The following is a 57,027-nucleotide window of genomic DNA, read 5'->3' as shown; positions in this document are numbered from 1 at the left end:
ATAGCGACGTGATTGATGAAATCCCGATGGCTTATAAAGATATCGACGCGGTAATGGCGGCGCAGGCGTCGCTGGTGGAGATTGTCCACACTTTGCGTCAGGTGGTCTGTGTAAAAGGATAAATGAGATGTCTTATAGCGGAGTGGATGCCGCAATGCGTGAACGCGTGCGGCAGCAATTAAAAGAGGTGGAGCAGCGTTACGGTGTCAGAGTGCTGTACGCCTGCGAATCCGGCAGCCGTGGCTGGGGCTTTGCCTCGCCGGACAGCGACTACGATGTGCGTTTTTTATATGTGCATCCGCCGGAGTGGTATCTGCGCGTAGAGGCGCCGCGTGACGTGATCGAACTGCCCATCGATGATGAGCTGGACGTGAGCGGTTGGGAGTGGCGTAAAGCCTTAGGCTTACTGAAAAGCGCAAACCCAACCCTGATCGAGTGGCTGGATTCGCCGGTGGTCTATCAGCAAGACGATGCCACCGTCTGTGCGCTTAAGGCGGAGATGCCGAAATGGTTTTCCGCCGTGCGGGCGCGCTGGCATTACTACTCGATGGCCCGCCGAAACTTTCACAGCTATTTTCAGGGCGATGAGGTGCGGTTAAAGAAATACTTTTATGTGCTGCGCCCATTGCTGGCGGTGCGTTGGGTAGAGGCGGGAAAAGGTGTGCCGCCAATGCGCTTTGCCGAACTGCTGGCCGGAAGCGAGCTGGATGCGCCATTGCGTCAGGAGATCGCTGAATTGCTGGCACGTAAGCAGCGTGCAGGAGAAGCGGAATACGGCCAGCGTCTGCCACGTTTACATGCGTTTATCGCAGCCGAGATCGAAAGGGGAACCATTCCCCCCGCGTTACCGGAGAGCCGGGAAGGCGACGTCAGGACGTTGGACGCAATGTTGTACCGGACGGTCATGGGGCAGATGTAGGCCCGGTAAATTACGGTTGCCCCGGATGCGGCGTAGACGCAATCTGTAGCCCCGGTAAGCGCAGCGCCACCGGGGAAATAACGTCTGCGATTACTCGAACAAATTATGATGCAGCTTCTGCACCACCTGCTCAGCTTCGGCGCCCGGCACCAGGAAACAGAGGTTGTGGCTGGACGCGCCGTAGCAAATCATGCGGATATTGAACGGGTCCAGCACGCCGAAGACCTCTTTGCCAACACCGCAGGCTTTCGACAGGTCATTACCAATTATCGCTATCAGCGCGAGGTTCTCTTCCACTTCCACACGACAGAGTGACGAAAGCTCGGTCAGCAGACCCTGCGTGAGCAACGTATCGCCGGTTGACGTGGACCCGGTGGTATCCAGCGTCAGCGCCACGCTCACCTCCGAGGTGGTGATCAGGTCAACCGAAATGCTGTGGCGCGCCAGAATGCCGAACACCTCCGCCAGGAAGCCACGGGAGTGCAGCATATTCAGGCTGTGTAGCGTCAACAATGTCTGCCTGCGACGTAACGCCAGCGCGCGGAACAGCGGCGGGTTACTGGTTTTGTTGCACACCAGTGTACCGCCGGCTTTGGGATCTTTGCTGGAGCCGACAAACACCGGGATATCGCTACGAACGGCAGGCAGCAAGGTTGCCGGGTGCAGAACTTTCGCGCCGAATGTCGCCATCTCAGCCGCTTCTTCAAAGGCAATTTCGTCAATGCGTTTGGCGGCAGGCACTACGCGCGGGTCGGTGGTGTAAATGCCGGGGACATCGGTCCAGATATCAACGCGGGTCGCATGCAGCGCTTCGCCGAGCAGCGCGGCGGTGTAGTCACTGCCGCCACGTCCCAGCGTGGTGGTACGGCCTTTCGCTTCACTGCCAATAAAGCCCTGCGTAATAACGATGGTGTCGGCCAGGCGCGGCGCAAGCTGCTGGGTCGCCAGTTCTGACAGGGCTGCCACATCGGGCTCGGCGCGGCCAAAGCGATCGTTCGTACGCATCACTTTACGCACGTCAAACCACTGCGCCTGCACATTGCGTTCACGCAGAATTTCAACAAACAACAGGGTGGACATCAGTTCGCCGTGGCTGACCAGTTCATCGGTCAATGCATTAGAGGTCGCCAGCGAAGCGGCTTCTGCCAGAGTAGTGATATTTTCCAGCAGACGTTCGATCTCTTCGCGAATAACGTTTGGATTCGCCAGACGCTCCAGAATATCGAACTGAATTTTGCGAATCGCATCGAGCTTAACGAAACGCTCACTAGCCTCAAGCCCTTCGGCAAGCGCGACCAGCAAATTGGTAATACCGGCAGAGGCGGAAAGCACGACCAGACGTACGCTCGCATCGGAAAGGACCACGTCCGCACTGTGGTTCATTGCATCAAAATTTGCCACGCTGGTACCGCCGAATTTGGCGACGACGAGCGGGGAAACGGAGTGACTCATTGTTATAACCTCGTGTCAGGGAAGCCTGGCGTGTGACGTCAGACAAAATTATTCAGCCATGGCACAAGGGAAGAGCGAAAAGGGGTAGGCGCAGAGCAAAAGACAACTACGATTACACCCAGAAGTGCTCCACCACTTGTGAAACGCCCGACTGCGAACGTTTCTGGTGACAACTCAAGGGATTCAGCCCCTGTAGCCGATGATGAATGCCGCCATGCACTTCACCACCTCGGCGTTACTCCCCCTCAGGTGTTTTCTTTAGATTGGCTCTTCCAACACCGTACCTGGGTAACGCGCCTCTTCTGGCCCGCGCACGCGCGGGTAGCGCCCTAATAAATAAAGGCTAGCGGCACCGCTGTCAATGCTACGATTATGCGGATTTTTCATGCAGACGAATCGATTAGAAAAACGTCTTATGTTAGACATATTTATCGCGTAAAAAAGGCTGTTTTAGCAGCGCTGCTGGACAGCGACACAAAAACCATCACAATTTTCATTCGCAGGCGCTACAATCGACCGCAGTCACAATTCTCAAATCAGAAGAGTATTGCTAATGAAAAACATCAACCCAAAGCAGACCGCTGCCTGGCAGGCATTACAGAAACACTTCGATGAAATGAAAGACGTTACTATCGCGGATCTGTTCGCGAAAGATGCCGATCGTTTCTCTAAATTCTCCGCGACCTTCGATGACTTAATGCTGGTGGATTTCTCCAAAAACCGCATCACCGAAGAGACCCTGAGCAAACTGCAGGATCTGGCCAAAGAGACCGCTCTGGCAGATGCTATCAAGTCCATGTTCTCCGGTGAGAAAATTAACTGTACCGAAGATCGCGCCGTGCTGCATGTGGCGTTGCGTAACCGTAGCAATACCCCAATTATTGTTGACGGCAAAGATGTGATGCCGGAAGTCAACGCGGTGCTGGAAAAAATGAAAGCGTTCTCTGAGGCGATCATTTCAGGTAGCTGGAAAGGCTACACCGGCAAAGCGATTACTGACGTGGTGAACATCGGTATCGGCGGTTCCGACCTCGGCCCGTTCATGGTGACCGAAGCACTGCGCCCGTACAAAAACCATCTGAATATGCACTTCGTTTCTAACGTCGATGGTACCCACATCGCCGAAGTGCTCAAGAAAGTAAACCCGGAAACCACACTGTTCCTGGTAGCGTCTAAAACCTTCACCACTCAGGAAACCATGACCAACGCCCACAGCGCGCGCGACTGGTTCCTGAAAACCGCGGGTGATAACAAACACGTGGCAAAACATTTTGCCGCGCTCTCCACCAACGGCAAAGCGGTTGGCGAGTTTGGTATCGACACGGCGAACATGTTCGAGTTCTGGGACTGGGTTGGCGGCCGTTACTCTCTGTGGTCGGCGATTGGCCTGTCCATCATTCTGTCCGTTGGCTTCGACAACTTTGTTGAGCTGCTCTCCGGCGCGCACGCAATGGACAAACACTTCTCCACCACGCCGGCTGAGAAAAACCTGCCGGTGCTGCTGGCGCTGATCGGTATCTGGTACAACAACTTCTTTGGTGCGGAAACCGAAGCGATTCTGCCGTACGACCAGTACATGCACCGCTTTGCCGCCTACTTCCAGCAGGGTAATATGGAATCCAACGGTAAATACGTTGACCGTAACGGCAACGCGGTGGATTACCAGACGGGCCCGATCATCTGGGGCGAGCCGGGTACTAACGGCCAGCACGCGTTCTATCAACTGATTCACCAGGGCACCAAAATGGTTCCTTGCGACTTTATCGCTCCGGCGATTACCCACAACCCGCTGTCGGATCACCATCCGAAACTGCTGTCTAACTTCTTCGCCCAGACCGAAGCACTGGCGTTCGGGAAATCCCGTGACGTGGTTGAGCAGGAATATGCGGACCAGGGTAAAGATCCGAAGTCGCTGGAACACGTGGTGCCGTTCAAAGTGTTCGAAGGCAACCGTCCGACCAACTCCATCCTGCTGCGCGAAATTACCCCGTTCAGCCTGGGCGCGTTGATCGCACTGTACGAGCACAAAATCTTTACTCAGGGCGCGATCCTCAACATCTTCACCTTTGACCAATGGGGCGTTGAGCTTGGCAAACAGCTTGCTAACCGTATCCTGCCTGAACTCGGTGATGATAAAGAAGTCAGCAGCCATGACAGTTCCACAAATGGCCTGATTAATCTTTATAAAGCCTGGCGTTAATATCGTTCATCGGTAAGGATGAGCGAAATACGCAAATTAAAATGCCGACATAACGTCGGCATTTTATTATCGGATAATTCTTGTTGTTCCGGCGTCGACATAATTCTTCATTATGAGGTTATTCTGAAAAAACAGAATATCCGGTTAATTCCTCAGTGTTATTTTCAGATGTTACGTATACTTCCAGGTTGTTTATGTAATTGTAAATAAATGAAATATAATGGTTTTATATTAAATTAATATTGGCAGTTTATCGTTTTTATCCAATTTTCTTAAAACTTCCCGCTGCGTTTCCCATTCGACAAATAGCCTGCTTTAGTTGTGTATACTCGTTCTCGCCTGTTTATTTTCAGGCAAATCTCCATTCATTCAATGAAGGGAAATTGATATGAAAAAAGCACTGTATGGCATTTTTGCCATTACCGCGCTTGCGGCGAGTTCTGCTTTTGCGGCACCGATTGAAGTCGGTGATGCGGCAGGGTCGGCAGCGACGACAGTTTCTGCGGGTAGCTCCTCAGCAACCAGCGTCAGCACCGTAAGTTCTGCGGTAGGTGTTGCCCTTGCGGCAACCGGTGGCGGTGATGGTTCCAATACCGGAACCACGACCACCACGACCACCAGTACTCAATAACGGCGAGTACTTTAATCATAACCACACTTCGGTGTGGTTATTTCGTCCCCCTCTGGAGAAGAGTCGTGAAGCGACCCGCGATCATCCTGATTTGCCTGCTGATTCAGGCCTGTTCATCCACCACGAAAGGGCTGGGCTATTCGCTCTGGAATAGCGTGTTCGGCACGCCGGGCGTCCAGTTAACCGATGACGAAATCCAAAATATGCCCTACGCCAGCCAGTATGTGCGGCTCAATGGCGGGCCGCAGCTCTTCGTTGTGCTCGCCTTCTCAGAAGACGGGCTGCAGAAATGGGCAACGCAGGATCAGGCCATTTTCGTTACACAGCATTATCGCATTGTGAAAACTCTGACCAACGGCGACAACCTGCTGGAGGTGAATAACCTGGCGGCAGACCCGTTAGCCAACCCGAATCAAATTATCGACGGCGCGAGCTGGACCCGCACGATGGGCTGGACGGAGCACAAACAGGTGCGTTACGCGACGGCGCGCTCGGTCTTCCACTGGAATGGCTCTGACTCGGTCACGCTGGGCAGCGAATCCACGCATGTGCGCATTCTTGATGAAGAGATTACGACGGACCAGACCCACTGGCGCAACCGTTACTGGGTGGATGAAGACGGATTAATTCGTCAGTCGGAACAGTACCTGGGGGCGAACTGGTTCCCGGTCAGAACCATGCTTATCAAGGCGGCGAAATCATGAGGCTCTTATCCGCGACCGCGCTGTTACTCTGTTTCGCCTCTTCACTGGCGCAGGCCGCTGGCAACGTCAATGTCTACATGGCAGGCGACAGTAAACCCAAGGTACTCACCAACGCGGCACGTCTGATTGATGTCGTGGGGCAGCCTCGTCTGGCACAAAGCTGGTGGCCGGGGGCGGTCATCAGCGAGCGGCAGGCCACGGCTCTTGAAGAGCAGCGCCAGCAGGCATTACTTGGCCGCCTTAGCGCGTTGGCCGCCGAGGAAGAGGGCGACGATGCGGCAGCGATAAACAGCATGCGTCGCCAGGTTCAGGCGCTGCGTGTGACGGGGCGGCAATTGATCAATCTCGACCCGGATTATGTGCGAATTAAAACACGTGCTAACCCTCCGCTGGAGGGCGAATACAGCTTATGGGTCGGACCTCAGCCTGCGACTGTCACCGTGCTGGGGCTGGTAAGCCAGCCGGGTAAAAAGCCCTTTACGCCAGGACGTGACGTGGTGAGTTACCTCGATGAGATGAGTTTGCTGAGCGGGGCGGAAAAAAGCGACGCCTGGTTGATTTATCCCAATGGCCGCACAGAGAAAGTGCCGGTGGCGTACTGGAACCGACGCCATGTTGAACCTATGCCGGGCAGCGTGATTTTTGTCGGCTTCGCTCCGGCGTTATGGGGCGATCGCTACGAAGTGCTGAACGCTGACATTCTTCGCTTACTGACGCATCGGATACCGGAAGAATAATGAAAAAATCGTTTGTCATCAGTGTCCTGGCGCTAAGTGTGAGTGCCGCCTGCCAGGCTGAAACGTATCCGGCACCTGTTGGGCCCTCGCAATCGGATTTTGGTGGCGTAGGTCTGTTGCAAACTCCCACGGCCCGTATGGCGCCTGCGGGGGAGATCAGCCTTAACTATCGCGACAACGACCAGTACCGCTACTATTCAGGCTCGATGCAGCTTTTCCCGTGGCTGGAAACCACACTGCGTTATACCGATGTGCGTACCCGAAAATACAGCAGCGTGGAGGCCTTCTCCGGTGAGCAGACGTATAAAGATAAAGCCTTCGACCTGAAAGTGCGTTTATGGGAAGAGGGATACTGGCTGCCGCAGGTGGCGGTTGGCGCGCGCGATATCGGTGGTACTGGCCTGTTTGACGGCGAGTATGTTGTGGCGAACAAAGCCTGGGGACCCTTTGATTTCTCGCTTGGGCTTGGCTGGGGATATCTGGGTACCTCTGGCAATATCAAAAACCCGCTGTGTACCTATAAGCAAAAATTCTGCTATCGCGATAACAGCTATAACCAGGCGGGCTCTGTGGATGCCAGCCAGATGTTTCACGGCCCGACCGCGCTTTTCGGCGGGGTGGAATACCAGACGCCGTGGCAGCCGCTGCGTCTGAAACTGGAATATGAAGGCAACAACTATCAGCAGGACTTTGCCGGTAAGCTACCGCAAAAGAGCAAGTTTAACGTTGGCGCGATTTATCGGGTGACGGACTGGGCCGACGTGAACCTGAGCTATGAGCGTGGGAATACCGTGATGTTCGGTTTTACCCTGCGTAATAACTTCAATGAGTTGCGTCCGAATTATAACGATAACTCACGTCCGAAGTATCAGCCACAGCCCCAGGATGCCATTCTGCAACACTCTGTCGTGGCCAATCAATTGACCTTGTTGAAGTACAACGCCGGGTTTGCTAATCCACAAATTCAGGTGAAGGGCGACACGCTCTACGTGACCGGGGAACAGGTGAAATACCGTGACTCCCAGGAAGGCGTGGTGCGCGCAAATCGTATCATCATGAACGATTTACCAGAGGGTATCCGCACGATCCGCGTGACGGAAAACCGTCTGAATATGCCGCAGGTGACCACCGAAACCGATGTTGCCAGTCTGCAACGTCATCTTGAAGGTGAGCCACTGGGCCAGGAAACGCAGCTCGTGCAACAGCGTGTTGAACCGATTGTGCCGGATAAGCCGGAGCAGGGCTGGTATATCGAGAAATCGAGCTTTGATTTCCACATCGACCCGGTATTAAACCAGTCTGTTGGGGGGCCGGAAAGTTTCTACATGTACCAGCTTGGGGCGATGGCGACCGCCGACTGGTGGCTGAGCGATCACCTGCTGACAACCGGCAGCCTGTTCGCCAACATTGCCAACAACTACGACAAATTTAACTACACCGATCCGCCGCGAGACTCGAAACTGCCGCGTGTACGCACCCGCGTGCGTGAGTATGTGCAAAACGATATCTACGTGAATAACCTGCAGGCCAACTACTTCCAGTATATGGGTAACAATTTCTATGGCCAGGTGTACGCCGGTTATCTGGAGACGATGTACGGTGGTGCGGGGGCAGAGGTGCTGTGGCGTCCGGTTGACAGCAACTGGGCCTTCGGTATTGACGCCAACTACGTGAAACAGCGTGACTGGCGTAGCGCGCAGGACATGATGAAGTTTACGGATTACAGCGTTAAAACCGGGCACTTAACGGCCTACTGGACACCCCCGTTCGCCCAGGATGTGCTGATCAAAGCGAGCGTCGGGCAATATCTGGCGGGTGATAAAGGCGGCACTCTGGAAGTGGCTAAACATTTCGACAGCGGGGTGGTTGTTGGGACCTATGCCACCATCACCAACGTGTCGCCGAAAGAGTACGGGGAGGGGGATTTCACCAAAGGGGTGTATGTGTCTATTCCAATGGATCTCTTCACCTCCGGTGCTACCCGCAGCCGTGCGGCCGTGGGCTGGACGCCACTGACGCGTGATGGCGGACAGATGCTGGGACGTAAGTTTGATCTTTACAGTATGACCAGTGATAAGAGTTTGAATTTCCGCTAATTCCCGGATGCGGCGCAAACGCCTTATGCGGACTACGACCGGTTTTCTCCCTCTCCCCCTGGGAGAGGGTTGGGGTGAGGGGAATATGCGGCTCGGAAGGTGGGTTCCGTTCACCTTATGTTCATGGCGAAATGTCACCTCCGGACACGTGAACGGGTAAAGGGGAACACCGCGTTCCCCTTTACAATCCCCGCGGCCCCGCAAAGAAATCGGTGCTTCGCACTGCGTTCGCCTCCCGCCCCGCTGCCTGCGGTCGGTTTGACTCGAGTTACTCGCCCCATCCCTGGGGCTCGCCCTTCGGGCCAACGCGTTGCGTTGTTCAAAATCGTTCCGGACGATTTTGTCCTGTCTCGACAAACCTCAGTCCGCCATCCCTGGCGGCCTGACCTTGCCATCGGGTCTTCGTCTCACCGATTTCAGCGGGGACTCAACCCCCTCGCTGCACGCTCTGCGCCAGGGGGGCACAAAGATGTCGCTGTGGTTGTCATGCGGGAAAACGAGTCAGCCATGGCTAACAAGATTGAAGACGTTCACAGTATCTACTCTTTTACCGTAGCCCGGGTAAGGCATCAGCCGCACCCGGGAAGTTTTTACTGCATTCCCAACACTCCTGGCAGCCAGAGAGATATCGCCGGAATATAGGTCACCATACCCAGCACAATCAGCAACATCGCGTAAAACGGCAACATCGCCTTCACCACCGTTTCAATCTTCTGCTTACTCACCGCACTGGCGACGAACAACACCGATCCCACCGGTGGGGTAATCAATCCGATCCCGAGGTTGACCATCATGATCATGCCAAAATGTACCGGATCGATCCCCAGCGCATTCGTTACCGGCAGCAGCACTGGCGTCAGGATCAAGATGATCGGCGCCATATCCATCAAGGTGCCAATCAGTAGCAGCATGATATTGAGATACATCAGAATGACGTATTTATTATCCGATAACGACGTGAAAAATTCGGTGATACGCATCGGAAGCTGCATATAGGTCATCACGGCGCCAAAAGCGGCCGCAAAGCCGATAAGAATCATCACAATGGTGACCGTCTTCACGGTACGGCACATCAGCTTCGGCAGCTCATTCCATTTGTAATCACGGTAGATAAACATGGTGACGAAGAAGGCCCACAGGCAGGCGACAGCGGCAGATTCTGTAGCGGTAAAAATCCCGGAAAGAATGCCGCCGAGAATAATCACTACCGTCATCAGTCCCCATAGTGCATCAACGAACATCCTGATTGCCTGCTTAAAGGGAATCCGCTCCCCTTTCGGGTAACCGCGTTTGTGGGCAAAACCCAGACATAACGTCATCAGGCTCACGCCCAACAGCAAACCCGGCAGTACGCCCGCAATAAACAGTGTCGCAATGGATACCGTGCCCCCCGCCGCCAGCGAGTAAATGACCGAGTTATGACTGGGCGGGATCAGGATAGCCTGCACCGATCCGCTGGCCGTTACCGCCGCCGCATATTCACGCGGGTAGCCCTTCTTTTCCATTTCCGGGATCATCACGCTACCGATGGATGCCGTATCGGCGACCGACGAGCCGGAAATCGCGCCAAAAAAGGTCGATGCGACAATGTTCACCAGAGACAACCCGCCGCGAATGAACCCGACAAACAGATAGGCAAAATTGACCAGCCGCCGCGCGATGCCACCCTCCGCCATGATCGCGCCCGCCAGAATAAAAAACGGAATCGCCAGCAGCGTGAATTTGTTCACCCCGCTGGTTATCTGGATCATCAGCGCTTCCAGCGGAAGATCTATCCACAGCGCGCCGGCAACGGCACTCAACCCGACGGCAAACGCCACCGGCATACCCAGCGCCAGCAGAATGGCGAGGGTGAATAACAATACAAATGCGTCCATTGTTCACCCCTTACCCATGGTTGCCAATCAGTACGACCGGGCGGTTTTCCTGCGAGCCGAACAATAACCGTTCGAGCACAAACAGGATCAGAATGGCCGAACCTATCGGCAACGGCAGATAACTTTCGCCTGAGGTCAGCAGGGGAAACTCCGCCACAGGTTGTTCCCACAGCTCAACGCACAGCCAGTAGCTGTACCAGCACATGATGAGAGAGATGAGCAGCATCAACAGATCGACAAGCCGCGCGCATACCATCTTTAGCGTGTCAGGCAGACGATCCGTGAGCATGTTAACCGCAATGTGGGAACCGGCGCGGTACCCCACCGCCGCGCCAATGAACGTAAAAGTGACCATGCAGATGATAGCAATAGGTTCCGGCCATGACTCTCCGCGATTCAATACGTAACGCGAGAAAATGCCAATCGGAATAACAATCGTCATCACCAGCAGTGATATGCCGGCCACCGTCATAGCAAGCAGGTACAGGCGATCCATCCACTTTAAGTAGAGTTCTGACATACGTTCTCCGCAGAAAAGTGGGGTTATTTGACGTCAGCGATAGCTTTCATCAGATCCTGATGCTTATCGCCATATTGGGCGCGCACCGGCTCTGTCGCTTTGATAAACACCGATTTATCAATGTCATGAAATTGCACGCCGCCCGCTTTCATTTTATCCAGCGCCTGCTGGGTATAGGCTTCCCAGAGTTTGCGCTGTTCGAACTGTGCTTCACGCGCCAGGGTGAGGATTTTTTTCTGATCATCGGCGCTGAGTTTGTCCCATTTCACTTTGGAGTAGAGCAGCATTTCAGGGGTGATAAAGTGACCGCTGAGGGTATAGTTTTTGGCAACCGGCATATAGTTATGGGCGATAAACGTCGGCGGGTTATTTTCCGCGCCATCAATCACCCCCGTTTGCATGCCGCTATAGACCTCGCTCACCCCCATCGCCACCGAGTTAGCGCCCATCTGTTTTAACGTTGCCAGAGCGACGGGGCTGCCCTGCACGCGAATTTTCATTCCGTTCAGATCTTCGGGCTTAACCACCGGTTTTTTAGTGATGAGATTGCGCGTGCCGGAGTCCATCCAGCCCAGAAATACCAGCCGGGATTTCGGATTGGCCGTCAGCTTATCGCCAATCTGTTTACCGATATCGCCATCAATGACCTTGTGCATATGGTCTTCATCCCGGAAGACATACGGCAGGGTGAAAACTTCAATATCCGGGAGAATAGCGGCAACAGGGGCCATCGAGACGCGAATCATGTCGATAGCGCCCATTTGCGCCTGCTCGATCATCTGTTTTTCATCGCCCAGAACGCCGCCGGGAAAGACTTTAATCTCCAGCTTGCCGTCCGTTTGTTGTTTGAGTTTTTCACCCATGTTCTGCACAGCAACAATATTGGGATAGCCTTCCGGATGCACATCGGCAGCTTTAATCGTCTGCGCATTAACGGCGGATACAGATAACAGTGACACGGTGGACAGGCACAACGCGGCCAGCAACGGCTTGAAAGTCGTTTTCATCGGGTCTTCTCCAGGGTAGTGAAAGGTAAATGTTAAAACAATGTTTTATTTTTACGCTTAAAAACTAGACTACCGCTGGAAAAGGGAGGGTGAAGCGCCTCACAAAAAGCGCTAAAAAATGAAACGGCGGTTTAAATTGGTGGCAAGGATCGCAAACTGCGTAAAAACGCGGCCTGTAATGGGGAGTTATTGCCCTTTACGCACCAGATAGCGATACGGCAGCGATTGCGTCTCATGGGCCACCAGTTCGTGTTCCATAAAGCGGCAGAACCCCGGAATGTCACGGGTGGTCGCCGGATCGTCAGCAATCACCAGCAGGGTTTCACCCGGCAGCATATTGCGTACGGTTTTGCGCACCATCATCACCGGCTCAGGGCAACGCAGGCCCAGCGCGTCAAGAGTATGGTCGGCGGTAGTAAAGAGGTCGGTCATTTTCGTCTCACACGGGAAAAAACGGCATTAGTTTACGCTGCCCATTTTGTGACGCAAGCCAGGTTAACGATTGCGTTAAAAATAACCATTGCATCGGCGTAATGTTGCAGTATCATTCTGCGGCTTTGCACAGTATCAACACGCGCTATTGGCGCAGCCGTTTGATTAAGGCCAGCGCACAGGCACCCCGGCGTACACCGAGTACGTGAGGATGACGAGCACTGCCGATGTGAAAATGGCAAGAAAAATAGCGTGTTACATGTTTATTGGGTTCCCTCACCCCAAACACTAAAAAGGTCACAATATGACGCAGTTTTCACAAACTCAGCGCATGAAAGCGCTGTTCTGGCTATCCCTTTTTCACCTGCTGGTGATCACCTCCAGTAACTATCTGGTACAGCTACCGGTTAACATTTTCGGCTTCCATACCACCTGGGGCGCATTCAGTTTCCCGTTTATTTTCCTGGCGACAGATTTAACCGTGCGTATTTTTGGCGCGCCGCTCGCCCGACGGATTATTTTCGCCGTGATGGTACCTGCGCTGGTTATCTCCTACGGCATCTCTTCCCTGTTTTACATGGGAAGCTGGCAAGGCTTTGAAGCACTGACCCATTTCAACCTGTTCGTCGCCCGTATCGCCACCGCCAGCTTTATGGCTTACGCGCTGGGGCAGATCCTCGACGTGCATGTCTTTAACCGCCTGCGTCAGAACAAACGCTGGTGGCTGGCGCCTGCGGCCTCAACGGTGTTCGGTAACGCCAGCGACACCCTCGCCTTTTTCTTCATCGCCTTCTGGCACAGCCCGGACCCGTTTATGGCCGAACACTGGATGGAAATCGCCCTGGTGGATTACGCCTTTAAGGTCATTATCAGCATCGCCTTCTTCCTGCCGATGTACGGTGTGTTGTTGAATATGCTGTTGAAAAGACTGGCAGACAAATCTGAAATATCAGCGTTACAGGCCAGTTAAGAGTACGCGATGCCAGTTGTGGTAAGATGGCCCGCATGAGCCGTTATGGCTGTTTATCGAAAGGAAGAAGTCAATGCGCAATCTGGTTAAATATGTCGGTATTGGCCTGCTGGTAATGGGTCTGGCGGCCTGCGACAACAGCGACAGCAAAAAAACACCCGCTCAGGGGGCATCTGCAGAAAGCAACGCGACCGGGCAACCGGTAACGCTGCTTGATGGCAAACTCAGCTTCTCGCTGCCCGCAGACATGACCGATCAAAGCGGTAAACTGGGTACGCAGTCTAATAACATGCACGTTTACTCTGACTCAACCGGTCAGAAAGCGGTGATTGTGATTGTAGGCGACGACACTCAGGAAGGGCTGGATACGCTGGCAAAACGTCTGGAAGACCAACAGCGCAACCGCGACCCGCAGTTGCAGGTCGTGACCAACAAATCTATCGAGCTGAAAGGCCAGAAAATGCAGCAGCTCGACAGTATCATCTCTGCCAAAGGTCAAACGGCCTGGTCTACCGTAGTGTTGGGTAAAGTGGATAACAAACTGCTGACTTTGCAGGTGACGCTGCCGGCAGATAACCAGCAGCAGGCGCAGACCGCAGCGGAAAACATTGTTAACACCCTGGTCATCAAGTAATCAGGAAGCGGCCTCCAGCGGAGGCCGTTTTTTTAGCCGCCACGTCAGCACGAACGCTCCCGCTACCAGCACCGCCGTCAGCAGATACACCATCGATACTCCCGACCAGGCCATCAACAGCCCGGCAAGCGGCCCGGTTATTCCCAGCGACATATCCATAAACACCGTGTAGGTGCCCAGCGCCGCGCCCTGATTGTGCTGCGGCACCGCTTTGACCGCCACCACCCCCAGCGCCGGGAAGACCAGCGAGAAACCGGCCCCGGTCAGGAATACCCCGATTTTCGCCACCAGCGGAGCATCGGCGATGCCCACCAGAATCAGGCCGACCACCTCCACCGCCAGGCTTATCATCGCCACATTCAGGCCGCCCAGGCGGTTGATGCTGTTCGGAAACACCAGCCGCGAACCCACGAACGCCAGGCTAAACAGCGTCAGGGCGAAGGCCGCGCCATCCCACCCTTTCGCGTCATAAAAGAAGGTGATAAAGGTGGCAATAACCCCAAAACCAGCCGTACCCAACGCCAGCCCCATCCCATAAACCCAGACATAGCCGAGCACCGCACGAAATGGCAGTGGTTTACCTTTGCTGGCTTTTACTGCCGCACGCGGCAACGCGCAGGCAATCGCAATAAACGCCACCACCATAATGAACCCGCCCAGCCCGCTCAGTCCGGCGTAGTTGTAGCAAATGACGCCAAGCGGCGCCCCCAGCGCCATTGCGCCATAGGTCGCGATACCATTCCAGGAAATAACACGGGCAATATGCAGTGAACCGACCACTCCCACGCCCCAGAGCATCGACCCGGTCCCGGCGAAGCTTTGCCCGACACCGAGAATAATGCGCCCGACGCAGAGCAGCACCAGGCTGACCAGCGGCGAGCCGCTTTGCAGATCCGCCAGCAGATACCCCAGCCCACAAATAAACGCGCCGCAGAGACCAAACACCACCACTTTTTTCGGGCCGAGCATATCGGCGTAGCGTCCGGCGTGCGGACGACTGATAAGGGTCGCAAAGTATTGCAGGCTAATGACCAGCCCTGCCCAGAAGGCGCTATAGCCCAGCGTTTCATGGACATAGCCGGGCAAAACTGCCAGCGGTAAACCTATCGTGAGGTAACTTGCGAAGTTGAAGATAACGACGGAGAGAATCCGCAGATTAAGACGTAATCCGCTTAGCGCCGGTTCAGCGGCTTGTTCGGGCATGGGGGTTCACCAGATTTTCACAACGATGTTTCACTATTACCACGTCATGGCCTGGAAATCAGCATGGAGATTAAGAATATGTGCCTCGGGCGAAGCGTCCGCCAGTGGCTACACTTATCGGGCGGTATAGAAAAAGGAATTGCCCATGACACAGCCCCAACCCGATCGTGCGGGTTTACACATTCTGCTTAAACTGGCCTCACTGGTCATTATTCTGGCCGGTATTCATGCCGCTGCCGATATCATTGTTCAACTGTTACTGGCGCTCTTTTTCGCCATTGTGCTTAATCCGCTGGTCACCTGGTTTATTCGCCGGGGCGTGAAACGGCCTGTCGCCATCGCCATTGTGGTACTGGTGATGCTTGTCTTCCTGACCGCGCTGATTGGCGTGCTGGCCGCCTCGGTGAATGAGTTCATGACGATGCTGCCGAAATACAATCGGGAGTTCACGCGCAAATTCCTCCAGCTTCAGGATGCGCTCCCTTTCCTGCACCTGCATGTTTCGCCAGAACGGATGCTGCAACGAATGGATTCCGAGCGCGTAATGAGTTTTGCCACGACAATGATGACGCAACTGTCTAACGCAATGGCGAGCATCGTTTTACTGGTAATGACCATGGTATTCATGCTTTTCGAAGTGCGTCATGTGCCCTATAAAATGCGTTTCGCGCTGAATAACCCTCAGATTCATATCGCCGGTTTGCACCGTGCGCTTAAAGGTGTATCTCACTATCTGGCGTTAAAAACGCTGCTCAGCCTGTGGACGGGGGTGATCGTCTGGGCGGGGCTGGCCATTATGGACATACAGTTTGCGCTCATGTGGGGGGTACTGGCGTTTCTGCTTAATTACGTGCCGAATATCGGATCGGTGCTTTCGGCTATCCCACCGATGGTGCAGGCGCTGCTCTTTAACGGCCCGTATGAGTGGCTGCTGGTCGGCGGCTTGTTTCTCGTCGTGCACATGGTTATCGGCAATATTCTGGAACCACGCATGATGGGTCACCGACTCGGTATGTCGACGCTGGTGGTCTTTCTTTCGTTACTGATTTGGGGTTGGTTGCTCGGTCCGGTGGGGATGCTGCTCTCTGTGCCGCTCACCAGCGTCTGTAAAATATGGATGGAAACCACCACCGGCGGGAGCAAGCTGGCCATTATGCTTGGCCCAGGCAGGCCGAAAAACCGCCTGCCCGGCTAACCCTGCGTTAGCGTAGGTTGTTAGGGAAATCCGCCGGAAGCTCACTGGCCGCGCAGGCGATGACGCTGTCATTGTCTGCGCCGCAGTCGCGCACAAAGGTAATCGTCGCAAACTCATCAATCACCTCGGTCGGATAGGCCGGGCCCGCCGCACGATAGGATTCCATCAGCGGAATATGATCGTTCTGGAAGCACACGGTTTTTTCCGGATTGTTGATCACCCAGCGAGGGAAGAAGATCGTGCCATGGAACAGGCGATCGCCGAGGTTGACGATCAAACTCACGTCAGTACCGGTCGGCTCGGTCCAGGAGATTTTATAAATGCTCTCACCAACGCGTACAATGTAAGCCTGCTGGTTTTTCACCCAACGGTTTGCCACGATACCGCTATGAATACGGTAGTCCAGCGTGGTCTCGTTTTTGACATAAATCTCGTAGTTCCAGCCGTTATCGTAGGTATAAACCAGATGTTTGCCGACGAAACCGCTCAGATCATGTTTATCAAAGCTGCTCATAATTGTTCTCCTCTTAATTGATGAGAAGATCGTACCGCTTCAAAAAATGAATGAATAACGCTATGTTTGAATTAAATTCATTCATTTTTTAGATTAGTCATGCATAAAACCACCCTCGAACAATGGTCGCTGCTGCAAAAAGTGGTGGAGCTGGGCAGTTTTGCGAAAGCCGCCGAAGAGACCCACCGCAGTCAATCATCCGTGAGCTACAACCTGGCGCTCTTGCAGGAGCGTCTGGGCGTGGCGCTGCTGGTACAGGAAGGCCGCCGTGCGGTGCTCACCCCCTCCGGCGAACTGTTGCTTAACCAGGTAAAACCGCTGCTGAAAGCCTTCGACTACGTTGAAACGCGGGCGGCCACACTGCGCAACGGCCAGCGTACCCGGCTCGACCTGGTCGTAGACAGCATCTTTCCCCGCTCACGGCTGTTTGCCATTTTGCGCCAGTTCCAGCAGCGCTATCCGCAAACTCAGGTGCATCTGACCGAAGTCCTCGAAAACGCCTCCGTGGAGCGCCCCGCCTATGCCGAAGCCGACGTAATGGTGCTGACCCGTCGCCAGGACCTGACCGGGCGCGGCGAATGGCTGATGAATATTGATTTTGTCGCTGTCGCCCACCGGGATCATCCACTTTGCGCCGAAACCGCGATCACAGAGGATGCTCTCGCCGCCTGGCCATTAATTCGCATCGCCGACCGGGAGAATCGCCTGCCGCAGGAGAGCGGTGAGTCATGGACTTTTTCTACCATCGATGCCGCCGTGGAAGCGGTGCAGTATCAGGTGGGTTACGGCTGGCTGCCGGAGGAGCGCATCGGGTCTCTGCTAGCCAGCGGCGTGCTGAAAATCCTACCGCTCAGCCACGGTTCACGCCGCGCCACGCCGCTGCATTTGATTGTGAAAAAGGATCTGATGCCGCTCGATGAGCAGGTGGACACGCTGCTGCAACTGTTTAAGGGGCAGTAGTTAAAGATGGGGAGTTTACTGTCGGCGGAGGGGTTCCGCTGACCAGTGCCCTTCGCTCGCTTCACGATCTCCACACTTTTATCATGCCTTTTTGATCCCGCGCACCGCATTCGTATGATGAATCAATAAAATCGTCATACTCCTTTTGTGGCAGATTTTCAGGGAAAACCATGTCGTCCTTTCGCTCTCTTAGTGCGTTACTGCTGGCCTGTACTGCGTTTTTTGCCCAGGCTTCATCCCCTCAGGAATTGACCACCGCATGGCCGGTCAACGTAGGACCGCTTAATCCGCATCTCTATACGCCAAACCAAATGTTCGCCCAAAGCATGGTCTACGAGCCGCTGGTAAAATATCAGGCCGATGGCACGGTAAAACCCTGGCTGGCTAAAAGCTGGACCTCCTCTGAGGATGGTAAAACCTGGGTCTTTACGCTGCGTACGGATGTCACGTTCTCCAACGGCGAGCCATTTAACGCCCAGGCCGCGGTGGAAAACTTCCGTGCGGTGCTCGATAACCGCCAGCGTCATGCCTGGCTTGAGCTCGCCAACCAGATAACTGATGTGAAAGCGCTTAGCGACAACCAACTGCAAATCACCCTGAAAAGCGCCTATTACCCGTTCCTGCAGGAGCTTGCCCTGCCCCGCCCATTCCGCTTTATCGCCCCCTCTCAGTTTAAAAACCACGAGACCATGAACGGCATCGAGGCCCCGATTGGCACGGGGCCGTGGGTATTGCAGACGTCGCGCCTGAATCAGTACGACGTGATGGTGCGTAACGAACACTACTGGGGCGAAAAACCGGCATTGAGCAAAATCACCATCAAAGTGATCCCGGACCCCACCAGCCGCGCGGTGGCCTTTGAAACTGGCGATCTCGATCTGTTATACGGCAACGAAGGGCTGCTGCCGCTCGATACCTTCTCCCGGTTTAGCCAAAACCCGGCGTTACGCACCCAGCTTTCCGCCCCGGTCGAAACGGTGATGCTGGCGCTGAACTCCGCCAAAGCGCCGACCAATGAGCAGTCCATCCGTGAGGCGCTCAACTACGCGGTCGATAAAAAGACGCTGATTGATAGCGCGCTGTATGGCACCCAAAAAGTAGCCGACACGCTGTTCGCCCCCACCGTGCCATACGCCAATATTGGTCTGAAAGCGCGTGAATACTCCCCGGCAAAAGCTCGCGCGCTGCTGGACGCTGACGGCTGGAAACTGCCGGATGGCAAAACGATCCGTGAGAAAGCGGGGCAGCCGCTGCATGTCGAACTTGCGTTTATCGGCACCGACGCGATGAGCAAATCAATGGCCGAAATTATCCAGGCTAACCTGCGCGATATCGGCGTGGACACGGCACTTGTGGGCGAGGAAGAGAGCAGTATTTATGCCCGCCAGCGCGATGGTCGTTTCGGCATGATTTTCAACCGCACCTGGGGCGCGCCTTATGATCCGCACGCCTTCTTAAGCTCCATGCGCGTCCCCTCTCACGCCGATTACCAGGCGCAGCTTGGCCTGCCGGATAAGGCGCAGATCGACAAAGAAATTGGCGAGGTGCTGACGACACGCGATGAAACCGAGCGCCAGGCGCTTTATCGCGACATCCTGACCCGCCTGCACGACGAAGCGGTCTATCTGCCCATCAGCTACGTCTCAACGCTGGTGGTGGCGAAGCCTGAACTGGGCGTCATTCCTTTCGCCCCTATCGCCAGCGATATTCCTTTTGAACACATTACCCCGGTGAAACCCTGATGCTGCGCTATGTCATTCGCCGTTTGTTACTGCTTATCCCGATGATCTTCGCCGCGTCGGTGGTCATCTTCCTGCTGCTACGCATGGGGGCGGGCGACCCGGCGCTGGATTATCTGCGCCTGTCGAACCTGCCGCCTACGCAGGAGATGGTGGCCTCAACGCGCATCATGCTGGGGCTGGATAAACCCCTGCCGCAGCAGTATCTGCACTGGCTGTGGCAGGCGCTGCATCTCGATTTCGGTATCTCGTATGCGACCCAGCGCCCGGTGCTGGAGGATGTTCTGCATTTCCTGCCCGCCACACTACAACTGGCGGGTGTCGCGCTGATATTGATTTTGCTCACCTCCGTACCGCTGGGCATTTGGGCTGCACGCCACCGCAACAGCCTGCCGGACTATATCGTGCGTCTGATTGCCTTTCTTGGCGTCTCGATGCCCAATTTCTGGCTGGCCTTTCTGCTGGTGATGTTCTTTTCGGTCTATCTGCAATGGCTACCGGCAATGGGTTACGGCGGCTGGCAACATATCCTGCTGCCCGCCATGTCGATTGCCTTTATGTCACTGGCGATCAACGCGCGCCTGTTGCGCGCCAGTATGCTGGAGGCCGCCGGACAGCGGCACGTCATCTGGGCGCGGCTGCGCGGATTGAGTGAAAAGCAGACCGAGCGTCAGCATATTTTGCGTAACGCGTCGCTGCCGGTGATCACCGCCCTCGGTATGCACGTGGGTGAACTGATTGGCGGTACGATGATTATCGAAAGCATCTTTGCCTGGCCGGGCATTGGCCGCTATGCCGTGTCGGCCATCTTCAACCGTGACTACCCGGTGATCCAGTGTTTTACGCTGGTGATGGTCATCGTATTCGCTCTGTGTAACCTGCTGGTAGATGTGCTCAGCGCCGCGCTCGACCCACGGATTCGTCACCATGAAGGAGCGCACGCATGAATTTTCTGCGTTCTGCCCGCTGGTCGGTGCGCTTTGCCGTACTGATTCTGGCGCTGCTTTTGGTCATCGCGGTGACCTGCCAGTGGTGGCTACCCTATGATCCGCAGGCGATTAACTTGCCCGCCCGCCTGTTACCCCCCGGTAGCGAACACTGGCTGGGTACCGACCATCTGGGGCGCGATATTTTCTCCCGGCTGCTGAGCGCCACCCGCGTCTCCTTAGGGTCGGTCATGGCCTGTCTTCTGCTGGTACTGACGCTGGGGTTGACGCTCGGCGGCTGCGCGGGGCTGGCCGGTGGCCGCATCGACCAAGCGATCATGCGCGTCGCGGATGTCTTTATGACCTTCCCCACCTCTATCCTGTCGTTCTTTATGGTCGGCGTATTGGGAACCGGGCTGACGAATGTGATTATCGCCATCGCCCTCTCCCACTGGGCCTGGTACGCTCGCATGGTGCGCAGCCTGGTTCTCTCTCTGCGCAGCCGCGAGTACATTCTGGCCGCCCGCCTGAGCGGGGCGAGCTATACGCAGGTGTTTATCGATCATCTGGCAGGCGCCGTGGTGCCTTCGCTGCTGGTGCTGGCGACGCTGGATATCGGCCATATGATGCTGCACGTGGCGGGGATGTCGTTCCTGGGGCTGGGCGTCAGCGCCCCCACCGCCGAATGGGGGGTGATGATTAACGATGCCCGTCAGTATATCTGGACGCAACCGCTGCAAATGCTGTGGCCGGGTCTGGCGCTGTTTGTCAGCGTGATGGCTTTTAATATGGTGGGCGATGCCCTGCGCGACCGCCTCGATCCACATCTGGAAACGGAGCATGCCCACTGATGCCTGCGCAACTTGAACTGCGAAATTTCACCCTTGAGGCGCAGCGTCCCCTCACCCATGACGTCTCACTCACCCTTCAGCGCGGGCGCGTGCTGGCGCTGGTCGGCGGAAGCGGCAGCGGGAAATCGCTGACCTGTGCCGCCGCGCTCGGCGTATTGCCTGCGGGTGTGCGGCAAACGGCGGGCACGCTGCTGGCAGATGGTCAGCCCATCTCGCCGCAGGCGCTGCGTGGGCTTAAGGTGGCGACTATTATGCAAAACCCGCGCAGTGCCTTTAACCCACTGCGGACCATGGCGGCGCACGCCAGGGAAACCTGCCGGGCGCTGGGCAAACCGGCGGATGACGCCACGCTTATCGCCGCCCTGGGCGACGTTGGGCTGGAGGCGCCGGAACGGGTACTGACGCTCTACCCGTTTGAGATGAGTGGCGGCATGTTGCAGCGCATGATGATCGCAATGGCGCTGCTCAGCGATGCGGCCTTTATTGTCGCCGATGAACCCACAACCGACCTCGACGCCGTGGCGCAGGCCAAAATTCTCGATCTGCTCGAACGTCTCTTACAAACCCGCCACTGCGGCATGTTGCTGGTTACCCATGATATGGGCGTAGTGGCGCGGCTCGCCGACGACGTGGCGGTGATGGAGGCAGGGCGTATTGTCGAGCAGGGCAGTGTCGATGTGCTGTTTCGCACCCCGCGACATCCGGTGACACGCAATCTGGTGGCGGCACATCTGGCGCTGTACGGGATGGAACTTAACCAATGAATTTACTCACCATGTCTAACGTCACCCACCGCTATCACGCCCACCCGGTGCTGGAGAATATCTCCCTTTCGATCAACAGTGGGGAAAGCCTTGCGCTGTTAGGGCGTAGCGGGTGTGGCAAAAGCACGCTGGCACGCCTGCTGGTTGGGCTGGAAAGGCCCGTCAGCGGTGAAATCAGTTGGCAGGGAACCCCGCTGTCCCGCATGTCCGGGGCGATGAAAAAAGACTTCCGCCGGGATATTCAACTGGTCTTTCAGGACGCCATCAGCGCCGCCAACCCCCGCAAAACGGTGCGCGACATTCTTGCCGAACCGTTGCGCCATCTGTTCAGCTTAAGCAAAACGGAACAGCACGCCCGCATCGAACAGTTGATGCGTGATGTGGAACTGGAAATCAGCCTGCTTGACCAGCGCCCACCGCAACTGAGCGGCGGGCAGTTACAGCGCGTCTGCCTGGCCCGAGCGCTGGCGACCCGCCCGACGCTGCTCATCCTTGATGAGGCCGTGTCCAGCCTGGATCTGGTCTTGCAGGCAGGCATCATTAGCCTGCTGAAAAAACTGCAACAGCACTCGGGCATCGCCTGCCTGTTTATCACCCACGATTTACGCCTGGTGGAGCGTTTTTGCCAGCGCGTGGTGGTGATGGAGAATGGCCATATCAGCGAAGATATTGCCGTCACCCACCCCTTACGCTTTACCTCTCTGGCCGGACAGGCGCTGCAACAGGCCGTCTTGCCCGCCTATCCCAAAACCCGAACGCCAGGAACACTGCCATGCAACGCGTAACAGTTACTCTTGATGATGACCTGCTTGCTACTCTCGACGATCTGAGCCAGCGCCGTGGCTATCACAATCGCTCCGAAGCGTTGCGGGATATTTTACGCGACGCACTCACCCAGCAAGCGGCCTGCGAGCAGGACACACGGGGCTATGCGGTGCTGTCATATGTGTATGAACATGAAAAGCGCGATCTGGCGAGCCGCATTGTCGCCACGCAGCACCACCATCATGACCTCTCCGTCGCCACGTTACATGTGCACATCAACCATGACGACTGCCTGGAGATCGCCGTCCTGAAAGGTAAAATGGGCGATGTGCAGCAATTTGCCGATAGCGTCATCGCCCAGCGCGGTGTGCGCCATGGCCACCTTCAGTGCGTTACGGATGACACTACCCCGCCAGATCACGCGCATACGCACGGGTTGAAACATATTGTTCTGTAAGACGCAGCGCCTGCTCAATACGCGTGGGTTCGAGTGTGAACGGTAAATGCTCCAGAGCATCACGCGGGAAGGGAATGCTGCGCGCCACCGCCTGGATGACCGCAAGGCGGATCTCTTTCAGCGGTGCCAGGGTTAGCGGCATCTCATACTGACGCAGCAGCGCCAGTAACACCGGATCGGGCTGGCTATTTTCATTTTCCAGAATGGATTGCACCAGCAGACTGAATCCCACACGTTCACCGTGTAGCCATTGACGCAAAGCCGGCTCCTGGGTGAGCCGGTTATGGATCGCATGCGCCACACCCGGCGTGGGGATTTCGCCGCGCACGCTGTTTGCCATACCGGCCACGGCAATATTGGCGTCAATAACGTTGATCAGCGCATCCGACACCACCTGAGCTTTATTATCGCGAATAGCCTGTTGACCATGTTTTTCATAAATTTCGACGGCCAGACGCGCGTTTTGCACTTTTAATTGCAGCCCCAAATTATCGGGGTTTTTCTGCAAATAAGGACGAAACTCGTACCATTTCGCCAGCGCATCGACGATGCCCGCTTTTAAATAACGCACATCGCTGCGGGCAATAACTTCGCTGTCCACCAGCACCAGACGCGGCAGTGTGCGTAAAGCCTGGCTACTGATCTGCGCGCCTTCGTCCGTATAGAACACCGACAAAGGCGACCAGGCCGCACAGGTCGCTGCCAGCGTCGGAATGGTGATGGATTCGCCGCCCTCAAGGGTATCGGCGACGGCTTTGGCGGTATCCAGAACGCGCCCGCCGCCCACGCCGACAATAAACTGCACCCCCAGTTTTTTTGCCCGCTGCTCATAGCGGGCAACGCTATCTTCGGTACAGTAGCCGGTCATGATCTCCGTCTGCCAGCGGATACCGCTGGCGCGTAAGCTCTCTTCAAGCCCAGGGTTGACCTGCGCCCATGCCTTTACGCTGGTAATTATCAAAATATGCTGGGTAAGCGGCGCAATATATTTTCCTGCGTCATGACGAATACCAGACTGGTGAAACCAGGTCTGCGGAGTTTTTATCGCAAGCATTGGCATGTCCATGTGTGCGCGAATTATTTCGCTTTATCTCACCATGCTACAAAAATAAAAATTAAAAACAATAATCTCTATTTCTTCTATTTTCATATCGATATCAAAATATCAGCTAAGCAATATTGGCGTTATTTGTGAATGTATTCTTTTGTATAACCCAGGATGTTCGTCCCAACGTCGCTGTTCAGGCTAAGTGCTACGCTTATTCCATCGTATCCACATTAAGAGGAAGGAGCAGAGGATGAAAATTGATCTGAGTGGGAAAGTCGCACTGGTCACCGCCTCGACCGGTGGCATTGGTTTCGCCATAGCCACGGGGCTTGCCGAAAGCGGTGCGGAAGTGATCCTCAACGGACGTAGCGAGGCGTCAGTGAATAAAGCGCTCCAGGCGCTGAATGAGCGTGTACCGGGCGCAAAAGTGCGTACCGCCATTGCCGATCTGAGTTCGGCAGAGGGGGTTGAAACCTTATTAAGCGCGGCAACGGATGCCGATATCCTGGTCAATAACGCCGGGATTTACGGGCCGCAGGATTTTTATGCCACCGATGATGCGACCTGGGAAAATTACTGGCAAACCAATGTGATGTCGGGCGTGCGTCTTTCCCGCGCGTTGCTGCCAGCGATGGTGAAAAAAGGTTGGGGCCGCGTGGTCTTTATCTCCTCGGAATCGGCGCGCAACATTCCTGCCGATATGATTCATTACGGCGTGACCAAAACGGCCCAGCTCTCGCTGGCGCGCGGGCTGGCGAAGTTTGTCGCCGGTAGTGGCGTGACGGTCAACAGCGTGTTACCCGGCCCAACCCTTTCCGATGGCTTTGCCGCCATGATGCAGGACGAAGTGGCAAGAACAGGCAAGTCACTGGAAACGCTGGCGAAAGAGTTTGTGATGGCTCACCGTCCCAGCTCCGTTATTCAGCGAGCAGCGACCGTTGAAGAAGTGGCGAACATGGTGGTCTACGTTTGCTCGACTCAGGCATCGGCGACCTCAGGCGCGGCGCTGCGCGTTGACGGCGGCGTGGTGGATGACATTCTTTAACGCGTTTCTGGCAGGGCACGCGGTGTGCCCTGCCGGGAGAGTTTACGGCCATGCCGGATAGAAGCGGCTCATCAGGATCATCAGCATTGGCGTAGTCAGGGTAGAAAGCAGAGTGGAAATCAACATGCTGGTTGCCGTCGCCCCTTGCAGCACTTTGAATTTCTGCGCCATCAGATAGACGTTTATCCCCACCGCCATTGACCCCAGTAAAACCACCACCTGGCTCTCCTGCTGCGGCAGGTGCAGTGCGTAAGCGAGCGCCCAAATCAGCGCAGGCATCAACACCAGTTTAATCAGGCAGATAGCCGCGCTTTCCCGCAGCCCCTGGCTGATGTTGTAATGCGAGAGGCTCATGCCCAGCGTGACCAGGGTTAACGGCGCGGCAATTTGCCCTAACATGCTGACGGGGCCATCAATAAATTGCGGCAAGGTATGGTGAGTTGCGCTCCAGGCAAAGCCAGAAAAAATGCCGATAATCAGCGGATTACGCAGCACGTTGACCAGCGTTTTGCCAATGCCTTTCCAGGAAAAACTGCCGCTCTGCGCCCACTCCACCGAGACAGTTACCAGCGTCCACAGAATCAGGCTGTTAAACACCAGTACCAGCGCGACCGAGGCGAGGCTGGCCTGCCCCAGCAGAATCACCGCGACCGGGATCCCGAGCATTACGTTATTGGAAAAAATACCCCCAAGGCCAAATACCGATGCCGAGATGGCATCAAGGCCAAACAGGCTTTTTGCGACAATGCGCCCGACAATATAGATCAACAGGCAACTGCCGAAATAGGCGATCAGCAAGCGCATATCCACCGGCGGGCTTTGGTAGAACTTGCTCATGACCTTAAATAACATGCAGGGCAAGGCAATCGAAAAACAGAAGCGGTTAAATACCCCACTGGCGGCTTCCGGCCAGCCGGCAAAACGCCCAAGACAATAACCCAACGCAATTAAGGAAAATAAAGGCGCAGACAGGATCATCTGCTGCGTAAGCTGCCCCAGAAAATTCGTCGTTTCCATCCGTTACCCTGCCCGTATCACCGTAAAAATGAATGATTTTTTATTTTTTTTGGCAGTATAGGGGTTTTGCCATGAAGAGTCAGTCTGGCTGAAACGGTGTTAGTGCCTTATTACAACATTTACGCTTTCTAATGCGGCATTTGCACATCATTGTGCGCAGAACCTTGCCAGCGCATTTTCAATCCTGCCGGAGTGGTGATTTAATATTTTCCACCTCATAGAGTACGGCCATAATTTTCGCCGATAACGCATAAAACTGTTTACCCTTTTCGGTTAATATCACCGATCGAATACTCCTTCCGCGTTGAATAAGCGTAAAACCAATATTATTTTCCAGCATTTGCAAACGTTCAGATAAACAGACCTGGCTAATACCTAAAAAACCGGCGGCGGCGGGTATGTTTCCAATACGCACCGCAGAAAGAAATGCATTCATTAATTCGAGAGTCATGATTTATTGCCATTACTGTTTACTCAATGAGCGAACCTGTTAGCCAGTATAATTATCACACAAAGCTTCCTTGTCAATAAAATTAGCGCATAAAAGACGTCATAAAAAATAGTGTGATAACGCCGCGATCTGACATTTAAAAATGAAATTCATGCATTTCAAAATGAAATAGATGTGTTTTCCACTGGCTTTAAATATGTGATTAGCATCACCAATAAGAATATCACACAAAAATAACAAAAAATAAAAAACACATAAATATCATATTGTTAAAAATAATTTAACTCATCAGGAACGCCCCTGGCACGCCATCTGCAATTATCAGTGCCAAACAACAATGGAGAGCGTCAGATGACTTATAAAATTTTACTTCCACAAGAAATCATGCAGGAAGGGAGAGAATATCTTGAGAGCCGGGGTTATGAACTTATTACAGGTTCCGGGATGGAAGAAGAAGATATCATCCGTGATATTCCGGAGTGCGACGGTATTATTGTTCGCCTTTCAAAAATGTCCGATCGCGTATTTGAAGCCGCGAAAAAACTGAAAGTTGTTGCCCGCCATGGTGCCGGTTATGACACAGTTGATCTGGAGTCGGCCAAACGCCACGGTGTGACCGTATTAAACGCGCCGATTGCTAACAGTATGTCTGTTGCCGAGCTGGCCATTTTTTACATGCTGCATTGTTCACGTAATTTCAAGCTGGTCGAAGAGAAAATGCTTGAGGATTACTACTGGGCAAAACTGCGCACGCCAAAAGTAGAGCTGGACGGTAAAACCGTAGGCCTGGTCGGCGTGGGCAACATTGGTTCCCGTGTCGCCATCAAAGCCCTGCATGGCTTCAATATGAAAGTCATCGCGTATGACCCGTACAAAACGCAGGACCAGGTGCCGGAAGGCGTTGAGTTAACCAGTGACTTTGAGCGGATTTTCAAAGAGAGCGATTTTGTCTCCCTGCATTGTCCTACCACGGCGGAAACCACCGATTTTGTTGGCGAAAAGCAGTTCTCGCTGATGAAACCGACCGCGTATTTCATTAATACCGCACGCGGCAAACTGGTCGATGAAAAAGCGCTATACCACGCACTTACAACGCACGCCATCGCCGGTGCGGGTGTCGATGTGCTGAAAAAAGAGCCGTTCGACCCCGCCGATCCGATTTTCACCCTCAGCAATATTGTTATTGGTCCGCATATCGGCGCGGCCACAAAAGAAGCGACCGACCGCGCCTCTTTGCACTCCGCTATTGGTATCGATGAAGTGTTATCAGGTAAAAAACCGTCCTGGCCGGTGCCGGGTTTTTAAGGAGAAAATCATGTCTATCGGTAATCGCATTTTCACCAAACGTCCGGCATTCGACGTTGAGTTATTAAAACATTACGAGAAACTGCCCGCCGCGAATATCGCCGACACCATGAACCGTATTGCGGTCCTCGGCAATGGTATTAAACGTATTTCATCACCGAAGAAGCCGGTCATGGCGGGCTATGCCATTACGGTGAAAGCACGCGCTGGCGACAACCTGATGCTGCACGCCGCGCTGGATATGGCAACGGAAAATGATGTCATCGTGGTCTCTAACGAAGGCGATCGCTCCCGTGCGTTGATGGGCGAAATCATGGTGGCTTATGCCCACTACACCAAAAAAATCGCCGGTATCGTGCTTGATGGCCCGATCCGCGATATCGATGCCCTGTCCGTACTGGACTTCCCTCTCTTCGCCACCGGTTCGAACCCGGCGGGTCCGTTTAAAGAAGGGCCGGGTGAAGTGAACACACCCATCGCCGTAGGCGGCGTGGCGGTCTGTCCGGGTGATTTAATTGTGGGTGATGCTGACGGTGTGATCGTCATACCGCTGAACGATGCAGCAGCCCTGCTCGACAAAGCCACCGACTACGCCAAATTTGATGCGGGCAAAGTGGAAGCGGCGAAGAACGGCACCGCCAACCGCGCATGGGTAAGAAAATCATTAGACGAAAAAGGCGTTGAGTTTATTGACGACGTCTACCGCTAATTCGTGCAAATAATGAAATGCTGCACGTCGTGTGACGGCGTGCGGCTATTAAATACAGGTAATGTAAAATGCTTTATCTTAAACTCTTACCCATTATCTTTTTTCCCATTCTGTTTTGGGTTATTCCTCACCCGGAAGGCGTTTCTGCCCAGACCTGGGAAATGGTCGGTATCTATCTGGCGATGCTGTGCGGGCTGGTCCTGCGCCCGTTTACCGACGCTGTCATCATGCTCATCATCCTCGGTTTCGCCTCGCTGGTGATTGAACCAGGCCCGCTGTTCGCCGGATTCGGTAGCCCGATGGTGTGGTTTATCATCAGCGCTTTTATTATCTGTAAGGCTTTCGTGATCACGGGGTTAGGCAAACGTATCGCCTACCTGCTGCTTCAGCGCTATGGCAAAAATACCCTGACGCTGGGCTACCTGATGATGGTGACAGACACCGTGCTCGCTCCGGCAACCGGCTCGAACATGTCGCGTTCCGGCGGCATCACCTACCCCATTTTCCGTAATATCGCCGAAGCGCTGGGTTCAAAGCCGGATGATGGCAGCCGCAAGATTGGTGCCTATCTCACGATCCTGATGTATGTGGTGTCGATGGGTACCTCCAGCCTGTTTCTGACCGGGATGGCGACCAACTCCATTACCGTCTCGCTTGCAAACGAGATAATGCACGTCAATCTCGAGTGGATGGTGTGGTTCAAAGCCGCCATCGTACCGGCGGGCATTGTGCTATTAGCCGCGCCCTGGATCCTCTATAAGCTCTATGCGCCTGAGCTGAAAACCATTACCAACGTTAACGAAATCGCGACCAAAGGGTTGCAGGAGCTCGGCCCGGTCAAGCGCGAAGAGAAGCTACTGATCGTCTTCTTTTTGCTGGGCATTATCGGCTGGATGACCGGCTCCCTTACCGGGATTGAGTTTATTCCAGTCGGTCTCGCCTTCCTTGCCTGCCTGTTGCTGTTCGGCGTATTGAGCTGGAACGATGTGGTCAGCGAAAAATCGGCCTGGCAGACCTTCGTCTGGTACGGCGCGTTTTACGGGTGTGCGGTCGCGCTCTCCAAAGGCGGTTTCTACGTCTACCTGGTGGATGTGATCAAAAACTACCTCGACCTGTCACAACTGAGTGAAATAAGTGCCCTGGGTGTGCTGGTGTTTATCAGCCTCGCGGTACGTTACTTCTTCGTGTCGAACAGCGCCTTCGTTGTGTCGTTCTATCCGGTGCTCTTTACCCTTGGGATGACCACTCAGGCACATCCGATGTATGTCGCGCTGTCCCTGGCCTTCTCTGCGGGGTACGGGGCGCTGCTCACTCACTACGGCAACGGTGCGGGGGTGTTTACCTTCTCCAGCGGCTATGTTCCGCAAAAAACCTTCTGGCTACTCGGCACCATCATGGTGCTGGTTAACGTCCTGGTTTTCTTCCTGATTGGTATTCCTTACTGGAAAATGATCGGTATCTGATTAAGGAGCGCGCGAAATGAAATTGGATATTCTGATTAAAAATGGTCTGGTGGCTGACCTGGATAGCGGCAGTTACATCAACCAGAACATCGGTATTGTCGGCAATCGTATTGTGGATTTGCATACCGCCGACAGCCAGGCGGAAACCGTCATCGATGCGGCAGGCTGTATTGTTCTTCCTGGGCTGATTGATTTCCATGCCCACGTTTTTCACGGCGGCACCGCCATCAGCGTTAACCCGGATGTGCTATGCCTGCCCAACGGCGTAACCAGTGTGGTGGACGCCGGGAGTAGCGGCTGGGTTAACTATAAACTGTTTCGCAACAGCGTCATTCATACGGCGCAGACGCGCATCAAAAGCTACCTGAACGTGGTGAATGTAGGGCTCTCCACGCTGGGTGGTGGGCCGACGGGGTATCTGGAAAATACCAACCCGGCGAACTACAACGTCGAGAAAATCAGCCAGACGCTGAATGAGAACCGCGACAACATTCTTGGATTAAAACTGCGTTACAGCCAGGATATCGCGACCGGGCGCAATTTTAGTAGCGATCCATTTTATGCCGCCGTGGCGCTGGCACGAGAGCTTAAAACAACCCTCTGTGTCCATGTGACCGACTCCCGGTTGCCCGCCGATGAGCTGATCGGCCATTTCCAGACCGATGATATTTATGCCCACTGTTTCCACGGCACGGGTAATGCCATCCTCAAGGAAAGCGGAGAGGTGTTCCCTGCCATCAAGGAGGCCAAAGCACGCGGCGTGATTTTCGACTGTTCTAACGGCGTGGCCCATTTTGACTTCACGGTAGCCCGCAACGCCATGGAACAGGGCTTTAACCCGGATATCATTAGTACCGACCTGACGCTACGTAATAGCCTGCGCACGGACAAGGTATTCAGCCTGCTGTTTATTATGTCGAAATATCTCAACATGGGGATGTCGTTCTTCGATGTGGTTCGCGCGGTGACCCGCACCCCCGCACGCCTGATGAAAATGGAAGGGCAGATCGGCACGCTTGCGCCGGGGGCCTTTGCCGATATCGCCATCGTGAAATTGCGTAAAGAAAAGATCATGTTTGAAGATACCAAAGGCACACAACTGGAAGGTGACCGTTATATCGATAACTGCGCCACCATCAGTAATGGGCAAATAGTCTATCGCCGACAGCGTTTTTAAAAGAGAAGGCAGTGTGTCTGTCTTTTGCCTGCGCACCGCAAATGCGCAGGCTTTTTTCGTTTTGCCAGGCAGCGCTTTGTGGCGTGAAGAGCGTGAGGATATGATGACTCTCGCATAAATCGATCACTCTGGATAACCAATGAAAAATAACGAAATTGCGATTTTCTCGGTGTCAAAAACTATCACCCAGCGCATATCCAACGTGCTTATCGAAAGAAAGATCGACATCCCCGTTTACGAGTTTCACTATTTTGACGTGGTGGAAAAAGCGCAGCAGCTTGTTGCGGGTGGCACCAAAATCATCATTAGCCGGGGCGGTACGGCAGCGCTATTACGTAACAGTCTTTCTATTCCGGTTATCGAAATCACCCACGAGCTGCACGGTATTTATCGCATTCTGCAGGAGGCGCGGAAAAAATCGCAGAAGATTGCCGCCGTAGGCTTTCCGCAGTTCTGTAATGTGCTGCGTCGTTATCAAAATATGACGAACGAAGACTTCAAAATCTGTCAGGTTTACAACCACTATGATATCGAGAATGTTGTAAAAAACCTGGCGGATAACGATTACCAGTTAGTGATTGGCGGCCTGACCGTCGCAGAGATGGCGAAGAAGTATGATTTGAATGTCATCATGGGCGATACCGATAATATTTCTATTGAACAGGCGCTGGATGTCGCTGAAAGCCTGTTGAAGTACATTAACAATGAAAACATGAAGTTAACCATGTCCTGGTCTGCGCTTAATCAGTCGCATGAGGGCATTATGTGTCTGGACCAGTCAGGGGAAATTATCCATATCAATGCCCGTGGCTTTGCGTTATTCCAGTGCAATATTGGGGATAAGATCTTTAAAAAAGAGGCCTTCAAAAGCATTTATGGCAGCATCATCAATGAAATAGATATCAAAGAGCATGCTATCGAGATTGACGGCGAGACGGTCAATATTGCGGCGAAGCACTTTTCCAATAAGCACGGCTTTTATACCGTCATCACTGGTAGCAAGCAGGAACATAACGGCTGGTCCTCTTCCCGCACCAGCAAAAAGAGTGACCACAAAGGCTTTACCACCACGTATTCATTTGCCGACATTATCGGGCAATCCCCGGTGATGGAAGCCGCGATAGCACGGGCCAAAATCTACGCCGCTCACGATCTTCCCATTAATATTCTGGGAGATACCGGCACCGGTAAGGAGCTGTTTGCCCAGAGTATTCATCACGCCAGTCCACGTAGCGCTGAACCCTTTATTGCCATTAACTGTGCCGCCATTCCTGAAAGTCTGTTAGAGAGCGAGCTGTTTGGCTATGCCGATGGCGCCTTCACCAATGCGCGTCGGGGCGGTAAGCCGGGTATTTTCGAGATGGCGATGAATGGCACTGTCTTTATTGACGAAATCAGCGAAGCGCCGCTCCCGGTGCAAATCAAGCTACTGCGCATTTTGCAGGAAAAGCGGTTCAGTCGGGTGGGCGGCGACTCCCTCATCAGCGCCAGGTTCCGCTTAATTACCGCCAGTAATAAAGAGTTGGGCGCACAGGTGGCAGCCGGTGAGTTTCGCCAGGACCTCTGGTATCGCATTAATGTCCTTACGCTACAGTTGCCTGCACTCAGAGAGCGAACCGGCGATGTGATGCTGATTATTGAAGACCTGCTGGCAAAACATAACAAAGCACTGAGCTTCACTGATGAAGCGGTGGATTTTCTCAACAGCTACGCGTGGCCTGGCAATATCCGGGAGCTACAGGCGGTGATTTTACGGTTGATTGTATTGTTTGATATGCACGTTGTGGATGTCGATGCGCTGCAGTCGCTATGCCATATGTCAGTGTCTGTTGATGATGAAGATATCGTCCCGCAGCCCGGTGATGTGGATTTGCTGAAAAAGCAGGAGCAGAAGCTGATTGGTGCGGTGATGAAACGTACCGGCGGCGATAAATCACAAGCCGCGGTGATGTTGGGGATAAGCCCGACAACGCTGTGGCGTAAGATGAAGGAATATGGAGTGGAAGGGGTTTGACATACTCCATACCGGGAGCAATTCCCGGATGGCGGCGCAAGCGCCTTGTCCGGGCTACGACCGGTTTTCTCCCTCTCCTCCGGGGAGAGGGTTGGGGTGAGGGGAATATGCGGCTCAGGTGGAGGGTTCCGTTCCCCTTTACAATCCCCGCGGCGTCACAAAGATGTCGCTATGGTTATCATGCGGGAAAACGAATCAGCCATGGCTAAAAAGGTTGAAGACGTTCACAGTATCTTCGATTGGTAGCCCCGGTTAGCGCAGCGCCACCGGGGACAAAATCATAACCCACTCATTACGAATAGCTTTTCCGCGCATCCGAGAAAAACGCCAGCGTCTCCTCCAGACTCTTCGCCTGCTCCTCCAGCGACATGGCCGCCGCAGAGATCTGCTGCACCAGAGACGCATTCTGCTGGGTGGCGCTATCCATCTGATTGACCGCCTCGCTCACCTGACTCACGCCTTTCGTTTGCTCATCCAGCGCCTGCACAATCTCGGCAATCACCTGATGCACACTGGAAACCGAGGTAATGATTTGCTTCATCATCGCCCCCGTCTCATTCACCAGCGTAACCCCTTTACTGACGCGCCCGGACGACTCCTCAATCAGCGCTGAAATCTCTTTGGCCGCACTGGCGCTGCGCTGTGCAAGGCTGCGCACTTCACCGGCCACCACCGCGAAGCCTCTGCCCTGCTCACCGGCGCGGGCCGCTTCAACCGCCGCGTTCAATGCCAGAATATTGGTCTGAAAAGCGATGCTGTCGATGATGCTGTTAATATCGCCAATCTTGCCGGCGCTCTCATCAATCTTGCCGATGATATCCACCACTTGTGCCACCAGCGATTCACCCTGCCCGGCAATTTGCGCCGCGTTCTGCGTCAGTGATGTTGCCTTGTGCGCATTCTCCGCGTTGTTTTTGACGGTCACGGAAATCTGCTCCATGCTCGCCGCCGTCTGTACAATCGCCGCCGCCTGCTCTTCGGTCCGCGAAGCTAAATCGAGGTTGCCTGCCGCGATTTCACTGCTTCCCGCCCGCACGGAATGGCTGGCATCGCTGATGCTGCCCACAATACGCCGGAGCTGGGCTTGCATGGTGTGCAGGGCATAAAAGATGCTGCTGCTATCGCCGTTACGTACCGCAATCTGATGACTCAAATCCCCTTGCGCCACGGACAGCGCAATCTCTGAGGCTTCCGTCGGCTCGCCGCCTACCGGGCGCGCAACCTTGCGGGTAAACACCATCGCTACCACCACGCTGACAATGATAATACTCAGGATCATCAGCAAGATGGCGTTACGCAGGTAGTGCCACGCTTCGGCCATGACGACGCTAACTGGCGTCACAATCGCCAGCTTCCATGGTGTCTGACTGTTACCAATGTCGATGGTGCGCCAGGTCACAAACGCCGGTTCTTTTAGCAGGGCATCGTCGGTGCGCACCACCGCTTCCGCGCCGATTGTCCCCGTCCAGGGTTTACCCGTTGCCGCCTTATCAGGGCTGGAAACCACTTTGTTATCCGCTGAGAGCAACAGCGCGTAACCCGTCCCCTCCCACGGCTTGATGGCGCCAATCATTTTTTGCAGCGTTTCCAGCGAGAAATCCGAAGTCACAGAGCCCTGAAACTTACCGTCGCGGATAATCGGCGCCGCGATGGAGGTCAGCATCACATCCACACCGTTATAGGGGTAGATGTACGGCTCGATAATCACCTCTTTCTGGCGCTGACGCGGCAAAAGGTAGTAGTCGCCGCTGCCCGGTGTTTCATAATCCACCAGGTTGTGTAGCGCCGGGTTACCACTGTTATCACGGTCAACATAGCGGGCGTAGCGGCCAGCCGGATCCTGATCCGCTTTTCCCGCAAACTCCGCGTCTTTGCCGTCAAACGTATTGGCTTCAAAGGCCAGTGACATCGACAAAAAATCAGGGTGCTGATGCAGATAATCGGCCAATAGCTGGTCCAGGCCACGCCGTTCTGTCAGCCCGGCCTGATGTAATGCCCAGGCGCTGTTGCCTAAATCGCGCGCGGCGTTCAGCGCAGAGTCGAGCTGTTGCTGAACACGCAATGATTCAGTGAGCGCAATTTGCTGGAGATGTCTTTTGGCGACCGCTTCTTGCTGGCCCATAGATTGCCAGAGCAACAGGCCAATGGTGACCAGGAACCCGGTGGTGATGGTGACAAAAATAGACGCCAGCATGAGTGTTCTGGCTGTGAGTTTTTTACGTGTGCTCATGTTTCCCCGCTCGGGCAATCGCCCTGTGGCAAATAACCCAATTAACTCATGCTTCATATATCGGTAAAGCCTGCTTAACACTTCACAGAAATTTGCATGAAATTTTTTTTACCCGGAAGGAGGTTCATTGAGGGCGCTGAGGAAATCAGAGGGTCTTTCCCTGATAGATTTGATAACCCAAATCGACAGTGTTGTGGTTGAGCGCGTCATTTTTTAGCTTATTCAATAACATCTGTGCTGCCATTCTGCCGATATCGAAGCGCGGCGTGATCACGCTCGCCAGGCTTGGGATCATCTGTTTCCCCATTTCCAGGCCATGAAAACCGGCGATGGAAATGCGCTCCGGGACGGCAAGGTCGTGCTCGCGGCAGTAAAACAGCGCGCCCATCGCAATATCGTCATTCGTGCAAAAAACACCATCAAGATCCGGGTGGGTTTTAAAGGCTTCGGCCATAAGCTGCGACCCAAGGTAGATAGACGAGCTCGCGCGGGGGTTGATACGGTAAGCCTCCAGTTGATGCTGATTCATGGCATCGCAATAACCGCAAAAGCGCTGCTCATCACGCATATCGTCTTTCGAACCCAGATAGATAATTTTACGCCGCTGACGCTTAGCCAGCATGGTGCTCACCATGTCAAAGGCGGCCTGACGATTATCAAACCCCACTTCCATATCCATTTTGGCGCCCTGCACATCCATCAGTTCAACAATCGGGATTTTGGCGGAGCGCAGAAACTTAACGGTACGAACGGTATGGTGCTTTTCGGAAAGAATAATGCCGTCGATATTGTAGGAGAGCAGATTGATCACCGACTCCTCTTCGGACTCTTTGTTGTAATTATAGTTAGCGATAAGTGTCTGATAATTATGGTCAGATGTCACAGACTCAATGCCCGCGAGAATGTCAGCAAACAACTGATTCTGGAACGAGGGGATCAGCACACCCAGCGTATAGCTTTGCGCATTGAGCAACATGCCGGGCGCACGATTGGGTATGTAGTTGATCTCTTCCATGATCATCGCGATGCGCTCGCCGGTGGCCCTGGATACGGTTTTAGGCGAGCGGATATAGCGGCTGACGGTCATTTTGGTGACCCCCGCCAGCGTGGCGATATCCTGAAGTGAAATTCTGTGATTTCTCATCGTCTCTCCCTCCCCAGGGGAAGCGGTTTATCCACTTCCCCCGGGAATACCGTCATTGCGAAAAATGAAGTTAATGCAGGATGGCGTTAAGCGTCAGCACACCCAGTAAACCCATAAACGAAATTAGCGTTTCCATTACTGTCCATGTACGCAGTGTCTCACCAACGCTGAGATTAAAGTAGCCTTTGAACAGCCAGAATCCAGGATCGTTGACGTGTGACGCAATTACGCTACCCGCACCGGTAGCCAGCACCATCAGCGCCGGATCGGCATGGGTGACATTAATTATCGGCAGCACAACGCCAGCGGTCGTGATGGCCGCCACGGTGGCAGAGCCCAGCGCGATACGCAGCACGGCGGCAACGGTCCAGCACATCAGCAGCGGCGAGAGGGTTGTGCCCGTCATCAATTGTGAGATGTATTTGCCTACTCCGCTATCAACCAGCACCTGTTTGAACGCCCCACCACCCGCAATAATGAAGACAATCATTGCGATAGCACCGATGGAGGCGCCGACCATTTCCATCACTTTTTCGAGATTACGGCCATTGCGCAACCCGAGAGTGAAAATGGCGATCACGATGGCGATAAACAGGGCCACCGCCGGGTTACCGACAAACTCAAAGAAGAGACGCGCGCTATTACCTTTTGGCAGGGTAATTTCACAAACCGCGGCAATTGCCATCAGGATCACGGGCATTACCGCCGCGAAAATACTGTTCCAGAAGCCCGGCATTTCATGATCGGCAAAAATATGCGGGTTGAATAACCCCTCCGGCGGCGCTTTTTCAAAACGCGTCAGCAGTTTCGAAAACAGCGGCCCGGCGACAATCACCGTCGGAATAGTAATGATCATGCCATACAGCAGGGTTGTCCCCAGATTGGCTTCGAAAATGGTGGCGATAGCGGTCGGCCCCGGATGCGGCGGCAGAAAACAGTGGGTAACGGACAGCGCGGTCACCATAGGTACACCGACATAGAGCAGCGGCAGACCAGACGACGCTACCACGGTAAACACCAGCGGCAACAGCAGGACAAAGCCCACTTCGAAAAACATCGCCAGCCCCACGACCAGACCGGTAATCACCAGCGCCCATTGCACCCGCTCTTTACCGAATGTCGCAATCAGCGTCGTGGCAATACGCTGAGCGGCACCGGTGTCAGAAATCAGCTTCCCCAGCATGGCGCCAAAGCCAAGAATCATCGCCAGGCCGCCTAACGTTCCGCCAATTCCCCCCTGAATGGAGTGCAGCACGGCCTGCGCATCCATACCTTCGGCAAATCCCACAACGGCGGCAACCAGCACCAGGGCGATAAACCCATTAACTTTAAAACCAATCATTAAGACCAGCAGCAGCGCTACGCCTGCCGCGATAATCAGTAATGGCATAATCTTGTCTCTTGTTATGTGCCGAACCAGCAGCGCCGCAGCGCTGCATCTTAGTACTAACGAGTCACACAGCGACCAGCATGCCGCCGTCAACGAACAGAAGATGACCGTTAACAAAATCAGAGGCTTTAGAGGAGAGGAACACCGCAGCGCCAATCAGCTCTTCCGGGTTACCCCAACGCGCAGCAGGCGTACGTTTGCAGAGCCAGCCGGTGAAGGCTTCGTCTTCGACCAGCGCTTTGGTCATCTCGGTTTTGAAATAACCCGGAGCAATACCATTCACCTGAATGTTGTGTCGTGCCAGCTCAACGCACATGCCACGGGTCAGCATTTTTACCGCGCCTTTGGACGCGGCGTACGGCGTGATGGTGTCGCGTCCCAGTTCACTCTGCATGGAACAGATGTTGATCACTTTCCCGGCCTGACGCTCAACCATGCGACGGGTGACCGCTTGCGATACCAGGAAAACCGCCGTCTGGTTAACCGCGATCACGTCATTCCACTCTTGTTCCGGGAAGTCATTAAACGGGTGGCGGCGCTGGATACCGGCATTATTGACCAGAACATCAATCGGCCCGGTTTGTTCTTCGATACGTGCAATAGCGGCATCGATTTCTGCTTTTTTGGTCACGTTAAACGGGGCGGCCACAGCGCGGATATCCGCTGCGCGCAGTTTTTCAACAGCGGCATCAGCCCGCTCCTGATTTATATCGTTAACGATGATTTGTGCGCCGTATTTCCCAAGGCCGGTTGCTAATAAGTAGCCAATACCCTGTGCGGAACCGGTAATCAGGACATTCTTGCCCGCCAGTGAAAAAAGGTCGTTCATGGTCTTATTCCTTATCACGATGCATTAAAAAACGAGTTGAACTTTGGCGGCCTGGGTTTTATCGCCCGCGAATTTCAGCGCCTGCTCCAGCTCGGTGAAGGGGTATTCGCCGCTTAATAACGGCAGGGGATCCACCACGCCATTCGCCAGCCAGGAGACAGCGGTATTAAATTCAGTGGTGAAACGGAAGGAGCCTTTCAGGGCAATCTCTTTGGCGATGAGCATCATCATCGGGAAATCCGCTACCGCGCCGCCCATCCCTACCTGAACCATCGCCCCTCTGGCGCGCGTCACTTCCAGGCAAGTGGTAATGGATGTTGGATTCCCCGACACTTCGAAGCTGACATCGAAGTAACCTTTTTCCGCTTTCCACGGCGTCAGATCGGCGCTACGCGGATCGAGGAGCGTGTCGGCCCCCATTTTTTGCGCCAGTTCCAGCGAGCGAGGGCTGATATCCGCGCAGACGATTTCTGCCGCGCCCAGCGTTTTCACCGCGCTGACAATCAGGCAGCCAATCGGACCTACGCCTGAGATAAAGACACGTTTGCCTTGTAAGTCACCGGCCTGATGAGCAGCGTGAATAGCAACCGCCAGCGGTTCGGCAAAGGCCATGATTTTGGCATCGGCATTACTGGAGAAAGGAACGCATTGCGTGGTATCCACCACTTTAAAGCGGGTAAAACCACCATCAACATGTGGAAAATACATGGCGCTGCCAAAGAAGCGCATTTCCGTACACTGATTTTCTTCTTTCGCCAGGCAATATTTACAATGACCACAAGGTTTCGATGGATTTACTGCTACAGTCTGGCCTTCCTGTAATTTTTCTGAATCTGAATGAACAATTTTGCCAATAACTTCATGGCCTAACACCATCGGTGCTTTAACAGAAAAATTACCGACCTTGCCTTCCTGATAATAATGTAAATCGGATCCACAAATCCCCCCACGGGTTATTTGTACCAATGTACCCTTATTATTCCATTCAATTTCCTGGTCGGTAACGTCAACAGTTTGCTTTCCCGCTACAACGCAGGATTGAGTTTTAATCTTCATGTTTCCTCTCTGGTCAGGACGTGGCCTGGTGGGCATTTAAACGGTTTTCCCTGACCTGAATTGTGACAAATGTCACGCTCAAAAATTGTTACACTGCAATGTTACGCATAACGTGACGCGCTTTATAATTCTGCTTTTCATGTGCAGAAAAACATAAACGCATCGCTATTTGCACGGTAATATCCGCGTCATCAAAATGAGACAGGAGTAATTAAATGCGCGGTGAGAGTTATATTTTAATGGGGGTATCGGGAAGCGGAAAAACACTGATTGGAGCCAAAGCCGCCGCCGTACTTGGTGCGAAATTTATTGATGGGGACGATCTCCATCCGGCAAAGAATATCGATAAAATGTCAGCCAGCATTCCCTTAACCGATGAAGACAGATTACCATGGCTGGAACGATTAAATGACGCGTCTTATAGTCTGTATAAAAAGAATGAAACCGGTTTAATTGTTTGTTCGGCATTAAAAAAACGCTACCGCGATATTCTGCGCAAAGGCAGTCCAAATGTGCATTTTCTGTGGCTGGACGGCGATTATGAAACCATTCTGTCGAGGATGGCGAAACGGCAGGGGCACTTTATGCCGGTTGAATTACTGAAAAGTCAGTTTGCCGCGCTGGAACGCCCGGAACGGCAAGAAGATGACGTCATGCGCATAGACATCAACCATGAGGTCGATAACGTGGTGGAGCAGTGCGTGCAGGCAGTTGCTACACTGCGGGCCAAAAAGGGATAACCCACTACAGCGTTATCAATAGTGATAGCGGCAAGCCGCCGCCATAGGAGTGCATCGTTGGTAATGGAATAGACCAGACGATGCTCCCCGGTTATCCGTCGGGACCAAAAACCAGCCAGGTTATATTTTAAGGGCTCAGGTTTTCCTTTTCCCTCAAAAGGGGGCCGACGAATATCTTTGATGAGTTCATTAATCTTTTTGACCATGCGCTTGCCCGTCTCCTGCCAGAAAAAATAATCATTCCATGATTCCACCGACCAAATCAGTTTCACTCAATCATATCCTTCTCAGTTCCGTTGCCAGCCTTGAGACTTTCAATTGAGTTTATGAGTCTTTTGGCGTTTTCCGGTGAGCGCAACAGGTGTGCCGTTTCCTCAAGGGAGTTGTATTCATCAAGCGACATCAACACACCCGCTTAGACCGAAAACCCGGCCGTGCTGAGCTCTTTCTCCGCCCAACGCAAAAATGCCTTTACCTTCTCTTTTTGTTCATTCACGTGGGGCAACACAAAATGGTGCGCCGCGACCGACATTCCATAATCGCTGGCAAATACCGGGACCAGGTGGTGCTGACGCAGGTAATCATCCGCAAGCAGATTGCTTTCAAGAATAATCCCCATACCCATTCTGGCCGCCTCAATACTCATATAGGAACGATCAAAGCTAAAGTAGTAGTTCTTATTGTGATGTGCGACACCGTACCAGGAGAGCCAGGTATTCCAGTTCACCAGCGTACTGTCGGAATGGATAAGCTCATAATCCAGTAAATCTGCGGGTTCAGTGATGGATTTGCCCGCCAGATAATCCTGAGAGGCATAAGGGATCACCTTCTCATTTTTAATAGTGCGTACATGTAATGTTGGCCACTCCGGTAAACCGTGGCGGATATCAATGTCCAGATTGTCCCGTGAAAATTGTAGATTTTCATAGGAGCAGGTCAGACTGATTTTTAAATCCGGGTACTCTTTTCTGAATTTATTTAACCGCTGGATAAGCCATAGCAGGCCAAAACTGGGCGCTGAGTGAATGCGTAAATGTTCGTGATGGATATCGTTTATTACCTGGTCGGTTGCCCGTCCAATAATACTGACTGCCCCGGAGACCTCCTGCAAATATTTCTCACCAATATGAGTTAATAAAACACCTTTGCCGCTACGAATAAATAGCTTCTTGCCAATAAATTGTTCCAGACTGGCAACCTGATGACTTACTGCCGATGCGGTAATATTCATAATATCAGCAGCCTGATTAATACTGCCGGTGTTTGCCACTTCAATAAATGTCTGAATATTTCTTAACGAGGGGATGGGTAAAGGTTTTTTGGTGTTCACTTTTGTCATTTGCTCACTCACTTTGGTGCATTAACGTGGTACCTCATATCGCGACATTCATTACTTCACTGTAAGTAGATCCTGGTTATAACGCCCACCAGGCAACAGTGTAAATGATAGAAAAAGAAATAAATCCGCCGCACAAGCTAAAAGGTTAGATTTACCCTGATGTGGTCATTTTTTGTGACGCACATGGCATTTTCAGCCACCAAAATGGCTACACAGGCTGGATCTGACGATGTTTATTTGCGTTAACTCACGAATCAAATTTTTCTCAACATCAATTGAGTTTTTTTGCATGCCCGCCATTTTGACGCGTTGGTATATTTCGCTCGCAGGTCTGAAAAATAACCGTGACCGCGGAGTCCGGAATGTACCCTTAAACTAAAAAAAACATAAGAGGTAAACCTATGTCCCGTATAGATAACCTTGTCTGTACCGGCGCCAGAAAAACAAACTATCGATTTGTGGTGCTGGCGATCATATTCGCGGTATACGCGATAAATTATGCCGATCGTACAAATATTGGTGCGGTTCTGCCATTTATTATCGAAGAATTCCATATTAATAACTTCGAAGCCGGTGCCATTGCCAGTATGTTTTTCCTTGGCTATGCCGTCAGTCAAATCCCCACCGGTTTCTTTATCGCTAAACGCGGTACCCGTGGTCTGGTGGCGCTGTCCATTTTTGGTTTCTCGGCCTTTACCTGGCTGATGGGGACAGTCAGCTCTGTCTTCGGCTTAAAACTGGTGCGTTTAGGCCTTGGCTTAAGCGAAGGGCCATGCCCGGTCGGCCTCGCATCAACCATCAATAACTGGTTCCCGGCAAAAGAGAAGGCCACGGCAACGGGCGTCTACATCGCCGCAACTATGTTTGCCCCCATCATTGTGCCTCCCCTGGCTGTGTGGATTGCCGTCACCTGGGGCTGGCGATGGGTTTTCTACTCGTTTGCCATTCCCGGCATTGTCATCGCCGTCATCTGGTATCTATTCGTTAAATCCAGGCCCTCTGAGAGCCGCCTGGTATCGGAGAGCGAATTGGCGGTGATTACCGATGGCGCCGGTGCACAGGAAAAGACGCGCGAAAATATCCAGATGCATGCCAAATTCACCACCCTCGATAAACTGATTCGCGTCCGAAAGCTGGAACCGATTGCCACTGTCAAAGGTTTATTCACCTCGAAGAATATTCTGGGTGACTGTCTGGCTTATTTTATGATGGTTAGCGTGTTGTATGGCCTGCTCACCTGGATTCCGCTTTATCTGGTTAAAGAAAAAGGCTTCGATTTTATGCGCATGGGTCTGGTCGCCAGTATGCCGTGTATCGGCGGTTTTGTCGGCGCCATCGGCGGCGGTTATATTTCAGATAAATTACTCGGGCGTCGCCGTAAGCCGACCATGATCTTCACCGCTATTTCCACGGTGATAATGATGATTATCATGTTGAATATTCCGCAAAATACAACGGCGGTCTGCGTGGGGTTATTCTTCGTGGGATTATGCCTGAATATCGGCTGGCCTGCATTTACCGCTTACGGCATGGCCGTATCCGACAGTAAAACGTACCCAATCGCTTCATCCATTATTAATAGCGGCGGGAACTTGGGTGGTTTTGTTTCTCCGATGGTTGCCGGTTTTTTATTAGATACTACGGGAAATTTTAATTCCGTATTCACTTATTTTGGTGCCTGTGCAGCCGTTGGTCTTCTTATTATTTTAACTCTCGACGAAGCGCAATAGTATTTATTACCCAACACCTTATCAATTGTCATGGAGTAAATTATGTTGTTAAAAAACAAAGTCGCCATTATCACTGGCGCGGCCTCCCCTCGTGGTTTAGGTTTTGCCACGGCAAAATTATTCGCAGAGAACGGTGCGAAAGTGGTCATTATTGATTTAAACGAAGAGGCCAGTAAAAGCGCTGCTGCGATGCTCGGTGCGGAACATATTGGCCTTGCCGCAAATGTGGCGAACGAAATCCAGGTTCAGGCAGCCATTGAGCAGGTATTAGCAAAATATGGGCGTATCGATGTACTGGTCAATAATGCAGGTATTACCCAGCCGATTAAATTGATGGATATTAAGCGCGAGAATTACGATGCCGTCCTGGATGTCAGCCTGCGCGGTACGTTAATCATGTCTCAGGCGGTTATCCCGACGCTACGCGCACAAAAATCCGGCAGCATTGTATGTATCTCTTCGGTATCAGCGCAACGCGGCGGGGGTATTTTCGGTGGCCCACATTACAGCGCAGCCAAAGCCGGCGTGTTGGGTTTGACCCGCGCCATGGCCCGAGAGCTTGGCCCGGATAATATCCGCGTCAATGCCATCACTCCTGGACTGATTCAAACCGATATCACCGCAGGCAAGCTCACCGACCAAATGCGCGACAACATTCTTGCCGGGATCCCCATGAACCGTCTTGGTGATGCGGTGGATATCGCCCGCGCCGCACTGTTCCTCGGCAGCGATCTCTCTTCTTACTCAACGGGTATCACGCTGGATGTTAATGGCGGGATGTTAATTCACTAAGGGGCTGCATCATGACAAATCACGATATCCAAAAAGTCGCCGCGGCGGCATGGCGCATTCGCCGCTACGCCCTACGCATGGGCGAGGTGCAGGGCCAGGGTTACATCGGCCAGGCGCTGGGTTATGCCGACGTCCTTGGCACCGCGTTTGCCCACATCATGAATTTCCGTCCGGATGAGCCAGAGTGGGAAGAGCGTGATCGCTTTCTGTTGTCCCACGGTCACTATGCCATCGCCTATTACGCGGCGCTGATTGAAGCGGGGATCATTGCCGAGGAAGAGCTGGAAACCTATGGCTCTGATGACAGCCGCCTGCCGATGTCTGGCATGGCCACCTACACCCCGGCAATGGAAATATCCGGCGGGTCGCTGGGCCAGGGACTGAGCATCGCCGTTGGTATGGCGCTCGGCCTGCGGCAGAAGAAAAACCCGGCGCTGGTGATTAACTCCATGTCAGATGGCGAACTGGATGAAGGTTCGACCTGGGAAGCGGCGATGTCCGCCGCCCACTACGGGCTGACCAACCTGATCAACATTGTCGACGTGAACAAGCAGCAGGCCGATGGCGATTCACGAAAGATTCTTGGTTTTGAGCCGCTGCATGAGAAATGGGCCTCGTTTGGCTGGTACGTCCAGCGCGTGGATGGCAATGACCTGCCAGCCGTCATCAAAGCTTTTGAAAATGCCAAAAGTTACCCGGAAAACCAACCGCGCGTGATCCTCTGCGACACCCTGATGGGTAAAGGTGTGCCGTTCCTGGAAACCCGCGACAAAAACCATTTTATTCGCGTCGATGCCGACGAATGGCAAAAAGCGATTGCCGTGCTGGATGCCAACAAACCGGAAGGAGTGCTGTAATGAGCCAGACCACCACGGGCAAAACCCGCTTAAAAACGTCTGCCATGATTGCGTCGATTGCCGATGAAGGTCAGGCCACGATCCCTGCCCCGTTTGGCACCGCACTATCAAAATTGGCCGCTGAGCGCCCGGATATTGTCGGGATGACCGCCGATCTGTCGAAATACACCGATCTGCATATTTTTGCCCAGGCCTTCCCCGAGCGTTTCTTCCAGATGGGGATGGCAGAGCAACTGTTGATGGGGGCCGCAGGCGGCATGGCGAAAGAGGGCTTTACCCCCTTCGTCACTACCTATGCGGTGTTCGCCACCCGTCGCGCCTATGACTTTATTCACCAGGTGATTGCCGAAGAGCATCTGAATGTGAAAATTTGCGCTGCGCTACCGGGTCTGACGACAGGCTATGGCCCCAGCCACCAGGCCACCGAAGACCTGGCGATCATGCGCGGCGTGCCCGGCCTGACCATTGTTGACCCTTGCGATGCACTGGATACTGACCAGGCGGTACGGGCTATCACTGACCATAACGGTCCGGTCTATATGCGTCTGCTGCGTGGCAAAGTCCCACTGGTGCTGGATAAATACGACTACAAATTCGAACTGGGCAAAGCGAAGCTGCTGGAAGAGGGCAACGACGTGCTGATTATCTCCTCCGGTATCATGACTATGCGCGCATTGGAAGCGGCGGAAAAACTGCGTAATGACAACGTTAGCGTGGCGGTATTACATGTGCCGACCATCAAACCGTTGGATGAGCAGACCATCCTGGCGCAGGCCGCCAAACCGGGCCGCCTGGTCGTGACCGCAGAAAACCATACTTGCGTGGGTGGGTTGAGCGAGGCGGTCGCCGCCCTGCTGATGCGTAAACGCGTAAGCTGCGAATTCGATGTGGTTTCCCTGCCGGATGAGTTTCTTCATGCTGGTGCGCTTCCCACGCTGCACGATCGCTACGGCATCTCCACCACGGCGATGGTCGAAAAAATCAAACTGCGTCTTCAATAACCATCTCGCCGCCGTACTTTTACGGCGGCACGGTTTATCCGGTTCAAATTGCCAGCCGGAGCAGTAGCCGCCACACGACTGCCTCCATTTCAACGCGTCGTGGATGCCGCTGAGTGCAGAATTAGCTCGGTAATTTCAGAAGGTCGGCCAAGCCGTAGCGGAAAACCGTTCCACAGCCCGGCACCGTTACTGACATACAGCGTCATTGGGCCGACCGCGTAACGACCAGAGATATAGCCGTTGTTGAGGGGTTTCACCAGTTGGTCAAGCCCCAACACCATCCCACCGTGAGTGTGACCGGAGAGCTGCAACTTCACCCCCGCGGCGGCGTTATCATCGGCGGTACCTGGCCGGTGGTCGAGCAGGATAACGGTGTCATCGGGGCGAGTGCCTTCCAGCGCACGTTTCAGGTCCGGCCCATCAAAACCGTAATTTTCCGCCACTTTATCCGGCACGCCGGCCAGCACAAACGAGGCGTCACCGCGCACAATACGTACATGCTGGTTGGTCAAAAAGGGAATGCTCAGCGTCTGCCAGGCAGGCACCCAGCTTGCATAGTCGAAATAGTATTCATGATTGCCGGTGATGGCATAGACGCCATCCGCCGCCCGCAGTTGTGTCAGCGGTTCGACGTCTGGCAGGCGATCCTCTACGGAACCGTCTGACATATCGCCGGTAATCGCGATGAGATCCGGCTGCAGGGCGTTGGTTCTGGCAACAATCTGCTGCACCCATTGGCGGGGCAACAGGCGCGTGGCATGAATATCAGCCAGTTGTACCAGCCGGTAGCCATCAAAAGCAGGCGGCAGTCCGGGAATCGTCACGTGGACGGTACGAACGTCAGGCACGCGCGTGGCCTGCCAAACGCCAACCCCTGCCAGCACCACGGACAGGACCAGCAGAGGCAGCGTGATGGGCAAGCCGGGGAGGGTTTTACGGGTCAGCAGCCCGACAAGTAAAGCGAGCGTATCGCGCAGCAGAAGGAAACTGGCGAACAGCACCACGGCGCCGAACAATCCACCAGCCAGCATCACAACCGGGCGCGGCCATTCTGGTGAAAATGAACTCCCCCACAGCCAGCGGCTAAAAAAGCGGAACTCACAAATACCCACCAGGACAAGGAACAGGCCAAAGCGGAGAACAGGAGACAGTGGAAGCCACCAGATAAAACGAGAACCAATATAGAGTGCCGGTAACAACATCCAGATAAAAAACATCGTTATCTCCCTACCTGCGTTTGCATCACAAAGCGCGCGTAAATGAACCCTTTTAAAATTAGCACGTTGTTGTAATGCGCCGGTTGCTGTTTTCTTAGGCGCTGCGGTGGTTGTTTGGGGGGGTTAGTAAGGGGGAAAATAAAAAACGCTCTGATAATCCGCAAGAAACCTTATCAGAGCGTAGGGCGAAATGAACAGAGCCCTCAATGAACCGCGGAGATATCCACTTTTTTCGGTTTTGGCGCGAGCCAGATAATCATTGCGGCCACGACGAAAATCACCGCAATTGCCATAAAGATTTGATTCGTTGCGACCATCACGCTCTGCCCCTGCAATAGCCAGTCAATCGAACCACGCACTTCCCCCATCTGCATCCCACTGTTGGTCATCGCCTGAGTCGCGACCGCGCCTCTGTCTGTCAACCCCGCCAGTTCCGCATGCACGTAGCGGGTCCGGTTTTCCCACGAGGTGTTGACCATCGAGGTGGCAAACGCGCCCGAAAGAGTACGGATAAAATTCATCAGCCCGGCGGCGGAATCCATCTCGCGATCCAGCACGCACCCCAGTGCAATGGCGGTAAGCGGCACGAAGAACAGCGGCATACCAATCCCCTGGAACAGCATTGGCAAACTGATCTGTGAGAAGGTCATGCTCATGTCCGCCTGGCTGCGAAATAGCGTCCACAATCCCAGCCACAGTACCCCGGCAAAGACCAGCGGACGCGGGTCCATTTTGGTTGCCAGGTTGGCGATCAGCGGCGCGAGGAATACCGCCAGCACCCCCATTGTCGCCGTCGAATAGCCTGCAATGGTGGCGGTGTAGCCCATATAAATTTGCAGCCATAGCGGCGTAAGTACGGTAATGCCAAAGAACGCGCCAAACGCCAGCGACAGCGTCACCATGCTGGTTGTGAACCCCCGATGGCGGAAGACTTTCAGATCGACCACCGGGTTACGCTCCGTCAGTTCCCAAATCAGGAACGAGATAAAGCCAATCAGCGCGATAATGGCCAGCACGATAATGTGGGTCGAGGCAAACCAGTCATGGTCTTTACCTTCATCGAGCATGATCTGCAGGGCCGACACCCATACCACCAGCAGAACCAGCCCCACCACGTCGATAGGTGATTTCGCGGTTTGCGTTTCATAGCGTTGCAACATCTTCCAGCACATCAGCCCCGCCACGATGGCGAACGGCGTCTTGCAGATAAAGATGTAGTGCCAGCTAAACTGGTCGCAAATGACACCGCCAAGAATCGGCCCCATGATGGGCGCAACCAGCGTGGTCATACTCCAGATGCCAATGGCCACATGACCTTTGTTTCTGGGGAAGATCCGCATCATCAGCGTCTGAGACAGTGGCATCAGCGGGCCGCCGGAGAAGCCCAGAAAGACGCGGAACAGCACCAGCATATTCATACTGCTCGCCATGCCGCACAGAGTAGAGAAGACGCCAAACATCAGCAGGCAGATAACAAATACCCGCAGTGCGCCAAACCGTGAGGCCAGCCAGCCGGTGAGCGGGACCGAGATTGCCTCCGCTACCGCGTAGGAGGTAATAACGTAAGTGCCCTGGCTGGTCGACGTGCCCAGGCTACCGGCGATGTTCGACACCGAAACGTTGGCGATGGTGGTGTCCAGGATAGCCAGAAAATTGGCCATCGCCAGGCAGAGCGTCCCGAGCACCAACGCCCCGCCTGTCAGCGGCTGCGGGAATGTCTTTTGCGAAGTGTCACTCATTCTGGCGCCTTAATCCTGACGAGCCGTCGCCAGCCCTTCGCTGTCAGACGTGTTCAGTTTTTTGATTTTGCGGGTATCGATAGTGGCAATCATCGACAAACCAACCTGCAGCGGGTGTTTTGCCAGCTCGTTTTTATCCAGCGTGATACGCAGCGGCAGACGCTGAACCACCTTGATCCAGTTACCGGTAGCGTTTTGCGCCGGTATCATGGAAAACGCCGAGCCGGTACCGCCGGACACGCCGCTCACCACGCCGTGATACACCACTTTGTCGCCATAGATATCGGCGGTCACTTCCACCGGCTGGCCAATTTTCACATGGCGTAGCTCCACCTCTTTGAAGTTGGCATCCACGTGAACATCATGCAGCGGCACCACGCTCATCAGCCGTTCGCCGTTCTGTACGCGCTGGCCGACCTGCACCTGACGGCGAGCAATAACGCCATCCACAGGCGCTTTAATGACAGTACGCGCCAGGTCCACCTGCGCCTGTTCAACCTTCGCCTTTGCCAGCATCACTTCCGGGTTGGTTTCGACGGTAGCATTGATGGTCAGCGCGGCATTGGCTTTTTTCGCCCCGATGGTGGACAAGCGGTTAGCTGTGGCCTGCGCCGCAGCCGCTTTGGCGACATTGAGGTTGGACTCAGCCTGCGCCATCGCGTTACGCGCGTTGGTCAGCTCCTCGCCGGAAACCGCCCCGGATTTTGCCAGTGCCTCACGCCGTTTTAAGTCCACCTGTGCTTTAGTGAAATCCGACTGTGCGGCAACAAGCCGGGCCTGTGCCTGGGTTTCATCGGCTTCACGTGCCTTCACTTGTGCGGCAAGGCCTTCGTCGGTCGCCATATAGCTGCTGACCCGGCGGCGCGATTGCCCCAGATTAGCCTCAGCCTGCGCCAGCGCCAGACGGGCGTCGGTGTCGTCCAGTTGCACCAGTACATCCCCCTGCTTCACCGCCTGGGTATCGACGACGTTGACGGTTTGCACAATCCCGGTAACCGACGGCGTAACCTCAGCCACTTCGGCGGCGCTGTAGGCGTTGTCGGTGGAGACATAGCGCGAGCCAACAAAGTAGTACCAGAGGCCATATCCCACAGCGGCAATCACAATTGCCGCCGCCAGCCCTATAAAGCCCTTTTTACGTGATGATGTGGCGCGCGACGCATCAAAGTTGTCGTCAGTCGCCGCGATTTTTGCCTGTGCCATAGAAAAACTTCCTGCCATTCAAATTAGGATTTGGATGCGACAAACCCACCGCCCAGCGCGTGGATCAATGAAACGTCGAGAGAAAATGCCTGAGATTGCAAATTCACCAGCGCGCGCTGGGTATCCAGCATGGCGTCTTCCGTTGTCAGGACATCCAGATAGGTCGCCAGACCGCCGCGATAGCGCTTATCGGCGATGTCATACGCCGCCCGTGCGTTATCAAAGGCGCTTTCGGTCTTCGCCAGACGTTCTTTTAGCGCTTTCGAACGGGTCACCACATTGGCGACATCGTGCAAGGCCAGCGTCAGCGTATTGTTGTAGGTCGCTACCGACTCTTCGTAATTCGCCTCCGCCGACGTTAACTGCCCGGAGAGCCGCCCGCCGGTAAAGATCGGCAGATACAGCGCCGGACCAATGCTGCCCGCATCATTACCTGAACGGGTTAAGTTATTGAGACCAAAGGACTGATAACCAATAAACCCGGTAATACTGATATCGGGATAGTACGCCGCTTTAGCGACATGAATACGTTTGGCGGCTGCCTCCACGCGCCAGCGCGCGGCGCTGATATCCGGGCGGTGGCCGAGGATATTGATGCCGGTACTGGCAGGCAGGTTGAATGATTCATCAAGGTCAATCGCGGGACGCTGAATGGACAAGGCGCGGTCCGGGCCGTCACCGAGCAGGGCGGCAATGGCGTTTTTCTGCAACTGAATAGATTCATCGGCGGCAATCAGCTCCGCTTCTGCCCGCTCTTTCAGCGCCTGCATTTGCCTGACGACTCCGTCGGTTTCCAGGCCGTTGCTGTTACGCTCGGCCATCAACTCCACGGTTTTACTGCGGATTTCCAGCGCATTTTGCGTAGTGTCCCGGTTCAGATACAAGCGAGCCAGTTCCGCATATGCCTGTACCAGCGAGGTCTGAATCAGCAGTTTTGCCGACTGCATTTCCGCTTCTGCAGCCGCGTAATCTGAGGTGGCCGCCGCCACCGCCGCACGGTTTTTCCCCCAGAAATCGAGGCTGAAGCTGAGATTTGCCGTCACCGAACCGTAATCGTTCCAGCCGTGTGGCGGCATATAGGATTGGTAAGCGTAACTGACTTTGTCTTTCGAGGCCGATGCCGCCGCGCCGAGCTGAACGGAGCGTATCGCGCCAATCTGTTCGGCAATACCCGCCGCATTACGCAGGCGGGCTTCCGCCACTTTTAGCGTGGGTGCCGAAGCCAGCGCGTTGGTCATCAGGCTGTCCAGTTGGCTGTCGTGATAGCGCAGCCACCACTGGGTATCGGGCCACTGCCCCTCTTTTGCGGTAGTCAACGACTGCGAAGAGGCCAGCTCCCCGGCGCCTTTTATATGGCCGAGTCGACTGTCCGGCGCGGTGGAACACCCCGCCAGCAGGAGCATTACAGTAAGAAGAGTTAACCGGGTGCCTGGAGGTAACAGAGTGCGGCGTAAATGTAAGTTATTAATTTTCAAGATACATCCTTTTTTGTACCGTACTGTACGGTTTTGTTATAAATTGACATAACTTCACAGTCAAGCGAAACTTGCGGGATGGACGAAGAGAGAAGAGAAGCGTATGCGGGTTAAGAGTGAAACAAAGCGACAAACCATACTGGACGTTGCCACCAAAGCCTTTATTGAGCTCGGTTTTAACAACACATCAATGTCAGAAATTGCCAGCCGTGTCGGTGGGTCAAAATCGACGCTCTATAACTATTTCAGCTCCAAGGAAGAGATCTTCTCGGCCGTCATGGAAACCTCAGCGAAAAGGGAAATCGCCGATGCGTTTGAATCCTTAGATTTCAAACAAGATATTGAAATCACATTAAATAAATTTGGCCGCCAGTATCTCGCCTCCATCATGCGTGGCAACATTCTGGCTATCTGGCGCATGGCCGTCAGCGAGTCGGAGCGCAGCGACATTGGCCAACGCTTTTACACGCAGGGGCCGCAGCGTGGCTGGAAGCTGTTAAGCGATTATCTGGGCAAAAAAATCGAAGAAGGCGTTCTGCGTAAATCCGACAGCGGGGTTTGCGCCATGCATCTAAAAGGATTGATTGAAGCCGAACTGTACCTCAGCGTGGTTCTCGGGGTCGAGGCCGCGCCGGATAGTAAGAAAATCGAAGAAGTGACCGCCCGCGCAGTGACGGTTTTTCTGCTCGCCTATCGGGCCTGATTCAGGGCAAAAAAAAGCGTATGTCGCCATACGCTTTTGTTCCTGTCACTCTGAATATCAGGCACCGTAATAGGCGCTGGAATAGAGTGTTTTCACATCTTGTACCGTTGGCTGATTGGGATTGGTCAGGGTGCACGGATCATCCACCGCGTTGTGACTCATCCGGTCGAGAACCTGCATAAATGCGGCCTCTTTAATTTCAACCTCGCCACATTGCCCAAGGGTTTCTGGAATATTCAGACGCTTATTCAGGTCCTTAATGGCGGTAATCAGGTTGCCAATGCCCAGCGCTTTCTCCAGCTTCTGGTACTTATTGGTATAGATAGAATTATATTGAATGATATACGGCAGCATAATGGCGTTCGCCAGACCATGCGTAATACCAAACTCCCCGCCAATCTTATGCGCCATAGAATGCACCAGCCCCAGAGACGCATTGGTGAACGCAATGCCCGCCAGTGCAGAGGCATTATGCATGTGCATACGCGCATTCAGGTCATTTGGCGACAAATAGGCGATTTCCAGATATTCGAACACCAGGCGAATGGCTTCGACCGCATAGGGATCGGTAAAGGAATTGGCGGCAGTCGAGACATAGGCCTCAAGCGCGTGTGTCATCACATCCATCCCGGTATGCACGGTGACATGCGGCGGCATTTTTGCCGGAATGGTCGGGTCCAGAATGGCGATATCCGGCACCAGATCTGCCGCCACAATCGGGTATTTGATGTGATGAGCCGTATCGGTGATAACCGAGAACGCGGTGATTTCAGAGGCGCTGCCACTGGTGGACGGAATGGCGACAAAACGGGCTTTATTACGCAGTGCGGGCATTGAGCCGACGGGAATAATGTCTTCAAACGTCAGGTGCGGATGCTCGTAGAAACACCACATCACTTTTGCCGCATCCAGCGCGGAACCGCCGCCGAGCGCCACAATCCAGTCAGGTTCAAACGCCAGCATGGCTTTCGCCCCACGCCAGACCGTTTCAACAGAGGGGTTGGGTTCGACATTATCAATGACGGTGCACTCCATCCCGGCTTTCTTTAGCTCGCTGATGGCCCTGTCCAAAAAACCAAAGCGCTTCATTGAACTGCCGCCCGTAACCAGCGCGGCTTTTTTCCCTTTAAGGGTTGCCAGATGTTCTAATGCGTTTTCGCCATAAATAATACTGCGCGGAATAGAGAATGAAAGTGTCATAGAAGACTCCATAAATTTAAGATAAAAGATTGGGTTTTATTTTGCGCGCAGGCAGAAAAAGGAACGGGAAATAAGATGTGCGCAGAGTAAAAGCAAATCTTTGGCAGAACACCGGACGATTGTGGCAGCAATGCCCGAAGGAATTTGTGATGAAAGCAGAGGAATTAGACCGTACCGTCCAGGCGTCTTTTTTCGCGTGCGCAAGAAGAAGATGGGCGTTAAGCAAAGTGCGCTAAAGCGCGGGCAGGCGGTTCAGCGATTGTCTGCCCCGCCTGAAAAAAAGTGGCAATTAAAGCCCCGAATACTCGGGTGAAGGATCCGGCCAGGGTGTTAACAAATCAAAACCGCTGTCGGTAACCGCCACCATATGTTCCCACTGCGCCGAAAGAGAACGGTCTTTGGTGACCACCGTCCAACCGTCGGACAGCACGCTTGTCGCGGCTTTACCGGCGTTGATCATCGGCTCAATGGTAAAAATCATCCCTTTTTTCAGTACCAGCCCTGTCCCCGGGCGACCATAGTGCAGGATCTGCGGTTCTGCGTGATATTCCTGCCCCACGCCGTGACCACAATACTCTTTCACCACTGAAAAACCGGCAGACTCCGCCACCTGCTGAATAGCCGCGCCGATATCGCCAAGCGTCGCGCCGGGGCGTACGGCTTTAATCCCGGCAACCATCGATTCATAGGTGATATGGGTCAGTCTCCTGGCACGCACGGAGGGCTCACCCACAAAATACATGCGACTGGTATCGCCGTACCAACCATCCTTGATGATCGCCACGTCAATATTGATGATGTCACCCTCTTTGAGACGTTTCTCCGACGGAATGCCGTGACACACCACATGGTTGACCGACGTGCAGACGGTGCGGGTATAGCCGTTGTAACCAATGTTCGCCGGGATCACCTTTAATTCGTGGCGAATGAAATCGTGGCACAGTTTGTCGATCTCATCGGTTGTCACACCCGCGCGAACGTGGGGTTTGATCATCTCCAGCACTTTTGCCGCAGCGTGTCCCGCCGCGCGGGCCATTTCAATCTCTTCCTGAGAGTGCAGTTTGATGTTCGTCATCTGGCTTCATGCTCCATTTGCAATGACAGCGGCTCATCGTCAACCAGCTTGTTGATATCCACGCTGCCCTTAAGCTCCGCCCGAACCAGCAGGCGGGTGAGTTCCTGATGCGTCAAATGCGGATACAGCTCTGAAAGCATGCCGATTTTCAGCCAGTGCTCTGCCTGTGCATTGATTGAACGGCTCAGTGCGTTACTGGCAAGACGCAGGTTTTCGTGCATCAGGTCCGAGATTTTAACGATACCCATGGTCAATACTTCACCTTATACGAATCATATATGAAACATATAATACATACTCTAAACCTGAAGGGGAATTTATTAATTCGATTGCTAAAGACGGAAAAACCCGCTTTTCGCTATGCAATTTGCCAAAAGCAGCCTAGATTTTGTGAACAAGGGGATTTTTCCGATTTACCGCTACAGTCGCAAAAGGAAGAGAGCACACATGGCCCTTCACCCGGCAACACAGTTTCTGAATTCGTCACAAACCATTCGGCTACCGGTTTTCAGCGCCGAGCTTGCTTTTATTAAAAACGTTGAAGAAAAGCTGGCTTCGTTAAATTTACCGGTCAGTAACAAAGCGGTGATTCTGGCGATTATTCGCCATCTTGAAGAGGAGAGTGACCCGGAAAAAACAAGGATGTACCGTAGTGCTCTGGAAATGGTTGTCAGTAGAACGCCGGACGATCTTTGAAAAGCGTGACGACAAAACCCTCACTTCGAAAAGTGAAAAACAACAGCTTATCTGCTCAGGTATTTTTATCTGCGATCGTCACGGTTCAGCGGAAGCTGAAAAAGCCATAATAATTCGATAGTTAATGTTTTTTATCACCAATACCTGGCGAAACACTATTCATTTTTAGCAGTTTGCTATTTTTTACGGTTTGCTGATTCCAGCCAGTCCCCTTGTCTGCCGTATGGTCAACAAGTTTGATACTTTCCTGAACCTCTTTAATAGCAGCCAGAATGGCTTCCCGCCGTGATTCCCGCGGTTCCTGTTCGAGATTACGGGCAAGTTGAGCAATGAGTGCCTCGTGGGAAATAGGGGCATCCGCTTCAAGCAGCTCGAGAATGGCATCACCCATAACCAGTTCCACCAGACTCTCTTTGACATTTTTAATCATGCTGACTCCAGAATGCATTTCATGCGAATTCGCGATGACGGCAGCCGCAGATAATTAATCAGCCTCGCGGCTCAGTAATACTCGCAAGATATCAGCATAATGCGCTTCAAGTTCGGGGCGAGTATTTTTTTCAATACATCCAGCAACGGCAATGCAGAGACTATGGCGAGTAATATACCGCCCTTCACGTAACATTTGGATAACAATAGCGCCTAATGTCTGCTCCAGACTAAGCTTCCCATTACCCGAGTCGCCCGCCGTCTCCTGCGGGCCGTCACTGTGTGAGTTATTCATATTTCACCTTACTTATGCATTCAGGAAAATACCTTACGGACAGTAACCATTAACAATGCTAAACAATAAGCATGGCGGGCATTGTGGCATTAGCCGCACATAATT

At 53.7% G+C, this 57,027-nt stretch carries 55 protein-coding genes, 2 pseudogenes and 1 riboswitch (1 of these 58 running past the window's edge); of the genes and pseudogenes, 30 read left to right on the top strand and 27 right to left on the bottom strand.

The features are described from left to right. Together ABIB59_RS19350 and ABIB59_RS19345 are read left to right on the top strand one after the other, a co-directional pair. Window positions 1-122 carry the 3' end of an RtcB family protein gene (locus tag ABIB59_RS19350; protein ID WP_071194371.1) on the top strand. Its footprint begins 1,105 nt before the window's first position, so only the last 122 of its 1,227 coding nucleotides appear in the window; its start codon lies off the left edge, out of view; its stop codon occupies window positions 120-122. A gap of 5 nt (window positions 123-127) precedes the next feature. Beyond that, a complete protein-coding gene (locus tag ABIB59_RS19345; protein ID WP_354036627.1) occupies window positions 128-919 on the top strand; it encodes a nucleotidyltransferase domain-containing protein in 792 nt (263 codons plus the stop codon). Between the two features lie 90 nt (window positions 920-1,009). Here ABIB59_RS19345 and lysC read toward each other — a convergent pair whose 3' ends face one another. After that, the gene (lysC, locus tag ABIB59_RS19340; protein ID WP_071194369.1) at window positions 1,010-2,371 is read right to left on the bottom strand and encodes a lysine-sensitive aspartokinase 3; all 1,362 of its coding nucleotides are present in this window, start codon (window positions 2,369-2,371) and stop codon (window positions 1,010-1,012) included. 114 nt (window positions 2,372-2,485) lie between these two features. Further along, window positions 2,486-2,681: riboswitch (Lysine riboswitch) on the bottom strand. Window positions 2,682-2,924: 243 nt separating this feature from the next. On the opposite strand from lysC, the gene pgi reads away from it, so the two are divergent. From pgi to ABIB59_RS19315, 5 genes are all read left to right on the top strand, one after another. Then, a complete protein-coding gene (pgi, locus tag ABIB59_RS19335) occupies window positions 2,925-4,571 on the top strand; it encodes a glucose-6-phosphate isomerase (protein ID WP_354036625.1) in 1,647 nt (548 codons plus the stop codon). A 388-nt stretch (window positions 4,572-4,959) separates the two neighbouring features. Then, complete coding sequence (gene yjbE / locus ABIB59_RS19330) at window positions 4,960-5,202, top strand: exopolysaccharide production protein YjbE (protein WP_039077929.1); 243 nt, start codon at window positions 4,960-4,962, stop codon at window positions 5,200-5,202. 65 nt (window positions 5,203-5,267) lie between these two features. Further along, the gene (locus ABIB59_RS19325) at window positions 5,268-5,906 is read left to right on the top strand and encodes a YjbF family lipoprotein (protein ID WP_039077928.1); all 639 of its coding nucleotides are present in this window, start codon (window positions 5,268-5,270) and stop codon (window positions 5,904-5,906) included. Continuing rightward, window positions 5,903-6,643, top strand: a complete 741-nt coding sequence (locus ABIB59_RS19320; RefSeq protein ID WP_071194368.1) for a capsule biosynthesis GfcC D2 domain-containing protein — start codon at window positions 5,903-5,905, stop codon at window positions 6,641-6,643. The genes ABIB59_RS19325 and ABIB59_RS19320 overlap by 4 nt, the downstream gene beginning before the upstream one ends. Beyond that, complete coding sequence (locus tag ABIB59_RS19315) at window positions 6,643-8,739, top strand: YjbH domain-containing protein (RefSeq protein WP_071194367.1); 2,097 nt, start codon at window positions 6,643-6,645, stop codon at window positions 8,737-8,739. Before ABIB59_RS19320 ends, ABIB59_RS19315 begins: the two co-directional genes overlap by 1 nt. Window positions 8,740-9,329: 590 nt before the next feature. On the opposite strand, the gene ABIB59_RS19310 is transcribed toward ABIB59_RS19315, so the two are convergent. The 4 genes from ABIB59_RS19310 to tusA all read right to left on the bottom strand — a co-directional run bounded on the left by ABIB59_RS19310 (window position 9,330) and on the right by tusA (window position 12,575). Beyond that, on the bottom strand, window positions 9,330-10,616 hold the full coding sequence (locus tag ABIB59_RS19310; protein WP_079496990.1) for a TRAP transporter large permease: 1,287 nt from the start codon (window positions 10,614-10,616) through the stop codon (window positions 9,330-9,332). A 10-nt stretch (window positions 10,617-10,626) separates the two neighbouring features. Beyond that, window positions 10,627-11,136, bottom strand: coding sequence for a TRAP transporter small permease (locus ABIB59_RS19305; RefSeq protein ID WP_041851326.1), 510 nt, complete (start codon window positions 11,134-11,136; stop codon window positions 10,627-10,629). A 23-nt stretch (window positions 11,137-11,159) separates the two neighbouring features. Next, window positions 11,160-12,143 carry a TRAP transporter substrate-binding protein gene (locus tag ABIB59_RS19300; RefSeq protein ID WP_041851325.1) on the bottom strand — a complete coding sequence of 328 codons (984 nt, stop codon included), beginning with the start codon at window positions 12,141-12,143 and terminating at the stop codon, window positions 11,160-11,162. Between the two features lie 186 nt (window positions 12,144-12,329). Beyond that, a complete protein-coding gene (gene tusA, locus ABIB59_RS19295; protein ID WP_041851324.1) occupies window positions 12,330-12,575 on the bottom strand; it encodes a sulfurtransferase TusA in 246 nt (81 codons plus the stop codon). 304 nt (window positions 12,576-12,879) lie between these two features. Here tusA and ABIB59_RS19290 point away from each other — a divergent pair, with 304 nt between their 5' ends. Further along, window positions 12,880-13,545, top strand: a complete 666-nt coding sequence (locus ABIB59_RS19290; RefSeq protein WP_041851323.1) for a 7-cyano-7-deazaguanine/7-aminomethyl-7-deazaguanine transporter — start codon at window positions 12,880-12,882, stop codon at window positions 13,543-13,545. 73 nt (window positions 13,546-13,618) lie between these two features. Further along, entirely contained in the window at window positions 13,619-14,179 is a 561-nt protein-coding gene (locus tag ABIB59_RS19285) for a DcrB family lipoprotein (protein ID WP_041851322.1), read from the top strand. Here the strand turns inward: ABIB59_RS19285 and ABIB59_RS19280 are convergent, their stop codons facing one another. Continuing rightward, the gene (locus tag ABIB59_RS19280) at window positions 14,180-15,382 is read right to left on the bottom strand and encodes an MFS transporter (RefSeq protein WP_041851321.1); all 1,203 of its coding nucleotides are present in this window, start codon (window positions 15,380-15,382) and stop codon (window positions 14,180-14,182) included. It lies immediately after the preceding gene. Between the two features lie 145 nt (window positions 15,383-15,527). On the opposite strand from ABIB59_RS19280, the gene ABIB59_RS19275 reads away from it, so the two are divergent. Further along, entirely contained in the window at window positions 15,528-16,577 is a 1,050-nt protein-coding gene (locus tag ABIB59_RS19275) for an AI-2E family transporter (RefSeq protein WP_041851320.1), read from the top strand. A gap of 7 nt (window positions 16,578-16,584) precedes the next feature. Here ABIB59_RS19275 and ABIB59_RS19270 read toward each other — a convergent pair whose 3' ends face one another. Beyond that, window positions 16,585-17,091 (bottom strand): phenolic acid decarboxylase, encoded by a 507-nt coding sequence (locus tag ABIB59_RS19270; RefSeq protein WP_041851319.1) that lies wholly within the window; start codon window positions 17,089-17,091, stop codon window positions 16,585-16,587. A gap of 99 nt (window positions 17,092-17,190) precedes the next feature. On the opposite strand from ABIB59_RS19270, the gene ABIB59_RS19265 reads away from it, so the two are divergent. The 7 genes from ABIB59_RS19265 to nikR all read left to right on the top strand — a co-directional run bounded on the left by ABIB59_RS19265 (window position 17,191) and on the right by nikR (window position 23,553). Further along, the gene (locus ABIB59_RS19265; RefSeq protein ID WP_071194972.1) at window positions 17,191-18,051 is read left to right on the top strand and encodes a LysR family transcriptional regulator; all 861 of its coding nucleotides are present in this window, start codon (window positions 17,191-17,193) and stop codon (window positions 18,049-18,051) included. A 170-nt stretch (window positions 18,052-18,221) separates the two neighbouring features. Further along, entirely contained in the window at window positions 18,222-19,793 is a 1,572-nt protein-coding gene (gene nikA, locus ABIB59_RS19260; RefSeq protein ID WP_108700507.1) for a nickel ABC transporter substrate-binding protein, read from the top strand. Continuing rightward, on the top strand, window positions 19,793-20,737 hold the full coding sequence (nikB, locus tag ABIB59_RS19255) for a nickel ABC transporter permease subunit NikB (protein ID WP_071194974.1): 945 nt from the start codon (window positions 19,793-19,795) through the stop codon (window positions 20,735-20,737). Before nikA ends, nikB begins: the two co-directional genes overlap by 1 nt. Next, complete coding sequence (gene nikC / locus ABIB59_RS19250) at window positions 20,734-21,567, top strand: nickel ABC transporter permease subunit NikC (RefSeq protein WP_041851315.1); 834 nt, start codon at window positions 20,734-20,736, stop codon at window positions 21,565-21,567. Before nikB ends, nikC begins: the two co-directional genes overlap by 4 nt. After that, entirely contained in the window at window positions 21,567-22,331 is a 765-nt protein-coding gene (nikD, locus tag ABIB59_RS19245) for a nickel import ATP-binding protein NikD (RefSeq protein WP_079496987.1), read from the top strand. Before nikC ends, nikD begins: the two co-directional genes overlap by 1 nt. Next, window positions 22,328-23,116, top strand: coding sequence for a nickel import ATP-binding protein NikE (nikE, locus tag ABIB59_RS19240; protein ID WP_354036619.1), 789 nt, complete (start codon window positions 22,328-22,330; stop codon window positions 23,114-23,116). The genes nikD and nikE overlap by 4 nt, the downstream gene beginning before the upstream one ends. Continuing rightward, window positions 23,104-23,553: a nickel-responsive transcriptional regulator NikR gene (nikR, locus tag ABIB59_RS19235; RefSeq protein ID WP_125123764.1), complete on the top strand. Its 450-nt coding sequence runs from the start codon at window positions 23,104-23,106 to the stop codon at window positions 23,551-23,553. The genes nikE and nikR overlap by 13 nt, the downstream gene beginning before the upstream one ends. On the opposite strand, the gene ABIB59_RS19230 is transcribed toward nikR, so the two are convergent. Next, window positions 23,501-24,607 (bottom strand): iron-containing alcohol dehydrogenase family protein, encoded by a 1,107-nt coding sequence (locus ABIB59_RS19230; RefSeq protein ID WP_354036617.1) that lies wholly within the window; start codon window positions 24,605-24,607, stop codon window positions 23,501-23,503. The two genes, nikR and ABIB59_RS19230, sit on opposite strands and share 53 nt — an antisense overlap. 244 nt (window positions 24,608-24,851) lie before the next feature. Here ABIB59_RS19230 and ABIB59_RS19225 point away from each other — a divergent pair, with 244 nt between their 5' ends. Then, window positions 24,852-25,646, top strand: coding sequence for an SDR family NAD(P)-dependent oxidoreductase (locus ABIB59_RS19225; RefSeq protein ID WP_079496984.1), 795 nt, complete (start codon window positions 24,852-24,854; stop codon window positions 25,644-25,646). Window positions 25,647-25,688: 42 nt separating this feature from the next. On the opposite strand, the gene ABIB59_RS19220 is transcribed toward ABIB59_RS19225, so the two are convergent. Both ABIB59_RS19220 and ABIB59_RS19215 read right to left on the bottom strand, forming a co-directional pair. Continuing rightward, window positions 25,689-26,663, bottom strand: a complete 975-nt coding sequence (locus ABIB59_RS19220) for an AEC family transporter (protein ID WP_107224403.1) — start codon at window positions 26,661-26,663, stop codon at window positions 25,689-25,691. A 178-nt stretch (window positions 26,664-26,841) separates the two neighbouring features. Further along, window positions 26,842-27,099: a LysR family transcriptional regulator gene (locus ABIB59_RS19215; RefSeq protein WP_354036615.1), complete on the bottom strand. Its 258-nt coding sequence runs from the start codon at window positions 27,097-27,099 to the stop codon at window positions 26,842-26,844. Window positions 27,100-27,465: 366 nt separating this feature from the next. Between ABIB59_RS19215 and ABIB59_RS19210 the strand changes: the two genes are divergently transcribed. The 5 genes from ABIB59_RS19210 to ABIB59_RS19190 all read left to right on the top strand — a co-directional run bounded on the left by ABIB59_RS19210 (window position 27,466) and on the right by ABIB59_RS19190 (window position 33,782). Beyond that, window positions 27,466-28,419: a hydroxyacid dehydrogenase gene (locus ABIB59_RS19210; RefSeq protein ID WP_354036613.1), complete on the top strand. Its 954-nt coding sequence runs from the start codon at window positions 27,466-27,468 to the stop codon at window positions 28,417-28,419. 10 nt (window positions 28,420-28,429) lie between these two features. Next, window positions 28,430-29,128, top strand: coding sequence for an RraA family protein (locus ABIB59_RS19205; RefSeq protein ID WP_071194983.1), 699 nt, complete (start codon window positions 28,430-28,432; stop codon window positions 29,126-29,128). A gap of 68 nt (window positions 29,129-29,196) precedes the next feature. Continuing rightward, window positions 29,197-30,591 carry a DASS family sodium-coupled anion symporter gene (locus ABIB59_RS19200; RefSeq protein WP_079496980.1) on the top strand — a complete coding sequence of 465 codons (1,395 nt, stop codon included), beginning with the start codon at window positions 29,197-29,199 and terminating at the stop codon, window positions 30,589-30,591. Window positions 30,592-30,607: 16 nt separating this feature from the next. Next, window positions 30,608-31,768 (top strand): metallo-dependent hydrolase, encoded by a 1,161-nt coding sequence (locus tag ABIB59_RS19195; RefSeq protein ID WP_107224405.1) that lies wholly within the window; start codon window positions 30,608-30,610, stop codon window positions 31,766-31,768. A gap of 139 nt (window positions 31,769-31,907) precedes the next feature. Further along, window positions 31,908-33,782 carry a sigma 54-interacting transcriptional regulator gene (locus ABIB59_RS19190; RefSeq protein WP_071194985.1) on the top strand — a complete coding sequence of 625 codons (1,875 nt, stop codon included), beginning with the start codon at window positions 31,908-31,910 and terminating at the stop codon, window positions 33,780-33,782. 292 nt (window positions 33,783-34,074) lie between these two features. Here ABIB59_RS19190 and ABIB59_RS19185 read toward each other — a convergent pair whose 3' ends face one another. The 5 genes from ABIB59_RS19185 to idnD form a co-directional block, all read right to left on the bottom strand. Continuing rightward, window positions 34,075-36,012: a methyl-accepting chemotaxis protein gene (locus ABIB59_RS19185; protein ID WP_071194986.1), complete on the bottom strand. Its 1,938-nt coding sequence runs from the start codon at window positions 36,010-36,012 to the stop codon at window positions 34,075-34,077. A 145-nt stretch (window positions 36,013-36,157) separates the two neighbouring features. Continuing rightward, complete coding sequence (gene idnR / locus ABIB59_RS19180) at window positions 36,158-37,156, bottom strand: DNA-binding transcriptional regulator IdnR (RefSeq protein WP_041851308.1); 999 nt, start codon at window positions 37,154-37,156, stop codon at window positions 36,158-36,160. A 70-nt stretch (window positions 37,157-37,226) separates the two neighbouring features. Further along, window positions 37,227-38,546 (bottom strand): gluconate:H+ symporter, encoded by a 1,320-nt coding sequence (locus ABIB59_RS19175; RefSeq protein WP_041851307.1) that lies wholly within the window; start codon window positions 38,544-38,546, stop codon window positions 37,227-37,229. A gap of 64 nt (window positions 38,547-38,610) precedes the next feature. After that, window positions 38,611-39,375: a gluconate 5-dehydrogenase gene (idnO, locus tag ABIB59_RS19170; RefSeq protein ID WP_041851306.1), complete on the bottom strand. Its 765-nt coding sequence runs from the start codon at window positions 39,373-39,375 to the stop codon at window positions 38,611-38,613. 24 nt (window positions 39,376-39,399) lie between these two features. After that, complete coding sequence (idnD, locus tag ABIB59_RS19165) at window positions 39,400-40,431, bottom strand: L-idonate 5-dehydrogenase (RefSeq protein ID WP_165159556.1); 1,032 nt, start codon at window positions 40,429-40,431, stop codon at window positions 39,400-39,402. A 215-nt stretch (window positions 40,432-40,646) separates the two neighbouring features. Between idnD and idnK the strand changes: the two genes are divergently transcribed. Further along, entirely contained in the window at window positions 40,647-41,171 is a 525-nt protein-coding gene (gene idnK, locus ABIB59_RS19160; RefSeq protein WP_317077250.1) for a gluconokinase, read from the top strand. 15 nt (window positions 41,172-41,186) lie between these two features. Here the strand turns inward: idnK and ABIB59_RS19155 are convergent. From ABIB59_RS19155 to ABIB59_RS19145, 3 genes and pseudogenes are all read right to left on the bottom strand, one after another. Continuing rightward, window positions 41,187-41,443: pseudogene (locus ABIB59_RS19155) on the bottom strand (Txe/YoeB family addiction module toxin). Beyond that, window positions 41,440-41,586, bottom strand: a pseudogene (locus ABIB59_RS19150) (type II toxin-antitoxin system Phd/YefM family antitoxin); the annotation flags it as partial. The pseudogenes ABIB59_RS19150 and ABIB59_RS19155, both read right to left, overlap by 4 nt. Further along, window positions 41,587-42,510: a LysR substrate-binding domain-containing protein gene (locus ABIB59_RS19145; protein ID WP_354036609.1), complete on the bottom strand. Its 924-nt coding sequence runs from the start codon at window positions 42,508-42,510 to the stop codon at window positions 41,587-41,589. 401 nt (window positions 42,511-42,911) lie between these two features. On the opposite strand from ABIB59_RS19145, the gene ABIB59_RS19140 reads away from it, so the two are divergent. From ABIB59_RS19140 to ABIB59_RS19125, 4 genes are read left to right on the top strand one after another with little or no spacing between them, the layout of a single operon-like run. Further along, window positions 42,912-44,240: an MFS transporter gene (locus ABIB59_RS19140; protein WP_354036607.1), complete on the top strand. Its 1,329-nt coding sequence runs from the start codon at window positions 42,912-42,914 to the stop codon at window positions 44,238-44,240. A 42-nt stretch (window positions 44,241-44,282) separates the two neighbouring features. After that, entirely contained in the window at window positions 44,283-45,032 is a 750-nt protein-coding gene (locus tag ABIB59_RS19135) for an SDR family NAD(P)-dependent oxidoreductase (RefSeq protein ID WP_079496973.1), read from the top strand. Window positions 45,033-45,043: 11 nt separating this feature from the next. Continuing rightward, on the top strand, window positions 45,044-45,889 hold the full coding sequence (locus ABIB59_RS19130) for a transketolase (RefSeq protein ID WP_079496972.1): 846 nt from the start codon (window positions 45,044-45,046) through the stop codon (window positions 45,887-45,889). Beyond that, a complete protein-coding gene (locus ABIB59_RS19125; protein ID WP_354036605.1) occupies window positions 45,889-46,890 on the top strand; it encodes a transketolase family protein in 1,002 nt (333 codons plus the stop codon). Before ABIB59_RS19130 ends, ABIB59_RS19125 begins: the two co-directional genes overlap by 1 nt. Before the next feature lie 89 nt (window positions 46,891-46,979). Here the strand turns inward: ABIB59_RS19125 and ABIB59_RS19120 are convergent, their stop codons facing one another. The 4 genes from ABIB59_RS19120 to ABIB59_RS19105 all read right to left on the bottom strand — a co-directional run bounded on the left by ABIB59_RS19120 (window position 46,980) and on the right by ABIB59_RS19105 (window position 52,524). Continuing rightward, on the bottom strand, window positions 46,980-48,107 hold the full coding sequence (locus tag ABIB59_RS19120) for a metallophosphoesterase (protein WP_354036603.1): 1,128 nt from the start codon (window positions 48,105-48,107) through the stop codon (window positions 46,980-46,982). A 203-nt stretch (window positions 48,108-48,310) separates the two neighbouring features. Then, a complete protein-coding gene (locus tag ABIB59_RS19115; RefSeq protein ID WP_354036601.1) occupies window positions 48,311-49,846 on the bottom strand; it encodes a DHA2 family efflux MFS transporter permease subunit in 1,536 nt (511 codons plus the stop codon). 9 nt (window positions 49,847-49,855) lie between these two features. Then, window positions 49,856-51,049, bottom strand: coding sequence for an HlyD family secretion protein (locus ABIB59_RS19110; RefSeq protein WP_354036599.1), 1,194 nt, complete (start codon window positions 51,047-51,049; stop codon window positions 49,856-49,858). A 23-nt stretch (window positions 51,050-51,072) separates the two neighbouring features. Beyond that, window positions 51,073-52,524 (bottom strand): efflux transporter outer membrane subunit, encoded by a 1,452-nt coding sequence (locus tag ABIB59_RS19105; protein ID WP_354036597.1) that lies wholly within the window; start codon window positions 52,522-52,524, stop codon window positions 51,073-51,075. Window positions 52,525-52,627: 103 nt separating this feature from the next. Between ABIB59_RS19105 and ABIB59_RS19100 the strand changes: the two genes are divergently transcribed. Continuing rightward, on the top strand, window positions 52,628-53,227 hold the full coding sequence (locus ABIB59_RS19100) for a TetR/AcrR family transcriptional regulator (protein ID WP_041851300.1): 600 nt from the start codon (window positions 52,628-52,630) through the stop codon (window positions 53,225-53,227). A gap of 57 nt (window positions 53,228-53,284) precedes the next feature. Here ABIB59_RS19100 and ABIB59_RS19095 read toward each other — a convergent pair whose 3' ends face one another. The 3 genes from ABIB59_RS19095 to ABIB59_RS19085 form a co-directional block, all read right to left on the bottom strand. Then, entirely contained in the window at window positions 53,285-54,427 is a 1,143-nt protein-coding gene (locus ABIB59_RS19095; protein ID WP_075203625.1) for an iron-containing alcohol dehydrogenase, read from the bottom strand. 289 nt (window positions 54,428-54,716) lie between these two features. After that, entirely contained in the window at window positions 54,717-55,502 is a 786-nt protein-coding gene (gene map, locus ABIB59_RS19090) for a type I methionyl aminopeptidase (RefSeq protein WP_041851298.1), read from the bottom strand. Further along, on the bottom strand, window positions 55,499-55,750 hold the full coding sequence (locus ABIB59_RS19085; protein ID WP_041851297.1) for a ParD-like family protein: 252 nt from the start codon (window positions 55,748-55,750) through the stop codon (window positions 55,499-55,501). Before ABIB59_RS19085 ends, map begins: the two co-directional genes overlap by 4 nt. A gap of 199 nt (window positions 55,751-55,949) precedes the next feature. Here ABIB59_RS19085 and ABIB59_RS19080 point away from each other — a divergent pair, with 199 nt between their 5' ends. Beyond that, on the top strand, window positions 55,950-56,198 hold the full coding sequence (locus tag ABIB59_RS19080; RefSeq protein WP_052249310.1) for a biofilm development regulator YmgB/AriR family protein: 249 nt from the start codon (window positions 55,950-55,952) through the stop codon (window positions 56,196-56,198). A gap of 121 nt (window positions 56,199-56,319) precedes the next feature. Here the strand turns inward: ABIB59_RS19080 and ABIB59_RS19075 are convergent, their stop codons facing one another. Continuing rightward, complete coding sequence (locus ABIB59_RS19075) at window positions 56,320-56,628, bottom strand: hypothetical protein (protein WP_041851296.1); 309 nt, start codon at window positions 56,626-56,628, stop codon at window positions 56,320-56,322. 54 nt (window positions 56,629-56,682) lie between these two features. After that, window positions 56,683-56,922: a hypothetical protein gene (locus ABIB59_RS19070; protein WP_071194997.1), complete on the bottom strand. Its 240-nt coding sequence runs from the start codon at window positions 56,920-56,922 to the stop codon at window positions 56,683-56,685. Window positions 56,923-57,027: the final 105 nt, after the last annotated feature.

The organism is Citrobacter sp. UYEF32 (assembly GCF_040546205.1).
Classification (GTDB): Bacteria; Pseudomonadota; Gammaproteobacteria; order Enterobacterales; family Enterobacteriaceae; genus Phytobacter; species Phytobacter diazotrophicus.
Note: the sequence above shows the minus strand (reverse complement) of the source record. Positions and strands in the feature narration are given on the sequence as shown.

Coding starts and splice junctions, on each gene's coding strand:
- ABIB59_RS19190 (WP_071194985.1), top strand. CDS start 31,908: ATGAAAAATAACGAAATTGCGATTTTCTCGGTGTCAAAAACTATCACC.
- ABIB59_RS19300 (WP_041851325.1), bottom strand. CDS start 12,143: ATGAAAACGACTTTCAAGCCGTTGCTGGCCGCGTTGTGCCTGTCCACC.
- lysC (WP_071194369.1), bottom strand. CDS start 2,371: ATGAGTCACTCCGTTTCCCCGCTCGTCGTCGCCAAATTCGGCGGTACC.
- ABIB59_RS19140 (WP_354036607.1), top strand. CDS start 42,912: ATGTCCCGTATAGATAACCTTGTCTGTACCGGCGCCAGAAAAACAAAC.
- ABIB59_RS19315 (WP_071194367.1), top strand. CDS start 6,643: ATGAAAAAATCGTTTGTCATCAGTGTCCTGGCGCTAAGTGTGAGTGCC.
- yjbE (WP_039077929.1), top strand. CDS start 4,960: ATGAAAAAAGCACTGTATGGCATTTTTGCCATTACCGCGCTTGCGGCG.
- ABIB59_RS19085 (WP_041851297.1), bottom strand. CDS start 55,750: ATGGGTATCGTTAAAATCTCGGACCTGATGCACGAAAACCTGCGTCTT.
- ABIB59_RS19285 (WP_041851322.1), top strand. CDS start 13,619: ATGCGCAATCTGGTTAAATATGTCGGTATTGGCCTGCTGGTAATGGGT.
- pgi (WP_354036625.1), top strand. CDS start 2,925: ATGAAAAACATCAACCCAAAGCAGACCGCTGCCTGGCAGGCATTACAG.
- nikB (WP_071194974.1), top strand. CDS start 19,793: ATGCTGCGCTATGTCATTCGCCGTTTGTTACTGCTTATCCCGATGATC.
- ABIB59_RS19130 (WP_079496972.1), top strand. CDS start 45,044: ATGACAAATCACGATATCCAAAAAGTCGCCGCGGCGGCATGGCGCATT.
- ABIB59_RS19115 (WP_354036601.1), bottom strand. CDS start 49,846: ATGAGTGACACTTCGCAAAAGACATTCCCGCAGCCGCTGACAGGCGGG.
- idnK (WP_317077250.1), top strand. CDS start 40,647: ATGCGCGGTGAGAGTTATATTTTAATGGGGGTATCGGGAAGCGGAAAA.
- ABIB59_RS19145 (WP_354036609.1), bottom strand. CDS start 42,510: ATGACAAAAGTGAACACCAAAAAACCTTTACCCATCCCCTCGTTAAGA.
- ABIB59_RS19310 (WP_079496990.1), bottom strand. CDS start 10,616: ATGGACGCATTTGTATTGTTATTCACCCTCGCCATTCTGCTGGCGCTG.
- ABIB59_RS19070 (WP_071194997.1), bottom strand. CDS start 56,922: ATGAATAACTCACACAGTGACGGCCCGCAGGAGACGGCGGGCGACTCG.
- ABIB59_RS19270 (WP_041851319.1), bottom strand. CDS start 17,091: ATGAGCAGCTTTGATAAACATGATCTGAGCGGTTTCGTCGGCAAACAT.
- ABIB59_RS19135 (WP_079496973.1), top strand. CDS start 44,283: ATGTTGTTAAAAAACAAAGTCGCCATTATCACTGGCGCGGCCTCCCCT.
- ABIB59_RS19075 (WP_041851296.1), bottom strand. CDS start 56,628: ATGATTAAAAATGTCAAAGAGAGTCTGGTGGAACTGGTTATGGGTGAT.
- ABIB59_RS19205 (WP_071194983.1), top strand. CDS start 28,430: ATGTCTATCGGTAATCGCATTTTCACCAAACGTCCGGCATTCGACGTT.
- ABIB59_RS19320 (WP_071194368.1), top strand. CDS start 5,903: ATGAGGCTCTTATCCGCGACCGCGCTGTTACTCTGTTTCGCCTCTTCA.
- ABIB59_RS19185 (WP_071194986.1), bottom strand. CDS start 36,012: ATGAGCACACGTAAAAAACTCACAGCCAGAACACTCATGCTGGCGTCT.
- ABIB59_RS19230 (WP_354036617.1), bottom strand. CDS start 24,607: ATGCTTGCGATAAAAACTCCGCAGACCTGGTTTCACCAGTCTGGTATT.
- ABIB59_RS19220 (WP_107224403.1), bottom strand. CDS start 26,663: ATGGAAACGACGAATTTTCTGGGGCAGCTTACGCAGCAGATGATCCTG.
- ABIB59_RS19280 (WP_041851321.1), bottom strand. CDS start 15,382: ATGCCCGAACAAGCCGCTGAACCGGCGCTAAGCGGATTACGTCTTAAT.
- ABIB59_RS19305 (WP_041851326.1), bottom strand. CDS start 11,136: ATGTCAGAACTCTACTTAAAGTGGATGGATCGCCTGTACCTGCTTGCT.
- ABIB59_RS19125 (WP_354036605.1), top strand. CDS start 45,889: ATGAGCCAGACCACCACGGGCAAAACCCGCTTAAAAACGTCTGCCATG.
- ABIB59_RS19120 (WP_354036603.1), bottom strand. CDS start 48,107: ATGTTTTTTATCTGGATGTTGTTACCGGCACTCTATATTGGTTCTCGT.
- ABIB59_RS19215 (WP_354036615.1), bottom strand. CDS start 27,099: ATGAATGCATTTCTTTCTGCGGTGCGTATTGGAAACATACCCGCCGCC.
- ABIB59_RS19290 (WP_041851323.1), top strand. CDS start 12,880: ATGACGCAGTTTTCACAAACTCAGCGCATGAAAGCGCTGTTCTGGCTA.
- ABIB59_RS19225 (WP_079496984.1), top strand. CDS start 24,852: ATGAAAATTGATCTGAGTGGGAAAGTCGCACTGGTCACCGCCTCGACC.
- ABIB59_RS19275 (WP_041851320.1), top strand. CDS start 15,528: ATGACACAGCCCCAACCCGATCGTGCGGGTTTACACATTCTGCTTAAA.
- ABIB59_RS19210 (WP_354036613.1), top strand. CDS start 27,466: ATGACTTATAAAATTTTACTTCCACAAGAAATCATGCAGGAAGGGAGA.
- map (WP_041851298.1), bottom strand. CDS start 55,502: ATGACGAACATCAAACTGCACTCTCAGGAAGAGATTGAAATGGCCCGC.
- tusA (WP_041851324.1), bottom strand. CDS start 12,575: ATGACCGACCTCTTTACTACCGCCGACCATACTCTTGACGCGCTGGGC.
- idnR (WP_041851308.1), bottom strand. CDS start 37,156: ATGAGAAATCACAGAATTTCACTTCAGGATATCGCCACGCTGGCGGGG.
- idnD (WP_165159556.1), bottom strand. CDS start 40,431: ATGAAGATTAAAACTCAATCCTGCGTTGTAGCGGGAAAGCAAACTGTT.
- idnO (WP_041851306.1), bottom strand. CDS start 39,375: ATGAACGACCTTTTTTCACTGGCGGGCAAGAATGTCCTGATTACCGGT.
- ABIB59_RS19080 (WP_052249310.1), top strand. CDS start 55,950: ATGGCCCTTCACCCGGCAACACAGTTTCTGAATTCGTCACAAACCATT.
- nikA (WP_108700507.1), top strand. CDS start 18,222: ATGTCGTCCTTTCGCTCTCTTAGTGCGTTACTGCTGGCCTGTACTGCG.
- ABIB59_RS19095 (WP_075203625.1), bottom strand. CDS start 54,427: ATGACACTTTCATTCTCTATTCCGCGCAGTATTATTTATGGCGAAAAC.
- nikC (WP_041851315.1), top strand. CDS start 20,734: ATGAATTTTCTGCGTTCTGCCCGCTGGTCGGTGCGCTTTGCCGTACTG.
- ABIB59_RS19265 (WP_071194972.1), top strand. CDS start 17,191: ATGCATAAAACCACCCTCGAACAATGGTCGCTGCTGCAAAAAGTGGTG.
- ABIB59_RS19175 (WP_041851307.1), bottom strand. CDS start 38,546: ATGCCATTACTGATTATCGCGGCAGGCGTAGCGCTGCTGCTGGTCTTA.
- nikR (WP_125123764.1), top strand. CDS start 23,104: ATGCAACGCGTAACAGTTACTCTTGATGATGACCTGCTTGCTACTCTC.
- ABIB59_RS19200 (WP_079496980.1), top strand. CDS start 29,197: ATGCTTTATCTTAAACTCTTACCCATTATCTTTTTTCCCATTCTGTTT.
- nikE (WP_354036619.1), top strand. CDS start 22,328: ATGAATTTACTCACCATGTCTAACGTCACCCACCGCTATCACGCCCAC.
- ABIB59_RS19100 (WP_041851300.1), top strand. CDS start 52,628: ATGCGGGTTAAGAGTGAAACAAAGCGACAAACCATACTGGACGTTGCC.
- nikD (WP_079496987.1), top strand. CDS start 21,567: ATGCCTGCGCAACTTGAACTGCGAAATTTCACCCTTGAGGCGCAGCGT.
- ABIB59_RS19195 (WP_107224405.1), top strand. CDS start 30,608: ATGAAATTGGATATTCTGATTAAAAATGGTCTGGTGGCTGACCTGGAT.
- ABIB59_RS19110 (WP_354036599.1), bottom strand. CDS start 51,049: ATGGCACAGGCAAAAATCGCGGCGACTGACGACAACTTTGATGCGTCG.
- ABIB59_RS19345 (WP_354036627.1), top strand. CDS start 128: ATGTCTTATAGCGGAGTGGATGCCGCAATGCGTGAACGCGTGCGGCAG.